This is a genomic window from Ruegeria sp. CJ9, from assembly GCF_056536625.1.
Genome location: NZ_JBQFPY010000011.1, coordinates 57672 through 111689, shown reverse-complemented (window position 1 = coordinate 111689; position 54018 = coordinate 57672). Strand labels below are relative to the sequence as shown.

General features: G+C 58.8%; 63 protein-coding genes (2 of these 63 running past the window's edge). 27 read left to right on the top strand and 36 right to left on the bottom strand.

What is annotated here, in order from left to right:
• The 4 genes from dnaA to mutM form a co-directional block, all read right to left on the bottom strand.
• Positions 1 to 1000, bottom strand: the 5' portion of a protein-coding gene (gene dnaA / locus ACR0AJ_RS19035; protein WP_170351929.1) for a chromosomal replication initiator protein DnaA. The gene continues 398 nt to the left of window position 1, outside the view; the window shows 1000 of its 1398 coding nt (coding positions 1-1000); it begins with the start codon at positions 998 to 1000; its stop codon lies off the left edge, out of view.
• A gap of 553 nt (positions 1001 to 1553) precedes the next feature.
• Positions 1554 to 1817: a 30S ribosomal protein S20 gene (gene rpsT, locus ACR0AJ_RS19030; RefSeq protein WP_170351928.1), complete on the bottom strand. Its 264-nt coding sequence runs from the start codon at positions 1815 to 1817 to the stop codon at positions 1554 to 1556.
• Between the two features lie 225 nt (positions 1818 to 2042).
• Positions 2043 to 2819, bottom strand: a complete 777-nt coding sequence (locus ACR0AJ_RS19025) for an enoyl-CoA hydratase (RefSeq protein WP_480649197.1) — start codon at positions 2817 to 2819, stop codon at positions 2043 to 2045.
• A gap of 66 nt (positions 2820 to 2885) precedes the next feature.
• On the bottom strand, positions 2886 to 3737 hold the full coding sequence (mutM, locus tag ACR0AJ_RS19020) for a bifunctional DNA-formamidopyrimidine glycosylase/DNA-(apurinic or apyrimidinic site) lyase (RefSeq protein ID WP_170361911.1): 852 nt from the start codon (positions 3735 to 3737) through the stop codon (positions 2886 to 2888).
• An 86-nt stretch (positions 3738 to 3823) separates the two neighbouring features.
• Between mutM and ubiE the strand changes: the two genes are divergently transcribed.
• Positions 3824 to 4576, top strand: coding sequence for a bifunctional demethylmenaquinone methyltransferase/2-methoxy-6-polyprenyl-1,4-benzoquinol methylase UbiE (gene ubiE / locus ACR0AJ_RS19015; RefSeq protein WP_170351925.1), 753 nt, complete (start codon positions 3824 to 3826; stop codon positions 4574 to 4576).
• 3 nt (positions 4577 to 4579) lie between these two features.
• Positions 4580 to 6109 (top strand): 2-polyprenylphenol 6-hydroxylase, encoded by a 1530-nt coding sequence (gene ubiB, locus ACR0AJ_RS19010; protein ID WP_170351924.1) that lies wholly within the window; start codon positions 4580 to 4582, stop codon positions 6107 to 6109.
• A 95-nt stretch (positions 6110 to 6204) separates the two neighbouring features.
• On the opposite strand, the gene ACR0AJ_RS19005 is transcribed toward ubiB, so the two are convergent.
• Complete coding sequence (locus tag ACR0AJ_RS19005) at positions 6205 to 7380, bottom strand: acetyl-CoA C-acyltransferase family protein (protein ID WP_170351923.1); 1176 nt, start codon at positions 7378 to 7380, stop codon at positions 6205 to 6207.
• 117 nt (positions 7381 to 7497) lie between these two features.
• On the opposite strand from ACR0AJ_RS19005, the gene ACR0AJ_RS19000 reads away from it, so the two are divergent.
• The 7 genes from ACR0AJ_RS19000 to ACR0AJ_RS18970 all read left to right on the top strand — a co-directional run bounded on the left by ACR0AJ_RS19000 (position 7498) and on the right by ACR0AJ_RS18970 (position 14620).
• Positions 7498 to 8064, top strand: coding sequence for a helix-turn-helix domain-containing protein (locus tag ACR0AJ_RS19000; RefSeq protein WP_170351922.1), 567 nt, complete (start codon positions 7498 to 7500; stop codon positions 8062 to 8064).
• Positions 8065 to 8143: 79 nt separating this feature from the next.
• Entirely contained in the window at positions 8144 to 8776 is a 633-nt protein-coding gene (locus ACR0AJ_RS18995; RefSeq protein ID WP_170351921.1) for a sulfotransferase family protein, read from the top strand.
• 140 nt (positions 8777 to 8916) lie between these two features.
• Positions 8917 to 10101, top strand: a complete 1185-nt coding sequence (locus ACR0AJ_RS18990; RefSeq protein ID WP_170399520.1) for a glycine C-acetyltransferase — start codon at positions 8917 to 8919, stop codon at positions 10099 to 10101.
• A 14-nt stretch (positions 10102 to 10115) separates the two neighbouring features.
• Entirely contained in the window at positions 10116 to 11144 is a 1029-nt protein-coding gene (gene tdh / locus ACR0AJ_RS18985) for an L-threonine 3-dehydrogenase (protein WP_170351947.1), read from the top strand.
• 63 nt (positions 11145 to 11207) lie between these two features.
• On the top strand, positions 11208 to 12089 hold the full coding sequence (locus ACR0AJ_RS18980) for a tryptophan 2,3-dioxygenase (protein WP_480649193.1): 882 nt from the start codon (positions 11208 to 11210) through the stop codon (positions 12087 to 12089).
• Between the two features lie 3 nt (positions 12090 to 12092).
• Positions 12093 to 12920 (top strand): alpha/beta hydrolase, encoded by an 828-nt coding sequence (locus ACR0AJ_RS18975; RefSeq protein WP_170351918.1) that lies wholly within the window; start codon positions 12093 to 12095, stop codon positions 12918 to 12920.
• A 215-nt stretch (positions 12921 to 13135) separates the two neighbouring features.
• On the top strand, positions 13136 to 14620 hold the full coding sequence (locus ACR0AJ_RS18970) for a DUF1214 domain-containing protein (RefSeq protein WP_170351917.1): 1485 nt from the start codon (positions 13136 to 13138) through the stop codon (positions 14618 to 14620).
• Positions 14621 to 14858: 238 nt separating this feature from the next.
• On the opposite strand, the gene infB is transcribed toward ACR0AJ_RS18970, so the two are convergent.
• The 6 genes from infB to pip form a co-directional block, all read right to left on the bottom strand.
• A complete protein-coding gene (infB, locus tag ACR0AJ_RS18965; protein ID WP_170379264.1) occupies positions 14859 to 17333 on the bottom strand; it encodes a translation initiation factor IF-2 in 2475 nt (824 codons plus the stop codon).
• 8 nt (positions 17334 to 17341) lie between these two features.
• A complete protein-coding gene (locus ACR0AJ_RS18960; protein WP_170351915.1) occupies positions 17342 to 17965 on the bottom strand; it encodes an RNA-binding protein in 624 nt (207 codons plus the stop codon).
• A 22-nt stretch (positions 17966 to 17987) separates the two neighbouring features.
• Positions 17988 to 19601: a transcription termination factor NusA gene (gene nusA / locus ACR0AJ_RS18955; protein WP_170351914.1), complete on the bottom strand. Its 1614-nt coding sequence runs from the start codon at positions 19599 to 19601 to the stop codon at positions 17988 to 17990.
• A complete protein-coding gene (gene rimP / locus ACR0AJ_RS18950) occupies positions 19601 to 20191 on the bottom strand; it encodes a ribosome maturation factor RimP (protein ID WP_170351913.1) in 591 nt (196 codons plus the stop codon). Before rimP ends, nusA begins: the two co-directional genes overlap by 1 nt.
• A 159-nt stretch (positions 20192 to 20350) precedes the next feature.
• Positions 20351 to 21172, bottom strand: a complete 822-nt coding sequence (locus tag ACR0AJ_RS18945; RefSeq protein ID WP_170351912.1) for an ABC transporter substrate-binding protein — start codon at positions 21170 to 21172, stop codon at positions 20351 to 20353.
• Positions 21169 to 22146, bottom strand: coding sequence for a prolyl aminopeptidase (gene pip, locus ACR0AJ_RS18940; RefSeq protein WP_170351911.1), 978 nt, complete (start codon positions 22144 to 22146; stop codon positions 21169 to 21171). The genes ACR0AJ_RS18945 and pip overlap by 4 nt, the downstream gene beginning before the upstream one ends.
• Before the next feature lie 48 nt (positions 22147 to 22194).
• Here pip and ubiG point away from each other — a divergent pair, with 48 nt between their 5' ends.
• Together ubiG and ACR0AJ_RS18930 are read left to right on the top strand one after the other, a co-directional pair.
• Entirely contained in the window at positions 22195 to 22941 is a 747-nt protein-coding gene (gene ubiG, locus ACR0AJ_RS18935; protein ID WP_480741612.1) for a bifunctional 2-polyprenyl-6-hydroxyphenol methylase/3-demethylubiquinol 3-O-methyltransferase UbiG, read from the top strand.
• Between the two features lie 9 nt (positions 22942 to 22950).
• Positions 22951 to 23256 (top strand): YciI family protein, encoded by a 306-nt coding sequence (locus ACR0AJ_RS18930; protein ID WP_170361897.1) that lies wholly within the window; start codon positions 22951 to 22953, stop codon positions 23254 to 23256.
• A gap of 1 nt (position 23257) precedes the next feature.
• On the opposite strand, the gene ACR0AJ_RS18925 is transcribed toward ACR0AJ_RS18930, so the two are convergent.
• From ACR0AJ_RS18925 to ACR0AJ_RS18910, 4 genes are read right to left on the bottom strand one after another with little or no spacing between them, the layout of a single operon-like run.
• Positions 23258 to 23698: a MarR family winged helix-turn-helix transcriptional regulator gene (locus ACR0AJ_RS18925; RefSeq protein ID WP_170351908.1), complete on the bottom strand. Its 441-nt coding sequence runs from the start codon at positions 23696 to 23698 to the stop codon at positions 23258 to 23260.
• 14 nt (positions 23699 to 23712) lie between these two features.
• On the bottom strand, positions 23713 to 24543 hold the full coding sequence (locus ACR0AJ_RS18920; protein WP_480741610.1) for a carbon-nitrogen hydrolase family protein: 831 nt from the start codon (positions 24541 to 24543) through the stop codon (positions 23713 to 23715).
• The gene (gene grxC, locus ACR0AJ_RS18915) at positions 24543 to 24800 is read right to left on the bottom strand and encodes a glutaredoxin 3 (RefSeq protein WP_170351906.1); all 258 of its coding nucleotides are present in this window, start codon (positions 24798 to 24800) and stop codon (positions 24543 to 24545) included. Before grxC ends, ACR0AJ_RS18920 begins: the two co-directional genes overlap by 1 nt.
• A gap of 37 nt (positions 24801 to 24837) precedes the next feature.
• Entirely contained in the window at positions 24838 to 25602 is a 765-nt protein-coding gene (locus tag ACR0AJ_RS18910; protein ID WP_480663510.1) for a double zinc ribbon domain-containing protein, read from the bottom strand.
• Here ACR0AJ_RS18910 and ACR0AJ_RS18905 point away from each other — a divergent pair.
• Positions 25583 to 26413, top strand: coding sequence for a methyltransferase domain-containing protein (locus tag ACR0AJ_RS18905; RefSeq protein WP_254440280.1), 831 nt, complete (start codon positions 25583 to 25585; stop codon positions 26411 to 26413). The two genes, ACR0AJ_RS18910 and ACR0AJ_RS18905, sit on opposite strands and share 20 nt — an antisense overlap.
• A gap of 57 nt (positions 26414 to 26470) precedes the next feature.
• Positions 26471 to 27520, top strand: a complete 1050-nt coding sequence (gene hemH, locus ACR0AJ_RS18900) for a ferrochelatase (protein ID WP_480741609.1) — start codon at positions 26471 to 26473, stop codon at positions 27518 to 27520.
• A 76-nt stretch (positions 27521 to 27596) separates the two neighbouring features.
• Here the strand turns inward: hemH and ACR0AJ_RS18895 are convergent, their stop codons facing one another.
• Positions 27597 to 27779, bottom strand: a complete 183-nt coding sequence (locus tag ACR0AJ_RS18895) for a hypothetical protein (protein WP_010442520.1) — start codon at positions 27777 to 27779, stop codon at positions 27597 to 27599.
• Between the two features lie 139 nt (positions 27780 to 27918).
• Positions 27919 to 28518 (bottom strand): L,D-transpeptidase, encoded by a 600-nt coding sequence (locus ACR0AJ_RS18890; protein WP_170351903.1) that lies wholly within the window; start codon positions 28516 to 28518, stop codon positions 27919 to 27921.
• Between the two features lie 169 nt (positions 28519 to 28687).
• Here ACR0AJ_RS18890 and dalA point away from each other — a divergent pair, with 169 nt between their 5' ends.
• The gene (dalA, locus tag ACR0AJ_RS18885; RefSeq protein ID WP_170351902.1) at positions 28688 to 29203 is read left to right on the top strand and encodes a divisome-associated lipoprotein DalA; all 516 of its coding nucleotides are present in this window, start codon (positions 28688 to 28690) and stop codon (positions 29201 to 29203) included.
• 68 nt (positions 29204 to 29271) lie between these two features.
• On the opposite strand, the gene ACR0AJ_RS18880 is transcribed toward dalA, so the two are convergent.
• The 7 genes from ACR0AJ_RS18880 to ACR0AJ_RS18850 form a co-directional block, all read right to left on the bottom strand.
• On the bottom strand, positions 29272 to 29736 hold the full coding sequence (locus ACR0AJ_RS18880) for a PTS sugar transporter subunit IIA (RefSeq protein WP_170351901.1): 465 nt from the start codon (positions 29734 to 29736) through the stop codon (positions 29272 to 29274).
• A 61-nt stretch (positions 29737 to 29797) separates the two neighbouring features.
• The gene (gene hpf, locus ACR0AJ_RS18875; RefSeq protein WP_170351900.1) at positions 29798 to 30361 is read right to left on the bottom strand and encodes a ribosome hibernation-promoting factor, HPF/YfiA family; all 564 of its coding nucleotides are present in this window, start codon (positions 30359 to 30361) and stop codon (positions 29798 to 29800) included.
• A gap of 252 nt (positions 30362 to 30613) precedes the next feature.
• Positions 30614 to 31372, bottom strand: a complete 759-nt coding sequence (lptB, locus tag ACR0AJ_RS18870; protein ID WP_170351899.1) for an LPS export ABC transporter ATP-binding protein — start codon at positions 31370 to 31372, stop codon at positions 30614 to 30616.
• Positions 31372 to 31863 (bottom strand): LptA/OstA family protein, encoded by a 492-nt coding sequence (locus ACR0AJ_RS18865; RefSeq protein WP_413247494.1) that lies wholly within the window; start codon positions 31861 to 31863, stop codon positions 31372 to 31374. Before ACR0AJ_RS18865 ends, lptB begins: the two co-directional genes overlap by 1 nt.
• Positions 31864 to 31866: 3 nt before the next feature.
• Positions 31867 to 32448, bottom strand: coding sequence for an LPS export ABC transporter periplasmic protein LptC (gene lptC / locus ACR0AJ_RS18860; RefSeq protein ID WP_174818944.1), 582 nt, complete (start codon positions 32446 to 32448; stop codon positions 31867 to 31869).
• Positions 32449 to 32480: 32 nt separating this feature from the next.
• Positions 32481 to 33443 (bottom strand): KpsF/GutQ family sugar-phosphate isomerase, encoded by a 963-nt coding sequence (locus tag ACR0AJ_RS18855; RefSeq protein WP_170379275.1) that lies wholly within the window; start codon positions 33441 to 33443, stop codon positions 32481 to 32483.
• Complete coding sequence (locus ACR0AJ_RS18850) at positions 33440 to 34054, bottom strand: ribonuclease D (protein ID WP_170351896.1); 615 nt, start codon at positions 34052 to 34054, stop codon at positions 33440 to 33442. Before ACR0AJ_RS18850 ends, ACR0AJ_RS18855 begins: the two co-directional genes overlap by 4 nt.
• A gap of 197 nt (positions 34055 to 34251) precedes the next feature.
• Here ACR0AJ_RS18850 and ACR0AJ_RS18845 point away from each other — a divergent pair, with 197 nt between their 5' ends.
• From ACR0AJ_RS18845 to ACR0AJ_RS18815, 7 genes are all read left to right on the top strand, one after another.
• Positions 34252 to 35484 (top strand): MFS transporter, encoded by a 1233-nt coding sequence (locus ACR0AJ_RS18845; RefSeq protein WP_480741605.1) that lies wholly within the window; start codon positions 34252 to 34254, stop codon positions 35482 to 35484.
• A gap of 36 nt (positions 35485 to 35520) precedes the next feature.
• Positions 35521 to 35949, top strand: coding sequence for an Lrp/AsnC family transcriptional regulator (locus ACR0AJ_RS18840; protein ID WP_170351894.1), 429 nt, complete (start codon positions 35521 to 35523; stop codon positions 35947 to 35949).
• Positions 35950 to 36022: 73 nt separating this feature from the next.
• Entirely contained in the window at positions 36023 to 36718 is a 696-nt protein-coding gene (locus ACR0AJ_RS18835) for a lytic transglycosylase domain-containing protein (RefSeq protein ID WP_480649181.1), read from the top strand.
• Between the two features lie 69 nt (positions 36719 to 36787).
• Positions 36788 to 38815, top strand: coding sequence for a flagellar biosynthesis protein FlhA (flhA, locus tag ACR0AJ_RS18830; RefSeq protein ID WP_480741632.1), 2028 nt, complete (start codon positions 36788 to 36790; stop codon positions 38813 to 38815).
• Positions 38812 to 39585: a flagellar biosynthetic protein FliR gene (locus ACR0AJ_RS18825; protein ID WP_170351892.1), complete on the top strand. Its 774-nt coding sequence runs from the start codon at positions 38812 to 38814 to the stop codon at positions 39583 to 39585. Before flhA ends, ACR0AJ_RS18825 begins: the two co-directional genes overlap by 4 nt.
• Positions 39582 to 40670, top strand: coding sequence for a flagellar type III secretion system protein FlhB (gene flhB / locus ACR0AJ_RS18820; protein WP_480741603.1), 1089 nt, complete (start codon positions 39582 to 39584; stop codon positions 40668 to 40670). The genes ACR0AJ_RS18825 and flhB overlap by 4 nt, the downstream gene beginning before the upstream one ends.
• Positions 40667 to 41053, top strand: a complete 387-nt coding sequence (locus ACR0AJ_RS18815; protein WP_170351890.1) for a hypothetical protein — start codon at positions 40667 to 40669, stop codon at positions 41051 to 41053. The genes flhB and ACR0AJ_RS18815 overlap by 4 nt, the downstream gene beginning before the upstream one ends.
• 22 nt (positions 41054 to 41075) lie before the next feature.
• Here the strand turns inward: ACR0AJ_RS18815 and ACR0AJ_RS18810 are convergent, their stop codons facing one another.
• From ACR0AJ_RS18810 to ACR0AJ_RS18770, 9 genes are read right to left on the bottom strand one after another with little or no spacing between them, the layout of a single operon-like run.
• Entirely contained in the window at positions 41076 to 41591 is a 516-nt protein-coding gene (locus tag ACR0AJ_RS18810; RefSeq protein WP_425082241.1) for a flagellar basal body-associated protein FliL, read from the bottom strand.
• Between the two features lie 12 nt (positions 41592 to 41603).
• Entirely contained in the window at positions 41604 to 42335 is a 732-nt protein-coding gene (flgH, locus tag ACR0AJ_RS18805; protein WP_480741630.1) for a flagellar basal body L-ring protein FlgH, read from the bottom strand.
• A complete protein-coding gene (flgA, locus tag ACR0AJ_RS18800; RefSeq protein WP_480741602.1) occupies positions 42335 to 42751 on the bottom strand; it encodes a flagellar basal body P-ring formation chaperone FlgA in 417 nt (138 codons plus the stop codon). The genes flgH and flgA overlap by 1 nt, the downstream gene beginning before the upstream one ends.
• Positions 42751 to 43536 (bottom strand): flagellar basal-body rod protein FlgG, encoded by a 786-nt coding sequence (gene flgG, locus ACR0AJ_RS18795; protein WP_480741600.1) that lies wholly within the window; start codon positions 43534 to 43536, stop codon positions 42751 to 42753. The genes flgA and flgG overlap by 1 nt, the downstream gene beginning before the upstream one ends.
• 22 nt (positions 43537 to 43558) lie before the next feature.
• Entirely contained in the window at positions 43559 to 44269 is a 711-nt protein-coding gene (locus ACR0AJ_RS18790) for a flagellar hook-basal body complex protein (protein WP_170361880.1), read from the bottom strand.
• Complete coding sequence (locus tag ACR0AJ_RS18785; protein ID WP_058282142.1) at positions 44269 to 44541, bottom strand: flagellar biosynthetic protein FliQ; 273 nt, start codon at positions 44539 to 44541, stop codon at positions 44269 to 44271. Before ACR0AJ_RS18785 ends, ACR0AJ_RS18790 begins: the two co-directional genes overlap by 1 nt.
• 4 nt (positions 44542 to 44545) lie before the next feature.
• Positions 44546 to 44836 (bottom strand): flagellar hook-basal body complex protein FliE, encoded by a 291-nt coding sequence (fliE, locus tag ACR0AJ_RS18780; RefSeq protein WP_170351884.1) that lies wholly within the window; start codon positions 44834 to 44836, stop codon positions 44546 to 44548.
• Positions 44837 to 44847: 11 nt separating this feature from the next.
• Positions 44848 to 45234, bottom strand: a complete 387-nt coding sequence (flgC, locus tag ACR0AJ_RS18775; protein ID WP_480741598.1) for a flagellar basal body rod protein FlgC — start codon at positions 45232 to 45234, stop codon at positions 44848 to 44850.
• A 12-nt stretch (positions 45235 to 45246) separates the two neighbouring features.
• A complete protein-coding gene (locus ACR0AJ_RS18770) occupies positions 45247 to 45633 on the bottom strand; it encodes a FlgB family protein (RefSeq protein WP_480741629.1) in 387 nt (128 codons plus the stop codon).
• 105 nt (positions 45634 to 45738) lie between these two features.
• Between ACR0AJ_RS18770 and ACR0AJ_RS18765 the strand changes: the two genes are divergently transcribed.
• The 6 genes from ACR0AJ_RS18765 (at position 45739) to ACR0AJ_RS18740 (ending at position 52960) form a co-directional block, all read left to right on the top strand.
• Positions 45739 to 47058, top strand: a complete 1320-nt coding sequence (locus ACR0AJ_RS18765) for a FliI/YscN family ATPase (protein ID WP_480741627.1) — start codon at positions 45739 to 45741, stop codon at positions 47056 to 47058.
• 86 nt (positions 47059 to 47144) lie between these two features.
• Positions 47145 to 47981 carry a flagellar motor protein MotB gene (locus ACR0AJ_RS18760; protein ID WP_170351881.1) on the top strand — a complete coding sequence of 279 codons (837 nt, stop codon included), beginning with the start codon at positions 47145 to 47147 and terminating at the stop codon, positions 47979 to 47981.
• A gap of 97 nt (positions 47982 to 48078) precedes the next feature.
• Positions 48079 to 49374: a flagellar hook protein FlgE gene (locus ACR0AJ_RS18755; RefSeq protein ID WP_170351880.1), complete on the top strand. Its 1296-nt coding sequence runs from the start codon at positions 48079 to 48081 to the stop codon at positions 49372 to 49374.
• Positions 49375 to 49407: 33 nt separating this feature from the next.
• Entirely contained in the window at positions 49408 to 50859 is a 1452-nt protein-coding gene (gene flgK, locus ACR0AJ_RS18750; protein WP_480741597.1) for a flagellar hook-associated protein FlgK, read from the top strand.
• Positions 50859 to 51869: a flagellin gene (locus ACR0AJ_RS18745; RefSeq protein WP_226689702.1), complete on the top strand. Its 1011-nt coding sequence runs from the start codon at positions 50859 to 50861 to the stop codon at positions 51867 to 51869. Before flgK ends, ACR0AJ_RS18745 begins: the two co-directional genes overlap by 1 nt.
• The gene (locus ACR0AJ_RS18740) at positions 51866 to 52960 is read left to right on the top strand and encodes a flagellar basal body P-ring protein FlgI (protein ID WP_170399425.1); all 1095 of its coding nucleotides are present in this window, start codon (positions 51866 to 51868) and stop codon (positions 52958 to 52960) included. The genes ACR0AJ_RS18745 and ACR0AJ_RS18740 overlap by 4 nt, the downstream gene beginning before the upstream one ends.
• A gap of 41 nt (positions 52961 to 53001) precedes the next feature.
• Here ACR0AJ_RS18740 and ACR0AJ_RS18735 read toward each other — a convergent pair whose 3' ends face one another.
• The 3 genes in view from ACR0AJ_RS18735 to ACR0AJ_RS18725 are tightly spaced (at most 11 nt apart) and all read right to left on the bottom strand, a layout consistent with a single transcriptional unit that may run on beyond the window.
• Positions 53002 to 53649, bottom strand: coding sequence for a DUF1523 family protein (locus ACR0AJ_RS18735; RefSeq protein WP_170351877.1), 648 nt, complete (start codon positions 53647 to 53649; stop codon positions 53002 to 53004).
• Between the two features lie 11 nt (positions 53650 to 53660).
• Positions 53661 to 53927 (bottom strand): hypothetical protein, encoded by a 267-nt coding sequence (locus tag ACR0AJ_RS18730; protein ID WP_480741595.1) that lies wholly within the window; start codon positions 53925 to 53927, stop codon positions 53661 to 53663.
• Positions 53928 to 54018 carry the 3' end of a DUF6638 family protein gene (locus ACR0AJ_RS18725; RefSeq protein WP_480741593.1) on the bottom strand. 1247 nt of this gene lie beyond the right edge of the window, so 91 of the gene's 1338 nt are visible here — the last part of the coding sequence; the start codon falls outside the window, past its right edge — the gene reads right to left on this strand; the stop codon is at positions 53928 to 53930.

The following is a 54018-nucleotide window of genomic DNA, read 5'->3' as shown; positions in this document are numbered from 1 at the left end:
GCACGCGCACGTTGGTCGAGATACGGTGGGCCAGAAACTCCAGCACGCCATCGGCGATGGTCAGATCGGGATAGGTGCTGCTGTATTGCTGCACCTTGTTCTGCAAGATGCCCAGGCGCAGTTCGTAATCGGTGGGGTGCAGGTCGACGACCAGACCGCATTGCAGGCGCGACTTCACGCGATCTTCTAGATCCTTGATCTCGCCCGGCGCGCGGTCAGCCGAAATGATGATCTGCTTGTTCTGATCAACCAGCGCGTTGAACGTGTGAAAGAACTCTTCTTGAGTTGAATCCTTGCCGGCGATGAACTGCACATCATCCACCATCAGCACATCGACGGAACGGAACAGATGTTTGAAGTCCATCATCCGACGTTCGCGCAGCGCCTGCACAAAGCGGTACATGAACTGTTCCGCCGACAGGTACAGCACGTTCAGTTCGGGGCGTTTGGTTTTCAGCTCCCACGCGATGGCGTGCATCAGGTGAGTTTTACCCAAACCAACGCCGCCATACAGAACCAACGGGTTGAACGTGACGGGGCCGCCCTCAGAAACACGGCGCGCGGCGGCATGGGCCAGCTCGTTGGGTTTGCCCACCACAAAACTGTCAAAGGTGAAACGGGCGTCCAGTGGTGCTGCCTGAAGGGATTCGAGCGCATCATTCGCGGGTTCGGCCCGCTGTGACAGGGACTGCGGCTGAGTCGCGTCCTGAACAACAGACGGCGCAGATTCTACATCACCCGACGGACGCACCGGCGAATTGGCTGCAACGCGAAACGCCAGGCGCTGAACCGATTCCCCTGCGGTGTTCATCTCGTACAGAATCAAGTCCGCAAAGTTTTGACTAACATAATTGCCCATGAAGTTGGTCGGAACCGAGAACGTGGCCACGCCATCCTGCAGCTCTTGGAATTCAAGAGGCTCGATCCAGGTGGTATAGTTGTTCTTGCCGATCGCCTTGAGCAGTTTGTTACGCAGTTGTCCCCATTTCTCTTGTGTCATCAAGCGCCTCACGCATCCCATTCTTTATTGGCCTGTCGGCCTTATTGATCTGGCCCGGTTGCCCGGTTCTTAAGCATTCACCGCAATAGGATACCCATCGCCAAACCACATGGGTTTGGCGGGACTGTCCCGAAAGTTTGCACAGCCCAGCAATCAGGCACCCATAATCCGGGCGCCCCGTAACCGGGTTGCGCTTCGCAATCAAATTTTTAGACAGGGCTCAGATCTTCGGTTACCCCAAGACCTTTAGCAGATCAGCAAATCAGCCGTGACCGATTGCCAACATTCGTTTCGTGACCGTCCTGATGCCCGTCAGTCAGATCGCCGAAACAGCCTGTCCCCCCAAGCGAGTGAATCGCTGTAACAGTGGTAGCAAGAGGCCAAGGCGTACGGCAACGAAACTCTGATATTGACTCGGGTCTTTTGCAGAAAGAATCTCTCGGTTTTGTGAAGGCGCGACTTTCCGGCAACAGCAACAAAAAGGCGCCACGCATTGTGACGCCTTTGAGAACAATTCAACCTTGTTTTGTTGACGCAAGGTCAACCTGAGCGATTAGCCCAGTGCTTTCACGCGTGCCGACAGTCGCGACATTTTCCGCGAAGCGGTGTTCTTGTGAAAGACGCCTTTTGTGACGCCACGCATCAGTTCGGGCTGAGCGGCACGCAGAGCTGCGGTTGCTGCGTCCTTGTCACCAGAAGCAATCGCTTCTTCAACCTTGCGCAGATAAGTACGGATGCGCGAGCGACGCGCTTTGTTGATAGCAAAACGCTTTTCGTTCTGACGAGCGCGTTTTTTAGCCTGAGGCGAGTTTGCCATGTGTTTCTGACCTTCATTCGGTACGGTTATCAATGGTTGCGCGTCACGGACTATCCGCACCGGTTCAGAATCACGAGTGTGAGTCGGGCCAAGCGGGCCGCACGCGCATGTATAGCGGCGCTAGTTACCCAAGTTTGCAGGCTTTGCCAAGCCGATTCTTTCGCACTGCATAGCAGTCATGAAAAAAGGCGGGCCAAGCCCGCCTGTTTCGGTCGCTTACGCAATTTATTTGTCGCGGAACTGAGCCGCGCGTTTTTCCAAGAAGGCCGCCATGCCTTCTTTCTGGTCTTCTGTCGCAAACATCGAGTGGAACACGCGACGTTCAAACAGCATCCCTTCGCTGAGAGGCAACTCATAGCTGCGGTTCACAGCTTCTTTCGCCGCCATTGCACTCAGCTGCGATTTCTCAGCGATCTTCTGGGCGGCGCCCATCGTCTCTTCCATCAGTTTCTTGGCCGGTACGACCCGGCTGACAAGACCCGAACGCTCGGCCTCTTCGGCATCCATGAAGCGACCGGTCAGGTTCATGTCCATCGATTTGGACTTCCCAACGAAACGCGTCAGGCGCTGCGAACCACCCAGTCCTGCAATGACGCCCAGGTTGATTTCGGGTTGCCCGAACTTGGCGGTATCCGCAGCAATGACGAAATCGCACAGCATGGCCAATTCGCACCCACCGCCCAGCGCATAGCCAGCAACGGCTGCAATGATCGGCTTGCGGATCGCGCAAACACGGTCATTCAGAGCACCAAACAGATTTGAACTGTAGACATCAACAAAGCTCATCTCGGACATTTCCTTGATGTCCGCGCCGGCCGCGAACGCCTTGTCCGAACCGGTAATGACGATGCAGCGCACCTTGTCGTTGGTATCCGCGTCTTCCAATGCGATACACAGTTCCTGTGCCAGCTGCGAATTCAGCGCATTCAGCGCATCGGGTCTGTCGAGCTTGATAAGGGCGACGTGGTCTTCGATTTCGACGATGATCGTCTCAAAAGCCATGAGGTGTAAGCTTCCGGTTGTTCCGTTCAAGTACGATTCCTTATCACGCGATTTATCTGGATCAAGTTATCTTTGGCATTGCGCACAATAGAAGGATGAGCGACCGGACTGAGTGATTCTCTTTATTTCCCCACTGCATCCCTGGGTTCTGCAGGGTTCGCCTTCGCGTCCGTAAACGTCAAAGCTGTGTTGAAAATATCCAAGTTCTCCATCGGCTTGGCGGAAATCGCGCAGGGATGAACCACCCGCGTCGATCGCGTCCTGCAGTACCCGCCGAATGATCGGAACCAGCGCGCCGACACGGGCGGCAGAAATTTGTCCTGCTTTGCGACGTGGCGACACACCCGCGCGATAAAGGGCCTCGCAAACATAGATATTGCCCAATCCGGCAACGATTCCCTGATCCAACAGTGCAGATTTGACAGGAGTATTCTTGCCCTTGAGCGCTTCGATCAGGTGCTGTTCGTGAAAGTCATTGCCCAGCGGCTCTGGCCCCAGAACGGATAAAAGCTTGTGATCCTCGGCTGTAGCCGTGGGCAACAGGTCCATCGCGCCGAAGCGCCGCGGATCGTTGAATGTCACACGCGCGCCATTGGCCATGTGAAACACCACGTGGTCGTGTTTTTCGGGCATGGGATGCTCATGCACGAACTGCCCTAGCGGATCACCCGATACTGTCATCCGCCCAGACATACCCAGATGGATCAACAAAGTTTCACCGCTGCTGAGATCTGCCAGAATATACTTCGACCGCCGCCGCAGCTGATCCACCCGTTGCCCGGTCAGCCGCTCGGCCATGCGGTCCGGGAACGGCCAGCGCAAATCGGGGCGATTCACATCTGCCCGTTCGATCACGACCCCCTCCATTGCGGGGCTCAGGCCGCGTCTTACTGTCTCGACCTCGGGCAATTCGGGCATTAGATGGCTCCTAATTCAAAGGGCCGCATTGTGCCCCGGTTCCAGAGCCCTATAACAGAGACGAAATTCGACAAACGGCAAGGCTTATGTCCGACAACAGCGACAAGACCACTCATTTCGGGTTTGAAACCGTGCGCGAGGCCGACAAGGCCGGTCGTGTGCAGGGCGTGTTCAACTCGGTCGCCTCAAAATACGACGTGATGAACGATGTCATGTCGATGGGTATCCACCGGGTCTGGAAAGACGCGATGATGGACTGGCTGGCCCCGCGCCCTGGTCAACGTCTGCTGGATGTGGCCGGTGGAACGGGCGATATCTCGTTTCGCTTCCTCAAACGCGCGGGTTACGGTCACGCCACCGTTCTGGACCTGACCGAGCCGATGCTGGTCGAAGGTCGTCAGCGCGCCGAGGCCGATCAGATGTCCGACAGCCTGAACTGGGTGGTAGGCGATGCGATGGCCCTGCCGTTTGAGGACAACACGTTTGACGTCTACACCATTTCCTTCGGCATCCGGAACGTGACCCGCCCGCAAGAGGCTTTGAACGAAGCCTTCCGAGTTCTGAAGCCCGGTGGACGCCTGATGGTGCTGGAATTCAGCCAGTTGCCCAATGAAGGGCTGCAAAAGCTCTATGACTTGTACAGCTTCAACGTCATTCCCCGCATGGGCAAGCTGATCGCCAATGATTACGACAGCTATCAATATCTGGTCGAATCGATCCGCAATTTCCCCGATCAGGAAACCTTTCTGGGCATGGTTCGTGCCGCTGGATTCGAAAACGCCAAATACCGCAACCTCAGCATGGGCATCGCCGCGCTGCATTCCGGCTGGAAGATCTGATTCATGCGCGGCCCCCACAACATCATTCGCCTGATCCGTACAGGCGCCACGTTTGAACGCACAGGCGCCATGAACGTGGTGCTGGACGCCTTTGAGGCCCCCCGCGCGTTGCGATTTCTGGCGCATGCGTTGGGCAAACCGTTTCAATGGCTGGGTTACAAGGGCGATCCCAATATGCCGCCCGCCACCCGAGCGCTGACGGCGCTTGGCCCGGCTTATATCAAATTCGGTCAGATTCTCTCGACCCGCCCCGACGTGGTGGGCGAAGAACTGGCCGCCCAATTGCGTGTGTTGCAGGACAAGCTGCCACCCTTTTCCCGCGCCGAAGCCATGGCCGAGGTGGAAAAGGAACTTGGCCAGCCCGTCGATGAGGTTTTTGAGGAATTCAGCGAACCGATCGCCGCAGCGTCGATTGCGCAGGTTCACAAGGCCCGGCTGGTCAGCACTGGCGAATATGTCGCCGTCAAAGTGCTGCGCCCGGGGATCGAGCGTGCCTTTCACAAGGATGTCGATGCGTTCTATTTCGCCGCCCGTATTGTCGACCTGTTCGCCCCCGGCGCGCGCCGCCTGCGACCGATGGACGTGATCGAACATTTCGACGGCGTTGTACGGGGTGAGTTGGACTTGCGACTGGAAAGCGCCGCTGCCTCGGAATATGCCGCCAATACCAAGGACGATGCCGGTTTCTGGCTGCCCCCCGTTGTGTGGTCACTGTCCGCGCGCCGGGTGATGACGCTCAGCTGGGCGGATGGTGTACCGTTGGGCGACAATGCTGCACTGGATGCGGTTGGTCACAACCGCCGCGATCTGGCAGAGCGGGTCCTGCACCTATTCCTGCTGCACGCCCTGCGTGATGGCTATTTCCACGCCGATATGCATCAGGGCAACCTGAAGGTCGCCGCAAATGGCGATATCATTGCCTATGATTACGGCATCATGGGTCACATCGACGAATACACCCGTCGGGTCTATGCCGAGATTCTGTTCGGGTTCATCCGCCGCGACTATAAACGCGTGGCCGAGGTGCATTTCGAGGCCGGTTACGTCCCCGCCAACCAGGATGTCGACGAATTTGCCCGCGCGCTGCGAGCGGTGGGCGAGCCGATCTTTGGCATGGACGCCTCGCATATCTCAATGGGCCGCCTGTTGAACTACCTGTTCGAGGTCACCGAGCGCTTTGGCATGGAAACCCGGACCGAACTGATCCTGTTGCAGCGTACGATGGTTGTGGTCGAAGGCGTCGCACGCTCGCTCGACCCACATATGAACATTTGGGAAACCGCCCGCCCCGTGGTCGAGGATTACATAAAGCAATCCATCGGTCCCCGCGCCGCGCTGCAGGACTTCGGCAAAACCGCCATGGTTCTGGCCCGCTTTGGCCCACGATTGCCGGGTCTGGTTGAAAATGCCCTGATCGCCCAGACGCAAAAAGACGACCCGCAAAAGTCATCCCTATGGTCCGCGGCCCTACCTGCCGCAATCGGTGCCGCAGCCGGTGCTGCGCTTGTCCTGATTGTCAACGCGCTCAGCTGAGCCAGACCGCCTGCTTCTTCTGGCCAACAATACCTTCGAGGGGAATCGCGCCTGCGCGCGATAGGGGGCAGACAGCCCCCCTGCACGGTGCGAAATCAAAGCCGCTCGATAGCCAGTGCAATACCTTGCCCACCACCGATGCACATAGTCACCAGACCTTTGGCCCCACCTACGCGCTCCAGCTCATACAGCGCTTTCATGGTGATGATTGCGCCGGTTGCCCCAACCGGGTGACCCAAGGCAATCGCGCCACCATTCGGGTTAACCTTCGACGCGTCCAATCCCAGTTCCTGATTCACAGCCAGAGCCTGCGCCGCGAAGGCCTCATTGCTTTCGATCACATCGAAGTCATCCACCGAAAGGCCGGTTTTTTCCATCAGGTTCCGCACCGCCGGAACCGGTCCAATGCCCATAACCTCGGGGCGAACACCCGCATGGGCATACCCCAGCACGCGCGCCTTGGGCTTCAATCCGGCTTTCTCGGCCGCGTCCGCTGTTGCCAATACCATCGCCGCCGCCCCGTCATTGATGCCCGAGGCATTGCCCGCCGTCACGCGCCCGTCCTTCTGGAATACCGGTCGCAATCCGGCCAGGGTCTCGGCAGTGGTGGCCTTGGGATGTTCATCGACCTTGAAATCAACCATGTCCCGCTTGACCTTGACCTGCACGGGCGCGATCTGACTGTCGAAATACCCCGCCTCAATCGCCGCTGCCGCGCGGGTCTGACTGGTCACGGCGAATTGGTCCATCTGCTCGCGGGTGATCTGGTGTTCGTCTGCAACGTTTTCGGCCGTCACACCCATATGTCCGGTGCCAAACGGGCAATTCAGCGCCCCCAGCATCATATCCAACGAGGTGACATCGCCCATCTTCGCGCCCCAGCGCGCCTGCGGCACGATATAAGGGCTGCGCGACATACTCTCGGCCCCGCCGGCCACGGCAAACTCGGCATCCCCCAGCATCAGGGACTGCATCGCCGAGACAATCGCCTGCGCGCCCGACCCGCACAGCCGGTTCACGTTCATCGCAGGTGTACCATTTGGGATCCCCGCATGCATCGCGGCAACGCGCGACAGGTACATGTCCCGCGGCTCGGTATTGATCACGTGGCCGAACACCACATGCCCGATCTGACCACCTTCAACACCCGAGCGTTCCAGCGCGGCTTCGGTGACAACCGTAGCCAGATCGATCGGAGCGGTCGAAGCCAGCGCGCCGCCAAAGGTTCCAATAGCGGTGCGGGCACCGTCCAAAATTACGATATCAGTCATGGATCACTCCTCGTGCATTTGCGCACAGTATGCATACACCACGTCGCCCTGTCCTATGGGACGTCCCGTCACGGTTGGAATTGACAACCACAGATACAAGGCGCATGAAATTCCGTCATGACGGAGAATACAGACGATATCCTGACACGCCTTCCCGCCCGCCTGAAAGAGGCACGTCGCGCCAAGGGCCTGTCGCTTGAAGCCGTGGCTAATCTCAGCGGCGTGTCCCGCTCGATGGTCAGCCAGATTGAACGGGGGGAAAGCAGCCCCACCATCTCAACCCTGTGGAACCTGACCCGGGCCTTGCAGGTGGATTTCGCCGGTTTGCTGGAAGAGACCGGCACCGCAAACCAAATCGAAGTGCTGCGAAACTCTGAAGTGCCAAGCATCGACAATATGGGACAAAACTGCCGGATTCGCATCCTGTCCCCCCCCGAAGAAGCGGGCGGGCATGAAGTCTATGACATTCAGTTCGACAAAGACGGCGCATTGAAAAGCCAGCCCCACACGCGCGGCGCGCAAGAGCAATTGACGGTTTTGGACGGGTCGGTTCGCGTCACATCGGGATCGGCCACAATGGAGTTGAACCAAGGCGATACAGCGCGGTATGCGGCGGACGTCTTGCACTCGATCGCATCGCCCAACGGTCCCGCGCGAGTGTTCCTGATTGTGAAAAACGCCTGACCCCGACCGGGGCGAAGTTTGGGGGATACCTGTGTGTTGTGCTATTTTATGGCATTTACACGAATTGGAGTTACCCAAAATGACTTTGGAAGTGATTGGCGCTGGATTCGGCCGCACTGGGACGAATTCGCTGAAGCTTGCTTTGGAACAGCTGAATTTCGGACCCTGTCACCACATGTTCGAAGTGCGGGACAATCCCGAACAACTGCCCGCTTGGAACCGTGCCGCACATGGTGAGCAAGCTGATTGGGATGCCATGTTTCACGGCTATCGCGCGCAAGTCGACTGGCCAGGCGCCGCATACTGGCGCCAGCTTTCTGATCATTATCCAGATGCTAAAATCATTTTGAGCGTGCGCGACCCTGATGCCTGGTTTGACAGCATATGGGCCACGATTGGACCATTCATGACCACAATGCGCGGACGGCACGACTCGGATCATGCAAACGCAATTGCCGAGATGTGCAGCAAGTTTATCGTTCATGGCATCTTCGACGGCCGGATGAATGATCGGGATCACGCCATCAGCGTGTTTCGGAAGCATATCAAAAAAGTCCGCGACACTGTCCCGAAGGACCGATTGCTGGTCTATGAAACCGGAAGCGGATGGAAACCACTGTGCACATTCCTTGGCGTCGACATTCCCGAAGAACCCTATCCGCACACAAATTCAACCAAACAGTTTCAGGACAACGTGGCAAAACCGGAATAGACGCCTCCGAATCGAAAGCAATTTTCAGGGTCCTCCGCATGTTCCGTTATCGTGGATTTTTTTCTGCAATATTGAATTCCCCTATTTGGGAACCATATCCGTTATGTTAGATACGCGACTCATATAAACCGGAGACCGCCATGGCCGATGCATTCCTGTCCCACATCACGGACACCCTTGCGCAGATTGAATCTGAGGGTCTGTATAAACGCGAACGAATGATCACCTCGCCTCAGGGCGGTGAGATTACTGTGGGCGACAAGCAGGTGATAAACCTGTGCGCCAACAATTATCTGGGTCTGGCCGATCACCCTGCGCTGATCGACGCCGCCAAGGGCGCGATGCGGCCCAAAGGGTTCGGCATGGCCTCGGTCCGGTTTATCTGCGGCACCCAGGACATTCACCGCGAGTTGGAACAGAAGCTGGCGCAATTCCTGAACAAGGACGATGCGATCCTGTTTGCGGCTTGTTTCGATGCCAATGGCGGGCTCTTTGAGCCCTTGTTAGGGCCAGAAGACGCCATCATTTCGGACAGTCTGAACCATGCCTCGATCATTGACGGGGTGCGGCTGTGCAAAGCGAAACGCTATCGCTACCTGAACAACGACATGAACGACCTTGAGGCCTGGCTGAAACAGGCGCGCGAGGACGGAGCGCGGCACATCATGATCGCGACCGACGGCGTGTTCTCGATGGACGGTTACCTGGCCAACCTGCCGAAAATTCGCGAGCTGGCCGATAAATATGATGCCATCGTCATGGTCGATGACTGCCACGCGACCGGCTTTATGGGGCCGAACGGCGCAGGCACGCCAGATCATTTTGGTGTCGATGTCGACATTCTAACGGGAACCTTGGGCAAGGCACTTGGGGGGGCAATCGGCGGTTATATCGCCGGGCCGCAACCAGTGATCGATCTGCTGCGGCAGCGGGCGCGGCCCTATTTGTTCTCAAACTCGCTGCCACCCTCGATTGTCGCCGCAGGTCTTGAGGCGATCCGGTTGGTCGAAGAGGGCGAAATGCTGCGCGCTCAGTTATTCGGCAACGCGAAATACTGGCGTGCTGGGCTGGAAAAGCTGGGCTTTGACCTGCTGCCCGGCGAACACCCAATCATTCCGGTGATGCTGGGCGAGGCCACTTTGGCGCAGGACATGGCGTCGCGTCTGTTTGATGAGGGCCTCTATGTCTCGGGCTTCTTCTTCCCCGTTGTCCCGCGCGGACAAGCGCGGATCAGGACGCAGATGAATGCAGCCTTGACGAAAGACGAACTGGACCGTGCATTGGCCGCCTTTGGCAAGGTTGGCAAAGAATTGGGAGTGATCTGATGCGACCCAACACGATGAAAGCTTTGGAGAAATCCAAGCCCGAGGAAGGTCTGTGGATGGTCCAGGCCCCGGTGCCCGAAATCAGCCCCGAAGAGGTGCTGATCCGTGTCAACAAGACCGGCATCTGCGGCACCGACATCCATATCTGGAACTGGGATGACTGGGCCGCCGCCACAGTGCCGATTCCAATGATCACCGGCCACGAGTTTGCGGGCGAGATCGTCGAGATTGGGCGCAATGTGACAGGTCTTGAGATCGGGCAACGCTGCTCGGGCGAGGGGCACCTGATCACCACCGACAGCCGTCAAAGCCGGGCGGGAAAGTTCCACCTTGATCCGGGCACGCGCGGGATTGGCGTGAATGAACAGGGGGCCTTTGCCCAATATCTGAAACTGCCCGCCTTCAACGTGGTGCCCCTGCCCGAGGACGTGCCGGATGAGATCGGCGCCATCCTCGATCCATTGGGCAATGCGGTTCACACCGCGCTCAGCTTTGATCTGCTGGGTGAGGATGTTCTGATCACCGGCGCAGGCCCCATCGGCATCATGGCTGCCGCTGTCGCCCGCCATGCTGGCGCGCGCCATGTGGTGATCACCGATATCAACCCCGATCGCCTGAAGCTCGCGGAACATGTGGTTCCGACCGTGCGCACCGTGGATGTGTCCAAAGAAGACCTGCAGGACGTCATCGCAGAACTGGGCATGAAAGAAGGGTTCGATGTAGGGCTGGAAATGTCGGGCTCACAAATCGCGCTGGATCAGATGGTCGAGGCGCTGGTGATGGGCGGCAAGATCGCTCTGCTGGGTATTCCGCCCGGCAAATCCCCGGTCGACTGGTCCCGCATCGTGTTTAAAGCCATCACCATCAAAGGCGTCTACGGGCGCGAGATGTTCGAAACCTGGTACAAGATGATCGCCATGCTACAGAACGGTCTGGATGTCAGCCGTGTCATCACGCACGAGATGAAAGTTGACGATTTTGCCGAAGGATTTGCCGCGATGAAATCAGGCCGGTCAGGCAAAGTGGTGCTGGACTGGACCTGACGCTCTGGTACTGCGCGGGTTCAGCCCCTAAACAGGGGTGAACCCAGTCGTTTGGAGGAGCATATGGGCGATAAGGATGATCGGTATCTGGAACGCGGAATCGAGGACACTCTGGTCACCGATTTCGCACAGACCCATCGCAAGAGTTACGGCGATTTCCTGCAGCTCAAAACCCTGCTGAACCTGCAAAAAACCTTTCAGGACCCTGCGCAACCAGATGAGATGCTGTTCATCATCATTCATCAGGTCAGCGAGCTGTGGCTGAAACTGATGCATCACCAACTGGTCGAGGTGCGCCGATTTCTGCAACAGGATGAATTCGGCCCTGCGATGAAAAATCTCGACCGGGTCAAGGCCATCCAGCGGCAACTGATATCCGCCTGGGAGACGTTGCTGACCATGACCCCTGCGGACTACATGACCTTTCGCGAGGCATTGGGCAGTTCGTCCGGTTTTCAAAGCTATGGCTATCGCCAGATCGAATTCATTTTGGGCAACAAGGACGCCTCGACCCTAAAAGTCCACGAACATGACGCGCAGGTCATGGAACTGCTGAACGCTGCGCTGACCAAGCCGTCATTATACGATGAGGTTCTGTTCATGTTGGCCCGGCAGGGATTTGACGTACCGCAGGACCTACTGGATCGCGACTTTGCCCAGCCCTACTCTGGTGATCCTCGCGTCGTGAAGATCTGGGTGCAGGTGTATCGCGACACGGACAAATACTGGGATCTTTATGCGCTAGCCGAGAAACTGATGGACGTGGAGTCCTTGTTTCAACGCTGGCGCTTCGATCACGTCACCGCGGTAGAACGAGTGATAGGCAACCAGCCGGGCACCGGCGGGTCCAGTGGTGTATCCTTCTTGCGGAAAGCCTTGGATTTGCGGTTCTTCCATGATCTTTACGATATGCGCACCGAACTGATGTATTCCCAGCAGGAGTAAGCGATGCTGTACCGCGGGTTTTCGCAGGAAGAGCTAGAGCAGGAATATTCGCCCCGGTCGATGATCGGCGGCGACCTGACGCCTTATCTGGACAGCTACGCCGCGCTCAGCGCGCAGCACCGGGCACAGATGGAAGTCATCGGGAATGTCTCTTACGGCGACGGTAGGGCGCAGGTTTTGGATTTCTTTCCCGCGAAGGGGGCAGGCGCGCCACTGCACGTCTTTATTCACGGCGGTTACTGGCAGGCGCTGAGTCAGAACGAGTCGGCAATGATGGCCCCGGCACTGGTTGAGGACGAACAGTCCTTTGCGACCTTGAACTACACATTGGCCCCCGAGGCGCGGATTGGCGACATGATCAACGAATGCCGCGACGCCCTGCTGTGGCTGGCCGCAAATGCGCCTGATCTGGGTTTCGATCCGTCACGGATCACCCTGTCGGGCCACAGCGCCGGGGCGCAATTGGCGGCTATGGTCATGGCAACCTCGGCCGATGCGCTGGCCCGCGCCGGGCTCCGCGTGCGCGAGGTGATCCTGATTAGCGGCGTCTATGATCTGGAGCCGATCAGCCTGACGTCCGTAAACGATCCGCTGCAACTGACCCCGGTCGAGATACATGATCTGTCCCCTATCCTGCACCTACCCGCCCCTGGCCCGCGTTACCATGTGACTGTGGCGGAACGGGATACCCCCGAATTCGTCCGCCAGAGCCGAGATTATGCCGAATTGCTGCGCAAAGCCGGGCATGCGGTCAATTTCGATCTGAAAAAGGGGATGCAGCATTTCGATATAATTATGCATCCGGAAACGTTTTTGGCGACGTCCCGATAGCCAAGAAAATTGGGTATCAGTCAGGTCTGGCCTTTAGCACACAAACCTGCCCATCCCTAACGAACCGAACGTTTTTGACGGAGCAGGGAATGTCCGGTTCAAGCCCGAAGCCGACGCAAGAAATCTTTACGTTTTTTGGGCGACGTTTGCCACTGCACTTCCGAGTAATTCGCACATAGACTGCAGGGGTTTTAATTAAACGCCGAGGTATCAATATGAAAACTGTACTGCCCTGTTTGACGGTAGCTTCCGCAATCCTACTGTCTGGTCAACAAGCCGTTTCGCAGTCTTTCAACGACACAGGCGATATTCTGGCGAGATCGGCCGAGATCGAGGACATTGAATACACGATCATGGTTCAACGCGCGACGCAGGCCGCAATCTGGGGAATGCCTGCGGCTGGTATGGTGGACTTCCTGAAAGGCATTCGGCGTGACCTCGGTGGCGACTACAACGATGTCGTTTACCTGAACAAACCCTTCGACTCTAAGCATGGGTTTTTGACAGCGAACGACGTGACCGCCTATGCATGGTCGTCGATGACATCTGAACCCGGTCCACTTGTGATCGAGGTGCCGGCGGCAACAGACAACGTCAGCTACTTTGGAACGATTGTGAACGCCTGGGACGTGCCAATTGTCGATGTTGGGCCGGACGGCCATGACAAGGGAGAAGGGGGCAAGTACCTGATGCTCCCGCCCGGCTACGAAGGAGAGATGTCGGTCCAGGAACTGACGGATGCGGGCTATATGCCCTTCGAAACTGATACCTACGAGTACGGCTTCTCTTTCCGCCCGAGGCTATACAACGGAGCGACGGATGCCGACGCAGCGGACTATGCGCAGACGATCAAGGTCTATTACTTATCGGAAGCGGATAACCCGCCGCCGAACACCTACCACGAAGCCTCTGAGGTTCCGTATGACTCGCTGCCCTACTACAATCATACCTACTTTCAGGACCTGAACGACTACATTCAAAACAACCCGATCCGTCCGCAAGACAAGATCATGGTCAATTTCCTGAAGGATCTTGGGATCGAAAAAGGCAAACCCTTCGAACCGACGGAACGCCAAATCGATGCTATGAACGAGGGGCTTCTATTGGCCTATGCCGCCATGCAGCGATACTTCGTTGAGCCCGGTTTAGCGACCGTTCCGCTTTGGGTCGACGAAAGCGGTGACTTGAAGTCGCAGTGGCTGATCTGGGACTTTGCCGAGGGGCAAGCCGAGCTTGGCTTCCCATACGAGACCGATACCGAAGTGTTGGTCGATGATCGGGCTGGTGGAAGTTACTTCTGGATTACCTATCTGCCCAAGAATCTGGGCGGTGGCACCTTCTATCTCACTGGTCTGCGCGACAGCGCGGGAGACATGTACGACCATACTCAGACATACAAACTGAACATCCCTGCAGATACGCCCGCCGAGGATTTCTGGTCCGTGATTGTCTACTCGATGGAGACCAAGAGCTTCATCCGCAATGTGAACCCAGTCGGCCTGTCGTCGCGGGATGTAGAAACAATGCAGGTCAACGAAGATGGGTCGTATGACATCTACTTTGCTCCCGAGGCACCCGAAGGACAGGAGAGCAATTGGATACCAACGACGGAACCGTACTTCTTACTGTTTCGACTGTACGGACCTGCTGACGGCTGGATTGAGAGCGGCTGGGTATTGGGTGATCTTGAGAAAATTTGAACACGCCCAAGTCAGAAAGCTGTCCGAGTAGCGGGTCAAAACGCGATTCCGCGTGATGTCTGCTTTGTCCGCACAGCCGACGTTATGTTGGATTCACCGTGTGGCAATGTCTGAGTTGCTTATGCGCGGTCGGGATTAGAGTCAGAAAATTTCGTTCAAGACAGTTAAGGTTCGTGGTATTTCACAAAAAACAGCGGCCCAATTGAGCCGCTGTTTTCATTTCCCATACAAAGCAGGATCAATCCAGCGTCCGGGTGACCTCTTCGCGTTCGAAGATTTCGATCACGTCACCTGCGCGGATATCGTCGTAGTTCTCGAACGCCATACCGCATTCTTGACCCGACTGAACCTCGGACACTTCGTCCTTGAAGCGTTTCAGCGTCTTCAGCGTGCCTTCGTGGATCACCACGTTGTCGCGCAGCAGACGGACGCCTGCGGAACGACGCGCCACACCTTCGGTGACTAGACAGCCAGCGACCTTGCCAACACCGGTAACCTTGAAGACTTCGCGGATCTCGGCGTAACCGATGAACTTTTCGCGGATCTCGGCGCTCAGCAGGCCCGAAGCGGCGGCTTTCACGTCGTCGACCAGATCGTAGATCACCGAGTAGTAGCGGATTTCCACGCCTTTCTGGTTCGCGGTGTTCCGTGCCGACGCATTGGCACGCACGTTGAACCCAAAGATCGGCGCACCCGACGCTTCGGCCAGGCCGACATCGGTTTCGGTAATCGCGCCAACGCCCGAGTGCAGAACGCGCACACGCACTTCTTCGTTGCCGATCTTTTCCATCGCCTGAACGATGGCCTCGGCCGAACCTTGTACGTCCGCTTTCATCAGAATCGGCAGCTCGGTGACGTTTTCGTCTTCCTTGGCCTTCTGCATCAGCTGCTCAAGGGTGGTCGCGGCACCAGCGGCGGCGCGTTTGTCCTTGGCGGCCTGTTCACGATAGGCGGCAATCTCACGGGCCTGTGCTTCGGTCTCGGTCACGTTCAGAACGTCACCGGCCTCGGGCGTGCCGTTCAAACCCAGAACCTCGACCGGGACCGAGGGGCCAGCTTCTTTGACGCGATCGCCCTTGTCGTTGATCAGCGCGCGGACCTTACCGTATTGCTCACCCACAACGAAAATATCGCCCTGGCGCAGCGTGCCGTTCTGAACCAGAACGGTGGCCACGGGGCCACGGCCCACATCCAGCTGCGCCTCGATCACAGCACCTTGGGCGGCGCGGTCGGGGTTGGCTTTCAGCTCCAGAATCTCGGCCTGCAGCGCGATGGCTTCCAGCAATTCATCAAGGCCCTGACCGGTGATGGCGGACACTTCGACGTCCTGAACCTCACCCGACATTTTCTCAACGATCACTTCGTGTTGCAACAGATCGGTGCGCACTTTGTCCGGGTTTGCATCCGGCTTGTCGACCTTGTTGATCGCCACGATCATCGGCACTTCGGCCGCTTTGGCGTGATTGATCGCTTCGATCGTCTGCGGCATCACCGCGTCGTCAGCAGCCACAACCAGCACCACGATATCCGTGACCTGAGCCCCGCGCGAACGCATCGAGGTAAAGGCCGCGTGGCCCGGCGTATCCAGGAAGGTCAGCGTAGTGCCGCCATCGGTTTTCACCTGATAGGCACCGATATGCTGGGTGATGCCTCCAGCCTCACCGGCAACAACGCGCGCATCTCGAATCGCATCCAGCAACGAGGTCTTACCGTGGTCGACGTGACCCATGATGGTGATGACCGGCGGACGCGGCTGCAGATCTTCTTCGCTGTCTTCGACCTCTTTGATGACGTCTTCGACATCCGAATCGGAAACACGCGTGACCTTGTGACCAAACTCTTCGATGATCAGCTCGGCGGTATCGGCGTCGATGGTTTGGTTCTGCGTGACCATCATGCCCATGTTCATCAGCGATTTGACCACATCAGCCACACGCTCGGCCATGCGGTTGGCCAGCTCGGACACTGTGATCGCCTCGGGCAGTTGCACGTCGCGGATTACCTTTTCCCGCTCGACCGGGCCGCCCATGGCTTTCTGACGCGCTCGCTCCTGCTTGCGCTTCATCGACGCCATCGAGCGCTGACGGCTACCTTCGCCACCGGTGGCCTGACCCAGTGTCAGCTTGCCGGAACGACGATTGTCATCACGGCCCTTGCCGCGACCGCGCTGTTCGCGTTCACGGTCCTGCTTGCGCGGGGTGGCGGCCGGGGCTGGTTTGCTGGCCGGTGCGCGCGCCGCTTTGGGTTCTTCGGCAGCTGGGGCAGCAGCGGCACGTTTGGCGGATTCTGCGGCCTCTTTGCGCTTGCGCTCTTCCTCTTCGGCCTTGGCGCGGGCGCGCTCTTCAGCTTCGCGCTGTTCGCGTTCTTTTGCTTCTTGCTCGGCACGACGACGGGCGCGTTCTTCCTCGCGCGCCTTTTCGGCGGCTTCACGCGCTGCGGCCTCTTCGACTTCGCGGGCCTTGGCGGCCTGCAGTGCCTTCATCCGGCGCGCCATTTCCGCGTCAGAGATACCTGCAGGGCGACGCGACGGATCACCCGACGGCGTTGCTCCGCCACCCGGTTTGCCGGCGCCCGGCTTGGGAACCACCACGCGCTTGCGTTTGGTTTCCACCACGACATTCTTGGTGCGTCCGTGGCTGAAACTCTGTTTCACATTTCCGGGGCGTGCCCCACCACGAAGACCCAATGTCTTTTTGCCGTCATTCTCGCTCATAAAGCTTTTTACCCTTCCGCGCGGCCCCTGCCGCCGTCATCCGTTTCGCGCAAGCCACGCAGGCGCTGCGCTTCCTCTACAACACGTTTGGCGAGTCCACCAGAGGCCATGGCCGCATGAATCACGGTTTGGCGCCCAAATGCCTGTCCTAACTCGTCTGCGGTCAGCCAACCGATGTATTTTCCAAAGTGCGGCGTGCTGAGTTTCGACTTGCCGCGCCCCGATCCATCGCTGGCCTGAATCAGCACTTGTGCCTCTTCCCGGTCCAGCCATGTCTTGACCTTTTCGTACCCAGCGACCGCGTCACCGGACTTGCGCGCCAGGCTCAACAGCTCGATCACCCGGCGCGAAACCTGTTTTTCGACCTCATCGGTCAAATCCTGTGGCACGCTGACTTGCGCTTTGAACCCGCGGGCGAACAGCTTCTTGCCAACGGCCTTGTCCAGTGCAGCGCGATCCGCCGCCACATAGACTCCGCGACCCGGCAATTTCGCCGCGACATCCGGATAGACCTGCCCGTCCGGCCCCGTCACAAAGCGTATCAACCCATATTTAGGTTGAATGTCGCCCGTGGCGATGCACTTGCGTTCAGGTCCTTCGGACCGATCCTTATGGACGCCACCGCGACCCATGCGCGCACCCCGAGGCCTGAGATCAGGCCTCGGCCTCCTCGTCTACTGCTTCGCCATCTTCTTCGGCTTGTTCCAGCTCGGCGGGATCGACCCAGCCCAGCATGATACGTGCGGTCATGACCAGATCCTGTGCTTCTTCCAGCGTAACGCCGAAAGGCTCAAGCACACCGTCATCCTTGATTCGCTCACCATCGACCGTGGTCCAGCCGCCGGCCAGTTCCCAATCGGCGCAGGTGGCAAAATCCTCAAGCGTTTTTACGTCGTCCTTTGCCAGCGCTTCCACCATCTGGGGTGTCAGGCCTTCGAATTCAATAAGGCTGTCCTCGGCACCCAAGGCACGGGCTGCGTCCAGCGCTGCCTTGGCCTGGGCTTCCAGGAATTCACGGGCGCGGGTTTGCAGCTCCTGCGCAGTGCCTTCGTCGACGCCGTCAATGACCAGCAGCTCTTCCAGCTCGACATAGGCAACCTCTTCGAGGTTGGTAAAGCCTTCCGAAACCAGAAGTTGCGCGAAGAATTCGTCCAGATCGAGGCTTTCCATGAACAGCTGCGTGCGGGCTTCGAACTCTTTCTGACGGCGCGCCGATTCTTCGGCCTCGGTCATGATGTCGATATCCAGATTTGTCAGCTGGCTGGCCAGACGCACGTTCTGACCGCGGCGACCGATTGCGAGGCTCAGCTGTTCCTCAGGCACAACAACTTCGATCTTGCCGGCTTCTTCGTCCAGAACCACCTTGGAAACCTCGGCGGGCTGCAGCGCGTTCACCAGGAAGGTCGGCTGGTCTTCGTTCCACGGGATGATGTCGATCTTTTCGCCCTGCAGCTCGTTCACAACGGCCTGCACGCGGCTACCGCGCATACCAACGCAGGCACCGACAGGATCGATGGACCCATCGTACGAAATCACGGCAATCTTGGCGCGGGAGCCGGGGTCACGGGCCACGGCCTTGACCTCGATGATGCCGTCATAGATCTCCGGCACTTCCATCTTGAACAGCTCGGCCATGAATTCCGGCGCAGTGCGCGACAGGAAGATCTGGTGGCCACGAACCTCGCGGCGCACTTCCTTGATATAGGCACGCACGCGGTCATTCGGGCGATAGCTTTCGCGGCCGATCTTGTCATTGCGGCGCAGAACGGCTTCGGCACCGCCCAGATCGACGATGACATTGCCAAACTCTTCGCGCTTAACCGCACCGTTGATGATGGTACCCGCACGATCCTTGAATTCTTCGTACTGACGGTCGCGCTCAGCTTCGCGAACCTTTTGCAGGATGACCTGCTTGGCGGACTGAGCAGCAATCCGGCCCATTTCAACCGGGGGAACCTCTTCGACGAAGACGTCGCCGACCTCGGGCGCTTCCATGTACTGCTTGGCCTGCTCGACGGTCATCTCGGCCTGATAATTCTCAAGCTCTTCATCCTCGACCACGGTGCGAACGCGGGTGAATGTCGCTTTGCCGGTCTTGCGATCGATGCTGACACGGATATCCATCTCGGCGCCGTAACGGCTCTTGGCGGCACGGGCGAGCGATTCTTCCATCGCTTCGACAACCAGACCGGGGTCGATCATCTTTTCGCGGGCCACGGCCTCGGCGGTCTGCAGCAGCTCCAGCTGGTTGGCTGAGGTGATTGCCATCAGTTCGTCTCCTCTTCGGACCCTTCGGTCTCAATCTCGTCGAAAGCGTTTTCGTTCAGGGCACCGGCGTCCTTGCGCTGGCGCAACATTTCCTTGATCAGGTCATCGGTCAAAACCAACTTGGCATCGCTTAGCCAGTCGAATTGCAGACCAATGGTGATTGTCTCGGACCCTTCGGGGATGTTGATCAGAACCTCGTCGCCCTCGATCCCAGCCAGCTCACCCTTGAACCGGCGGCGGCCATCGATCAGCTCGGCGGTCTCGATCTTGGCCTCATACCCCTCGAACATCTCAAAATCCTTGAGACGGGTCAGAGGACGATCAATGCCCGGGCTTGAAACCTCAAGCGTATAGGCGTCAAGAATCGGATCTTCGACATCCAGCGTGGCGCTAACCGCGTTCGAGATTTCGGCGCAATCATCCACTTCGATGCCGCCATCAGGCTTGTCGGCCATGATTTGCATCGTGGTGGTCTTGCCACTCATCAGGCGGATGCGGACCAGCTCATACCCCAGATCTTCGATCACGGGGGTGATGATCTCGGCCAGCCGCCGATCAATCGCCGCTTTGGCTATCAGGTCGTTTGTCATCAGGTGCTCTACCCTGTCATACGGGCACAAAAAAACGGGCGCGCGGCCCGTCGAAATTTCCGGTGGAGCCCCGGACCGAAGCCCGACACGCCGCTGTTGCAACTGCATATACGCAGGGTTTCTCGAATCTGCAACCCCCGGAGCACCACGTGATCGGATTTACGCCATCCACCACCGTTCGGCGATGCGGCCATCGTCCAGTGCGCGGCCCGCCCCGATCTGGCGCGGCATGCCCACATGTGGGGCCACGGCCAGTGCCATATCCGATTCGCTTGGGTGAAAACGCAGCCCGCGCTGGCCTTTCAACTCGCCGCCTGAGGGCAGCGCCGCCACGTCGACGAACCCGTCGCGCAACGCCTCGGCCCGGACACGGGCGTCGGGGATGACAATGATTTCGAACGTCTCGGCCCACCCGGCCTTGCCGTCCTTATAGTGCCCGACCACCTTGCGGCCCAGGAAATGACGATCATCCTCGGCGCGTTCCACGCGGTAGCATCCGGTACCATTGGCCGCGTGCAAAGGCGTCACGCCTTGTCCGTCGCGGGTGATGACAAAGCGGCTGTCGGCCAGCAGGAACGGCAGGCCCGGATTTGCCTCAGCCAGTTCAAGCTGCACCTGATTGGGCGATACGGCTTCGACCCGCCCAACATTGCCCAGAACTGCCATCACATCCGCAACGTCCAGCGGCACGCCATCGTGAAAGGTAACACCCTCGCGCAGATCGAACTGCCAGACCCGCGCATCCGCGTCCGTGTGCCAACCCGTCGCAAGCTCACCGCGCAAGGTGCCATCTGGGGCAATTTCGGTTAGAGTATCAAACACCGCCCCACGGGCCACCTGTTCCAAGCTGTCATCGCGTGGCACAGCCAGCCGCAGTGCACCACCGGCCTTAGGCGTATCCGCCAGCGACGCCCCCGTGGCCGCCAGCAAAGCTGCGGCAGCACCCGAGGCAAACAGAGCACGACGGTCAATCCGGGTCATACCACCCCCTCGGCCACGCGATCCATGATCCGGACCAGCTCGGCGCTGATACCGGGTTCAGACAGGGCGTGGCCTGCGTTGCGGACCATCTTCAGTTCGGCATTGGGCCAGCGTTCGGCCAGATTCCACGCGGCCTGTGGTGGGCAGATCATGTCATAGCGACCCTGCACGATATGGCCGGGGATATGAGCGATCTTGTCCATCTGGTCCAGAATCTGACCATCCTTCTCTAGGAAGGCGCTATTGATGAAATAGTGATTCTCAAGCCGCGCAAAGGCCCGCGCATATTCGCCAGGGCTTTCCCCCGTCCCGCCTTGGGCATGAATTGAAGCCAGCGCGTTCTCCCACGCGGACCAGGCCCGCCCATACAGGATTTCCGTGGCCCGATCCCCCGAAAACAGGCGTTTGTTATAAGCAGCGATCGTGTCGGTCAGCTCAGCCTCGGTCAACAGAGCGGTGAATTTCGCCCATTGCTCGGGCCAGAACTTGCCTGCGCCGCCGCCATAGAACCAATCAAGCTCGGCCTGTGTGGCCAGGAACACGCCGCGCAGCACCAGACGGTTCACGCGATCCGGGTGCGCCTGTGCATAGATCAGCGCCAGAGTCGCGCCCCAACTGCCGCCAAACACAGCCCAATCCTCGATATCCAGTAGGGTGCGCAACCGTTCGATATCGGCCACCAGATGCCATGTCGTATTGTCGGTCACCGACGCATGGGGCCGCGACCGGCCACAGCCGCGCTGATCGAATAGAATCACCCTATAGACGCTGGGATCGAAATAACGGCGCATCGCCGGGCTGCAGCCGCCGCCCGGCCCGCCATGCAGCACCACAACCGGTATCCCCTTTGGATTGCCGCATTGTTCCATATAAATGCGATGCCCTTCGCCCATATCCACCATTCGCTGATCGAACGGGTCGATCGGCGGGTACAGATATTGCACTGCGCGCTTTTGGTCCGGGTACTTGTCCATTATGGCCCTATATAGTCCTTAAACGTAAAAGAGCATACGGAGACAGGAATGCAAGCGCATCCGAACACTGTGGATCCATCCGAGATCGCAAAATTCGAAGCGATGGCCGCAGAATGGTGGGATCCTCACGGGAAATTCAAACCGCTGCACATGATGAATCCGTGCCGTCTGGATTATATCACACAGCAGATCGCGGGCGAATTTGACCGGGATTTGACCGCGCCGAACCCGTTTCAGGGCCTGCGTTTGCTGGATATCGGCTGCGGCGGAGGGCTGCTGAGCGAACCGATGGCGCGCCTTGGGGCCGAGGTCGTTGGGGCTGATGCTGCCGAGGGCAACCTGCCCGTTGCGCGCATCCACGCGGAACAGTCCGGGCTGGACATCGACTATCGCCACACCACCGCCGAGGCGTTGGCCGAGGTGGGCGAGCGATTTGATGTGGTGCTGAACATGGAAGTGGTCGAGCACGTGGCCGATCCGCTGTCCTATCTGACCGCAACGCGGCAATTGCTGAAACCCGGCGGGTTGGAGATTTGTTCCACCATCAACCGCAACCCGAAATCGTATGCTATGGCGATCGTCGGGGCCGAGGTCGTCATGCGCTGGCTGCCGCGGGGTACGCATGAGTGGAACAAGTTCATCACCCCCGATGAGCTGTTCGACCTGCTGCGCCAAGCCGGGCTGGAGCCGGTGGACCGCAAGGGGTTCGTATTCAACCCGATTCTTTGGAGTTGGTCGATCTCGGACCGGGATCTGAGCGTCAATTACGTCACAGCCAGCATTCGCCCAGAGTAAGGACTTTTTATGTCAGTAATCCCCGAAGGTTGCAGCCTGTTCGTCGTAGACATCGAATACATTGTACCAATGAATCAGGTGGAACCCGTAATCGACTCGCATATGGATTTTGTACACGCGTCATATAAAGATGGCCGGTTCCTGATGTCCGGGCCAAAGGTTCCACGCAGTGGCGGTCTGATCGTGATGACCGCCGACAGCCGGGAGGAGGCTGAGAAGTATCTGGAACATGACCCGTTCGCACAAGAAAAGGTTGCCAAATTTCGCGTGACCGAGTTCCGGGCGTCCAACCTGCATCCCGCTTTGAAAGCCTGACTCACTCGTCTTCGAGTCGGATTCTCAAATCCCGCAGCACCGGCAGCGTGCTGCGGACACGCTCCAGCCCCAGCTCTCCAACGACGCGGTTGATCAGCGGCGCAATCGACGAAATTGCCTGATCGCGCGCACGACGACCGGCGGGGCTGATCGCGACCATCTTGCGGCGGGCGTCGTCCCAGTCGGGGCGGATATGGATGTAACCGGCCCACTCCAGCTTGGCCAAGGTGTTGGTCATCGCCCCTCGGGTCACGTGGAACGTATTGGCCAGCTGCGCGGGGCTGCGCTCATCTCCGACAAACACCAGATGGTTCAACACCGAGAAATGCGAGATTTCCATACCCTTGGGCAGCACCCGGCTCAGCCGGTTGCGCAATAGTTGATCGGCGGTCAGGATCTCGCTGAACAGCGTGACCGCTAGGGCATTATGTTCGTCAGTCATGGTCCGGTTCTGGATCAGGGCCCGTCGAAAGGCCGCACGTGAGTCAACGAGGGCACCCGACTGCGCGCCTCTGACACAGAACTATCATCCAAATCGAAAAAGTGAATGCCTGGATCGCCCCCTGCGTCGACAACGACCTCTCCCCACGGGGCCACAACCATGCTGTGACCGTAGGTTTGGCGCGTTCTGCCGCGGGTTTTCGGATGCTCTCCGGTCTGTGCTGGGGCCAGCACCCAACAGCCGGTTTCAATTGCCCGCGCGCGCAGCAGTGATTCCCAATGGGCTGCGCCGGTGACCGGCGAAAACGCTGCTGGAATGGTCAGAATTTGCGCCCCCGCCTGCGCCAAAGCGGCATAGAGATGTGGGAAACGGATGTCATAACAGATGCTCAGACCAACCGTGCCGAAATCGGTTTTGGCCAGCACCGCCTTATCGCCAGGGCGATAGTTTTTGGATTCGCGGAAGGTCTCAGATTCCGAGACCTGCACGTCAAACATGTGAATCTTGTCATACCGCGCCACGATCTGCCCTTGCGGGTCTATCAAAAAGGAACGGTTGGCAAAACGCCCATCGGCATCGTGGGTTTTGATGGCCAAAGACCCGATCAGCAGCCAGACGCCCAGCGCGGCGGCCTGATCTCGCAAGCCCGCCAGCGTTTGGTCGTCTTCTTCATGCTGCAGAACGTCGCGCTGCCGGGTTGTGCTGGTGGACACACAGTTCGTCACCTCGGGCGTCAGAATGAACCGCGCGCCCTGACCTGCGGCCTCGGCCACCATGGCGCGCACCATTTCCAGATTTTCGGCCGGGTTATCCGACGAAGTGATTTGCAGCAGCGCGGATTTCATCAGGCCGCCAAAAGACGGTCCAGCTTGCCCTGACGGTCCAGTTCGTACAGATCATCGCAGCCGCCCACATGCTGCGTCCCGACGAAAATCTGCGGCACGGTGCGTTTGCCGCCTGCGCGTTTGATCATCTCTGGCTTGCGCTTGGGGTGCATCAGCACGTCGATCTCTTTGAATTCGACGCCTTTCTGTTTCAGCAGTCGTTTGGCCGCATGGCAAAAACCGCACAGCGGCGAGGTGTAGATTTCAACCGGTTTCATATTCCGTCCCTTTGGGTTTCGCGTGATCTTCCGCGAATTAGGCATCCTTGGCAACGCGTGCCAGTACCAACACGAAAATATGATTTGCACCCGCTGCATGGCAGGCACGCGCACAGGCTGTCAGAGTCGCACCAGAGGTCATGACATCATCGACCAGCAAGATATCCCGTCCTTTAATGCGCGACCCCTGCCTGGGATACGCCGAGATCGCACCGGCCAGGGTTTCCGCCCGCTGAGCAGCGGTTTTCCCGTCCAGAACTGGCGTTCGTGCCCGTCGGTGCAACAGGTCCGGGCACACCTCAATTCCCGTTTCCCACCCCAGATGCTGGGCTAGCAATGCCGACTGATTGTACCGCCGCTTGATCAAACGGGACCAGTGCAGGGGTACAGGCGCGATCAGCATGTTGTCGCGAAATAGATCCCGCCCGGCTTGCGCCATCCACCTAGCTGCTGGCTTTGCCAGCTCAGGTCTGTCGCCGTGTTTCAAGGCCAGAATCAAGGCGCGCGCCTTGCCATCGTACATCAGCGCAGCCCGACCATCCTGCCAGGGGCGGGCCGTTTTCATGCAGTCATCGCATTCGATCCGGTGACCATCCACCTCGCCCGGCAAGGGCACCCCGCAGCTTTCGCATACCACTCCGCCAATGAAAGGCGTGTCGCGCCAGCAAGCACCGCACAGGCCGAAATCCGCTTCGGTCAATTCACCACATCCCAGACATCGCGGTGGATAGATCAACTCGACAGCGGTTTGAATCCGCTGCCATATGCGGTAGTTGCGCCCTATGAAACTGCCTGAGTCCAACGCACCCTCTCTGTTCGACCGCCCAGCCCTGATCCGACACCGTGCCCGCGCGCGGGACGAGGCGCTGTTTTTGCATCGCGCCGCGGTGGATGAGGTGCAGGATCGGCTCTCCATGGTTAATAAAACCTTTACGGCCCCGGCGATTGTGACGCCGTTTGCGCATATCTGGCAGGACGTTTTGCCGGAGGCACAGATCGTTTCGGATGACGATGTTCTGGACCTAGCACCCAGAGCGCATGATCTGGTGATTCACGCCATGGCGCTGCATTGGGCCAATGATCCGGTGGGGCAGCTGATCCAATGTCACCGCGCCCTGCAGCCCGACGGCTTGCTGCTGGTGGTGTGTCTCGGCGGTGAAACCCTGCACGAGTTACGCGCCGCCCTTGGGCAGGCCGAGATCGAGGTCACAGGTGGCCTCAGCCCCCGTATCGCCCCGATGGCCGAGCTGCGCGATCTGGGCGGGTTACTACAACGCGCGGGGCTAGCGCTGCCGGTCGCCGATACCGCTCGTCTGACGGCGGAATACCGCGACTTGACCCATCTGATGCATGATCTGCGCGCGATGGGAGAGACCAACAGCCTGTCCGGACGCATGAAACACGCCACACAGCGGCAGGTCTTTGCCCGGGCGCAGCAGATTTACGCCGATCACTTCCCGACACCGCAGGGGCGTTTGTCGTCCACTTATGAATTGATTTGCCTGACCGGCTGGTCACCCGATGACAGCCAGCAAAAACCATTGCGTCCGGGATCAGCGCAGGCGCGCTTGGCCGAGGCGCTGGGAACGAAAGAAGGCAAACTGTCCAATTGACGACCGGAGATTTCCGGTTATCTCAGCCAGATACAGAGAACTCTCAGGAAGCTCGAAATGTTTGACGCCACTCGCCCCGATCATGCCCCTGCGGACCACCCCAAGGTCAAAATGGGCCGCGTCGGCATCCTGCTGGCCAATCTTGGCACACCGGACGACTATAGCTATTGGCCGATGCGCCGGTATCTGAACGAGTTTCTGTCGGATCAGCGCGTTATCGACTATCCCAAATGGAAATGGCAACCGATCCTGCAGGGAATCATCCTGACCAAACGCCCGTTCAGCTCGGGCGAAGCGTACAAATCGATCTGGAACCACGACAAGGGCGAAAGCCCGCTGATGACGATCACCAAGGACCAGACCGCTAAGCTGCGCAACGCAATGCAGGCGCGTTATGGCGATCAGGTGCTGGTCGATTTCTGCATGCGCTACGGCAACCCGTCGACCAAATCGAAAGTGCGCGAAATGGTGGCGGCGGGCTGCGACCGCATCCTGTTCTTCCCGCTTTATCCGCAATATGCGGGCGCGACGACGGCCACCGCCAATGATCAGTTCTTCCGCGCTCTGATGGATGAAGCCTGGCAACCGGCCGCCCGCACCGTACCTGCCTATTTCGATGAACCCGCCTATATCGACGCACTGGCCGGGTCGGTGGAACAGGCCTATGCCGCAATGGAGTCCAAGCCGGATATATTGGTTTGCTCCTATCACGGGATGCCGGAACGGTATTTGCAGCAGGGGGATCCATATCACTGCCAATGCGCAAAAACCTCGCGCTTGCTCAAGGAACGGCTGGATTGGTCGGACGATCAGCTTGTTTCAACCTTCCAATCGCGATTCGGGCCTGAGGAATGGTTGAAGCCGTATACGGTCGACCACGTGGCCGAGCTGGCGCGGCAGGGCAAAAAAAACATTGCCGTGATCGCACCGGCGTTTTCCGCCGATTGCATCGAAACGCTGGAAGAGATCAACGAAGAAATCAAGGAAAGCTTCGAAGAGGCGGGCGGTGAAACCTTTACCTATATCCCCTGCCTCAACGATGATGATTCGCACATCGCGGCATTGGGCAAGGTGATCGAAGACAATCTGAAGGGTTGGCTGGACTAAGCAGCACCCATCAATCAGGCATGAAAAAAGGCGGTGGATCGCTCCACCGCCTTTTCTCTAGATGACGCTCGTCAAATTAGCTTGCTGCAACAGCTGCGGCAACTACGACCAGCAGGATCAGCGGCAGGATGATACCCTGCGACGAACCTTGAGTTTCCTCTACAACAACCGGTGCTTCAACAACCGGCTCTTCCAGGTTACCGGCATAAGCGGTCGAAGCAGCAGCAGTCAGTGCAGCGGCGAGAACGAGTTTCTTCATATTAACCTCCAGAATTTGCACGGTTCCGAATAGTGAAACCGCACACCCAAGACTTACCTCGTGTTTTTTTCTAACCAGCTATCCGACTGGAATGCAATTGCAACTTGCGCCGCAAGCGGGTTCGTGCGCGAAAATGTCGTCAAATTAGCAACACTTGCGTGCCGACCTTCGCCATTGAAAACAATTCCGCGATATCCTCATTGAACAAACCGATGCACCCATTCGACGAACGGCGGCCAATTTTGCGCGTATCATGCGTTCCGTGGATGCGATAATACTTCCAACTCAGATACAAAGCGTGCGTTCCCAATGGGTTATCAGGACCCGGCGGGATATAATCCGGCCATTCGGGGTTGCGCTTTTTCATCGAAGGCGTGGGTGACCAGCTCGGACCCTCGACTTTGCGGATCACACTTGTACGGCCACGGCGCGTCAACTCCTCGGTCAGAGGTACGGACGAGGGGTAAAGTTTATACACCCGCTGGTCGTCGGACCAGTAATGTAACGCGCGCGAGACGGTATCGACCAGAATGGCCCCGTTATTTGTGTTCGAGAAATAGGGTTGCCAATCCAACGCACGAAAGCCCGAGATATTTCGCCGCACATTGGGTTCCGCCTCGGGTGCGGGGCGCAGCGGGTCGCCGGGAATGTATTGCGCAATCGCAGGTGAGGCCAGCAGGGCTGAAGCCCCGGCCAGGAATCCGCGACGGGAAGCTACATGAATGTGTTTCTTGACCATGAGGGGCGGTCCTTTGCTAAGGCCAGTCTGAAAATCTGTCGTATTCTATTGCCAGAATGCTTCAGTCGCAAATCAAACCGGCAGAATCACGCAGAATGGGTCCATTGTGCGTTTGCTCAAGACGGTCTGTCACGCTATGCCGTAGATTAACACAATCATCAGGTCGATCATGACGCGTATTATTTCATTACTGTTTACCTGCTTTATTGCGCTGGCCGCATGTACACCCAGCAGCACCCCGACATATGGATCGGATGGCCGGCCGCTGCCGACCGTCTACAAAATCCGGGGCAATCCCGAAAAACTGCAGTTCCGCATGCTTGATTCGGTCAACGCACTGCGTCAGGCGCAGGGCTTGCAGTCAGTGCAGCTGAATTCGCAGCTTAATGCCGCGGCCGCCACCCACGCCAAGGACATGGCACGGCAAAACCGCCCATGGCATTTTGGGTCGGACGGATCATCGCCAATCGACCGCGCCCAGCGCGTGGGCTATTTTGGCACGTTCCTGGGCGAAGCAATTTCCGAGACCTATGAAACCGAAACCGAAACGCTGGCCGCCTGGATGCAAGAACCCGGTCCGCGCTCGGTGATTTTGGACCCCAAGGCCACGCAGATGGGTTTTGCATGGCATCAGGAAGGTGGCGGGAAAATCTGGTGGACGCTGGAAATGGGCGCTGGCGGTTAACCGCAACCCCATCCAAAAAACGAAAAAGCCCCCGGAAAACCGGGGGCTTTTTTCATATCCTTAAAGGCTTAGGCCGCTTGCATAGACTGCGCTTCGGTCAAAATCGCATACAGCTTGACCGGGTCCGGGTTGGCCCGCAACTTGGCGCAGACCGAGGTGTCACGCAGGGTGCGGGACACCAACGCCAGTGCTTTCAGATGATCCACCCCGGCCTCTTCTGGGGCGAACAGGGCAAAGGCGATATCGACCGGCTGACGGTCAACCGATCCGAAATCGATCGGTTTTTCCAACATGACAAACACGCCTGAAACGTTTTCCAATTCAGCCATACGGGCATGCGGCAAAGCCACGCCATGCCCCACACCAGTCGGCCCCAGGCTTTCCCGTTCCAGCAGCCCTTCGACAACAATCTGGGCATCAAGGCCCAACGCTGCCTCAGCCACATCCGCAATTTCCTGAAACAACCGCTTCTTGCTGGAAGCGGCGGACAGTACGCGAACTGCTTCGGGCTTCAGTATGCTCGAAAGCTCCATGATTACGCTCCATGGCGATGCCCCCGCATTTGCAGGGGCCTGCCTTTGCTATTCTTGCCTGTTACGGATCGATCCAGCCGATATTACCGTCCTCCCGACGATAAACGACGTTCAATCCGTCCTTGTTTTCATTCCGGAACACCAGCACCGGGGCGCCGGCCAGTTCCATCTGCATGACGGCTTCACCAACACTCAGCGATGGGATCTTGGTTTCCATCTCAGCCACGATCATCGGCTGCAGAGATTCGGGTTCGGCTGCCGAGTCAGATTCGTCAGAGGCGAGGATATAGGACGACGCCCCAAAGAGTTCAACAGGCTCAGACCGATCCTTGTGGTGATCCTTCAAACGCCGCTTATACCGGCGCAGCTGTGTTTCCATCTTGTCGCAGCAACCTTCGAACGCTGCATAGATTTCAGTTGCATGAGCTTTGGCCTGCGCCGTCAGCCCCGTAGAAAGATGTACGGTGGTTTCGCATACATATTCATGCGCTGAACGGGAAAAGACGACGTTGGCATCTGTCGGACGCTGGGCATATTTGCCCACAACCTCGCCCAGTTCGGTCTGCACGTGAGTTTGCAGCGCCGCGCCGATGTCGATCTGTTTTCCGCTGATTTGGTAACGCATGTGATCTCCTTCACAATTCACACCCATTTTTACGTCACGTTACGCGACGCACGTGTTTTTATCGGGTGGGGGAAAAAGGCATATCCTGCAGTAGCCGCGCCATTTGCCCTTCCAGGAAGGGGCATCGTGATCCAGACGGAAACCGAAGAAATGCCATGACCCAATTGAGGCAAGAGACGGCGGGAGAGTCAATCAAAACAGACGTGTATATACGTGATTTCCGCCATGCAGTCGGCGCATTTCTGCGCAAGCCTATGATATACGGAAATTTTCACCCAGATAGACACGGCGGACGTTCTCATTTTCGACCACTTCGTCCGGGGTACCGGACATCAGCACCTGACCGTCATGCAGGATATAAGCGCGATCCACAATCTCCAGCGTTTCCCGCACGTTATGGTCAGTGATCAGAACCCCGATACCGCGTTTTTTCAGATCAGCGACCAGGTGGCGGATATCGCCCACGCTGATCGGGTCGACACCCGCAAAAGGTTCATCCAACAGCAGGTATTTCGGATCGGCCGCCAGACAGCGCGCAATTTCAACCCGGCGGCGTTCACCGCCCGACAAGGCCAGCGCGGGTGCCCGGCGTAGGTGTTCAATCGAAAAATCCGATAGCAGCTCTTCCAGCCGCTCTTTGCGGCGATGGGCATGGCGGACGGTGATATCCAGAACCGAGGCGATGTTGTCCTCGACGCTCATGCCGCGGAAGATCGACATCTCTTGCGGCAGATAACCGATGCCCAAACGCGCGCGGCGGTACATCGGCAAGGTCGTTACGGTCTGCCCGTCGATCGTAACCGTGCCCGCCTCAGGGAAGACCAGCCCGGCAACCGAGTAGAACGTGGTGGTTTTGCCCGACCCGTTCGGACCCAGCAGCGCCACGACCTCGGACCGGTCAAGCGTCATCGACACATCGCGGATCACGGTCTTTTTGCTATAGGATTTCCGCAGCTTTTCTATTCTGAGGCCGGATTGCCCCTCGGCCACGGTCAGTTCAGGCCGCGCCATCAATTATTGCCCTGCTGCAGGATGGTTTTGACATTGCCTGTCATCGTTGCCGTGCCAGTGGTCAGATCAGCATTCATCTGATCGCCGCTGATGGTGCTGGGCCCCTGCGTTAGTAGCACATTGCCCTTCATCACGATCACACCTGAATCAATGGTGTATTCAGCCCAGTCACCCTCGGCCGCGTCGGGCGGGCTGACCAGAACCACATCTTCGGTCGCTTCCATCCGCTCGATACCCGAGCGATCCTCATTATACAGAACCAGCACCCGTTCAGCGGTCAGGCGCATTTCCCCCTGAATGACGATCACATTGCCCACAAATTCGGCCGAGCCGTTTTCTTGATTGACGTTGAGGGTTTCCGAGGTCACTTCGACCGGCAGCGAAGGGTCAGCCTTGACCGCGCCAAACGCAACCTGAGTCTCCTGCGCCGCCGCAGAAAAAGCACCAAGTGTCAGTACAAGGCAAAGTGGAACAAATCGAAAATCGAACACAGGTTATCTTTCTGCTTTTTCAGGCTCGTATATCAGCTTCACGCCGTCTGTAAAAATAATATGGACCGGTCCGTCCTTTTTTTCCGTTCCAAAGGTCATGCCACCTGCTGAAATGTTGCCGAGAATCCCGGTGCCGTGCACCTCACCCGGCGCGTCACCGCGAATTTCATCCAGCGCGGTGTTCAGCAGATCGGTTGTGATCTCGGTGCCATCGGTCGAGGTGATGACCACATCGCCAATAAAGGTCGCGGTGTTTTTGTCGGGGCGGATCATGCCAGAGTTGGAATCCAACGTGATAACGCCGCCGCCCGAAAGGCCCAGGCGGCCCCGGAACTCGGCCGCTGTCGGGGTGGAAACTTCGGTGCCCTGCGTGGCGCGGGTTGCTTGGATCTGGACCTCTTCGCCCTTGCGCGTGGTGCCGCGGTAGTTTGGCTGCGTCACCACCTGATCGGCCAACCGTTCGTCGATATCCTGTTGGGAAAAGGGCACGGACACATTGGTTTCGATGCTGCGCGACAGCAAGAACACAGTGGACAGCATCAAGATGGCCACCAACGGCAGCACCACCTTAAAAAACTGAACCATGCGTGAATGTCCGTCCACCGCTCAGCCCCTACCTAGCCCAGACCGACGCGCAAGCAGTCGTGGATGTGCAGCAGCCCCTCGGCCTGCCCCTGTCCTTCGGGATCAACTACAAACAGCGAGGTGATCTTGCGATCGTTCATGATCGCAACCGCCTCTTCCGCCATAGCGTTTGGTGCAATGGTCATCGGGTTGCGGGTCATCACTTCTTCGGTAGTTCTGTTCAGCAACCCGTCCATGTTCCGGCGCAAGTCACCATCCGTGACGATGCCCATCAGGCGGCCCGCCTCGTCGGTCACGCCGACGACACCAAAGCTTTTCTGGCTCATGACCAGCAAGGCTTCGCTCATCGGGGTGCCAACAGGCACCACGGGCAGGTCGGCATGCATCAGATCGCGCACAGTGGACAGCTGCGCCCCCAGTTTGCCGCCGGGGTGGAAGGCGCGGAAATCCTCGGGCTGGAAGTCGCGGTATTTCATCAGCGCAATGGCTAACGCATCGCCCATCGCCAATGTCAGCGTGGTCGAGATCGAGGGCACCATGCCGAACCCGCAGGCCTCACCCAGCGACGGGATCAGCAGATGCACATCGGCCTGCTTCATCAACGTGCTTTCCGGCTTGCTGGACAGGCCGATCAGCGGAATGCCAAAGCGGCGGGTAAAGGCCAGCAGGTTTACCAGTTCCGGTGCCTCGCCCGAATTGGAAATCGCCACAACCACATCACCTTTGGAGACCATGCCCAGATCCCCATGGCTGGCCTCGGCCGGATGCACGAAATAGGCCGGTGTGCCGGTGCTGGCCAGCGTCGCGGCGATCTTGTGGCCAATATGGCCGGATTTGCCGATGCCGCTGATGATGATGCGACCCGGGGCCTGCAGGATCATCTGCACGGCTTCGGCAAAGTGCTCGTCCAGACTGTCGGCCAGCACGTCCAGCGCGCGGGCCTCGTCGGTGACGACCTGTTTGGCGGTTCTCAGAAAGGACTCGTTATCAGTCATGAGTGTGCAAAGATATCCGTTTCGGGCCAGCCTGCGAGGTCAAGTTTCGCACGCGTCGGCAAGAAGTCAAAACACGCCTGCGCCATCTCAGCACGGCCTTCGCGGGCCAAACGCCCGTCCAGCGCATCGCGTAGCTGATGCAAGTACAGAACGTCCGAGGCCGCATATTCCAGCTGAGCGTCGGTCAGGGTTTCGGCCCCCCAGTCGCTCATCTGCTGCTGCTTCGAAATATCGACACCAATCAGCTCCTGACACAGGTTCTTCAGGCCATGACGGTCGGTATAGGTGCGCACCAGACGGCTGGCGATCTTGGTGCAATAGACCGGCGCGGCCAGTGCGCCAAAGGTGTGGTACATCGCGGCAATGTCAAACCGTCCAAAATGGAATAGCTTTAACACGTGGGGGTTTTCCAACATGGCGCACAGGTTTGGTGCCTGCGTCTGGCCCTTTTCAACCTGCACGATATGGCTGTTGCCGTCGCCGCCCGACATCTGGATCACGCACAGGCGGTCGCGATGCGGGTTCAGCCCCATGGTTTCGCAATCAATGGCCACCACAGGGCCTAGGTCCAACCCGTCCGGCAGGTCGTTTTTATAAAGATGGTTCGCCACGGGGTCTTCCTTTATGCGATATCGCCCCCGAGATAGGAGGTTTGGCCCGTAAACTCAACGCCATCAATAGAATGCGACAAACATGCGCGGATTTCTTGACCCCACCTGCTTTGACACGAAAATGGATAAGGCCGCCGTGCGTCTGGCATTAAGCAGGCCCTGACGCGACGCCAATTGAAAAAAGGTCCGAACCGCCGATGCTGAGTGTCCTGCGAAACCGAACCTATCGCCATTTGCTGGGCGCTCAGGTCGTTGCGTTGACGGGCACCGGTTTGGCGACAATTGCGTTGGGGCTACTGGCTTATGATCTGGCAGGTGGCGCGGCCAGTCTGGTGTTGGGCACCGCGCTGACGATCAAGATGGTGGCTTATGTGGTCGTCGCCCCACTTGCAGCAGCCTTCGCAGAGCGGCTCGACCGCCGCCGGATGCTAGTGACGTTGGATCTGGTGCGTGCAGCGGTCGCCGTCTGCCTGCCTTTCGTGACCGAGATCTGGCAGATTTATGTGCTGATCTTTGCCCTGCAATCCGCCTCAGCCGGGTTCACCCCGGCGTTTCAGGCCACCATCCCCGACGTGCTGACCGATGAGCAGGACTATACCAAGGCGCTCTCCCTGTCGCGGCTTGCCTATGATCTTGAAAGCCTGCTCAGCCCTGCTCTGGCCGCAGCGCTTTTGCTGTTCGTCAGTTTCGACAGCCTGTTCTGGGGTACGGGGCTGGGGTTCATCGCCTCGGCACTGTTGGTGGTGTCGGTTGCCCTGCCCTCACCCAAACCGACAAGACGCCGTGGTATTTATGACCGTACGACACGCGGCATTCGTCTTTACCTGAGCACACCCCGACTGCGCGGATTACTTGCCCTGACTTGGACAGCAGCGACCCTCAGCGCGATGATTATCGTCAATACGGTTGTAATTGTGCGGTCCGATTTGGGCCTGTCGGAAAGCGCTGTGGCCATAGCGTTGGCCGGGTTCGGCGGTGGTTCGATGCTGGCCGCATTTGCCCTGCCCAAACTGTTAGATCGATTCATGGACCGCACCGTTATGCTAGGCGGGGCCATTTTCGGAACCCTGGCAATTGGTCTCTCTGCCATCCTGTTCGCGGCTATGCCGATCTCTCTGATCGGTCTCGCAATACTCTGGGCCTGCATCGGGTTTGGCTATTCCGCCACGCTGACGCCTTCAGGCCGGTTGCTGACCCGCTCGACCCGATCCGAAGACCGACCAGCCGTGTTTGCCGCCCAGTTCACCCTGTCGCACGCCTGCTGGCTGGTGCTATATCCACTGACCGGCTGGATCATGACCACAACCAGCACGGCGGCAACGTTGGGCTGGATGACCCTGATCGCGGCCCCCGGGGTTATGGTGGCCCTTGTGATCTGGCCGCGTTCGGACCGGAAAGCCGTTTCAAAAGAACATGCTGACATGTCTTGAGCCCCCCTGCCCCGGTGCATTACACCTTGGTGCATCATGGATCAGCTAGACCGTCGCATCATCGCCGCCCTGCAGCACAACGCTCGCGAATCGACCACCAAGATTGCCGCGAAGCTGGGCGTGGCCCGAACCACCGTGCATGAACGCATCAGCCGCATGGAAGAGCGTGGCGTGATCGCAGGCTATTCGGTGGTTCTGAACAGCCCCGAAGACGCCCCGAGCGTACAGGTGGTCGTGCTGCTGGAAGTGCAGCAAAAGGAAACCAAGCGTATCATCAATCGGCTTGAGGCTTACCCCGAGGTCAAGCTCTGCCTGTCGATAAATGGCGAGTTCGACCTCCTGCTATCGGCCGAGGCCCCGCGGATCGAGGACCTGGATATTCTGGTTGATGATCTGGCCAAGATCCCCGGCGTGCTGCGCACCAATACCAGCGTTGTCTTCGGCCGCCGGATTGATCGAATCTGAACGGCTGATAACCCTCTGTAAACCCTAGCAGGATTAGCTTGGCCGGGACTGATCAGAATCCCGGACCGGCAGAATGCCCCATCGTTTGATCTTTGGCCTGAGTTTGCTTGCGTTGAGTGCGGCGCAACAGGTCTTTGCCATGCCCGATGCCAGCGGTGCGGGCATTTGCGATGCAGCCGCGCGCCGCGCTGCCCAATCCCAGGGTGTACCGCTGGATGTCTTACGCGCGATTGCGCGGGTGGAAACCGGGCGGTTGCGGGACGGGCAGTTGGAACCCTGGCCCTGGACCATCAATGTCGAAGGGCAAGGATACTGGTTCACGTCCGAGTTTGAGGCGAAATCTTACGTTTTCGACATTTTCAAAGCAGGCAAGCGCAGCTTTGACATCGGCTGTTTCCAGATCAATTACCGTTGGCACGGCAAGGCATTCCGGTCCATCGACGCCATGTTCGACCCGGATGAAAACGCCACCTACGCCGCCCGGTTTCTGAATGAACTGTATGCCGAGCTTGGATCGTGGCCCGCAGCCGTTGGGGCCTATCATTCCCGCACACCATCGCTGGCCAATGCTTACTCGGGCCGGTTTCAGACCGTACTGGCACAACTGGATCAATCCTTGCCCACTGCCCCGGAACGGGCCGCGCGCGACCCGTTTACCACCGCCGCAACCCCTCTGATCCCGGTCAACCTGCCGCAACCGGGTGGCGGCGCGCTGGGGTCGCTGGTTCCGCCTTCGGGCACTGCCACCGCCTTTATCTCGTTCAACTAGGAGGCATGCGTGTCCAAGATCGACGCCCGTTCCCTGTTTTCTCCGACCGTGCTGCTGGCGCTGGCGCTGATGACGGTCATCGTGATGATGATCCTGCCGATGCCCGCCTGGGTGCTGGATGTGGGGTTGGCAGCCTCGTTCGCGCTGGCGATCCTGATCTTTACGCTGACGCTGTTTATCGAACGGCCTCTGGATTTCTCGTCTTTCCCGACAATCCTTTTGGCCTCGCTGATGCTGCGGCTGTCGCTAAACGTATCCTCAACCAAGCTTATCATCGGAGAGGGGCACACGGGATCCAATGCCGCTGGGGACGTGATCGAAGGTTTTGCCGACTTCGTCATGGGCGGCAGTATCTTTCTGGGGTTGGTGGTGTTCGGCGTGCTGCTGATCGTAAATTTCATGGTCATCACCAAGGGCGCTGCCCGCATGGCCGAGGTCGGCGCGCGGTTCGCCCTGGACGGCATGCCGGGAAAACAGCTCGCCATCGACAGCGACATGTCCGCCGGGGCCATCGACCACCAACAGGCTAAAGAACGCCGCGAGCGTGAGCAGCAAGAGACGACGTTTTTCGGCTCTCTCGATGGGGCGTCGAAATTTGTCAAAGGCGATGCGATAGCCGGACTGCTGATCACGTTGCTCAACCTGGTGATGGGATTGATCATGGGTGTGATCGTCCATGGGATGCCAATCTCATCCGCGTTCGAGACCTATGCCATCCTGACCGTCGGTGACGGGCTGGTGTCGCAAATCCCGGCGGTGATCATATCGATCGCGTCAGCCCTGTTGCTGGCCCGCGGCGGTACGCAGGGGGCGACCGACAATGCAATCTTCTCGCAGCTGGGCCGGCATCCAGCGGCCCTGGCAACAGTTTCCATGTTGATGGTGCTGTTTGCGCTGATGCCCGGCCTGCCCTTTTTGCCATTCATCCTGGGGGCGGGTGTTCTGGGCTATGCGGCCTATTACGTCCATCGCAAGCAAAAGAGCGAAGCGGAAGAGGCGCTGGCCCCAACACCGCAGAAAGACACACCGGTCTCGCAAGCCATTGGCGATATTTTGGACCTGGACGATGTGCATCTGGAGTTTGCCCCCGATCTGGTCAGCATGGTCCTCAACCCCGGCACCGGGCTGGACGCGCGCATCGCTAATATGCGGACCTATGTGGCCTCAAGCTTTGGCCTGATCCTGCCTGACATCCGCCTGACCGACCGCGCCGATCTGCCCATGGGCACCTATGTAGTCAAGGTCCAGGGCGTCGAACAGGCGCGCGGCGTGTTGAACCCCGATCTGGTTCTGGCGCTGGTACAGGATGACCGCGACATGCTGCCCGAGGGTAATGACGTGACCGAGCCCGTCTATGGCGCCCCCGCCCGCTGGATTCTGCCCAAGGATCAAGAGGCCGCCGCGCTTAGTGGGGCCACCATCGTTTCCCCGCCCGAGATTCTGGCCACTCATCTGCTTGAGATCATCAAACAGAACTTCTCACGCCTGCTGACGCTGAAATCCCTGCGCCGCCTTTTGTCCGAGATGACACGGCTCAGCGATCCGGTTCGGGCCGAGGCTAACCGCAAGCTTCTGGACGAGTTGATCCCGGACAAGGTACCGATCGACACGCTACATGCGGTGCTGCGTCTGCTGCTGGACGAACGGGTCTCGATCCGCAACATGGCGCTGATTCTGGAAAGCGTGGCCGAGGCGCGGCTGACCACCACCCAACCCGAAGGCATCTGCGAACTGGTCCGGCAGAGATTGGGTTTCCAACTGGTGGCCGAGATGAAACGCGAAGACGGATCGATACCGCTGATCCAACTGGCCCCGGAGTGGGAGGATACCTTCACCACCTACCAGATCGACGCGCCTGCAGCGGGTCTCGACGTGGCGCTGCCGCCGAACCTGTTCAACAAGCTGGCCGATGGCGTGGTCGACAGTGTCGCGCAATCCGCCGATCACGGGCTGTTTCCGGCGTTGGTCACCTCGACCCGCCGTCGCCGTTTGCTGCGCACCATCATGCACGCGCGCGGCATAGCCAACCCGGTGCTGTCGTTCGAAGAAATCGGGCTCGAGGCGCGGCCTTCGCTGGTTGGAACGGTGCCCGCGTGATCGCGCTACCGCCCGAGCTTTTGCCCCAGCTGGGTGAGGGTTTGTGGCACCTCTTTGCCGTCTTCCTGCGTGTCTCGGCCATGGTGTCGCTGCTGCCCGCCTTTGGCGAGCGCAGCATTCCGACCCGCGTCAAATTCGGCATCGCGGCTGCCTTTACCCTTATTGTGACACCAGCGATTGCGGCGCCTGTTGCCCCACCCGGCCTGTTGCCAATGGCAGAATTGGTTCTGACCGAAGTGCTGATCGGGATGGCCTTGGGTATGTCGCTGCGACTGTTCGTGCTGGCCCTGCAAACGGCAGGATCGATTGCGGCGCAGGCAACATCGCTGTCGCAGATTCTGGGTCCAGCCGCTGCAGATCCCGTGCCCGCGATGGGATATCTTCTGACACTGGCTGGCCTGACACTGGCGGTTTTGCTCGGCCTGCACATCCGCGTCGCTCAGTTTCTGATCCACAGCTATACGCTGTTTCCAATGGGCACCCCAATACTAGCCCCGGACCTGTCGCAATGGGGGGTGCAGCAAATTGCGCGCAGTTTTGGGTTGGCGTTTGCGCTGACTATGCCCTTCGTGATCGCCTCGCTGATCTATAACCTTGCGCTTGGCGTCATCAACCGCTCGATGCCGCAGCTGATGGTGGCGTTCGTTGGCGCTCCGGCCATTACTTTTGCGGGCTTGTTCCTGTTGTTCGCGGGCACGCCCCTGATCTTGTCTGTCTGGTCTGATGCCTTTTTTGCCTTCATGCTGAACCCGCTTGAGGACCCAAGATGAGCGGGTCCGAAGACGACAGCGACAAGTCCTACCAGCCGACGCCGCAGAAGCTCCAGAAAGCGCGCGAAAAGGGTGAGGTTGCCAAGTCCAACGACCTGTCCGTGGTTGCCGCTTATGCCGGGTTCCTCATTGCCCTGTTCGCGGCCGGGCAATTCGGTGTGCAACATATGGGAAGCCTGTTTGTCGTGATGATTGATCAGGCCGACACAATCGCTCCCTTGCTGACCGACGGGCCCGCCGCAAGCCCGGTCGGTGGGATGGTCAAAACGGCGCTGTTGTCCGTCACGGTTCTGTTTGCTGTGCCCGCCGCCGCTGTTCTGCTCAGCCTGATCGCCCAGCGTGCGCTGATCTTTGCGCCCAGCAAGCTGAAACCCAAACTGTCCCGCATCTCGATCATCTCGAATGCGAAAAACAAATTCGGGCGCGGCGGCCTGTTCGAATTCGCCAAGAGCTTTGTGAAACTGGTGATCTACGGCACCTGTCTGGCGCTGTTTCTGCGCTCCAACCTAAACGAGATTCTGTCCGCCAGCGCCGCTCCGGCGCGGTCATCGGTCATGCTGATGATGAATTTTCTGTTTCGCTTCCTGTTCATCGTCATCACCGTGGCGCTTGCCATCGGGGTGATCGACTTTCTTTGGCAACATGCCGAGCATATTCGCAAGAACCGGATGTCGCGCAAGGAAATTCAGGACGAAACCAAGGATGCCGAAGGCGACCCGCATGTCAAACAACAACGCCGCCAGCGCGCGCAGGATATCGCCACGAACCAGATGATGTCCGACGTACCCTCGGCGGATGTGGTGATCGTCAACCCGACCCATTACGCGGTGGCCTTGAAATGGGCCCGGACGGCGGGGTCAGCCCCTGTTTGCGTGGCCAAGGGCGTGGAAGAGGTGGCCTCAGCAATCCGGGGCCGGGCTGCTGAGGCTGGTGTTCCCATTCATTCCGACCCGCCCACGGCCCGCGCCCTGCATGCCGCCGTCGAGATCGGACAGGAAATCGCGGAAGAACATTATCGCCCCGTCGCTGCTGCCATCCGATTTGCAGAGGCGATGCGCAAAAAGGCCAAAGGACAGATCAGATGAAACAAGCAGCCCTATCAGACCTGAAAAACGTTACAGAGGCCGTGTTTCAAAAAGAATACAACGCCCTGCGCCCCCTGCTAGAGGCTGAAGCACGCGCGCAACACCAATTGGCGCGGCTGGACGCGCAGGTCAGGCAATCACGCCAAGACAGCACCGCGGCCGAGGGGTACCGAGTCACTGGCACCGATGTGTTGTGGAACGGTTGGGAGTCGGCCACGCGCCGCCAGTTGAATATGGAACTGGCGCGGATTCGGGCGCAAAAACTGTCGGCGATGGACGCGCTGCGCTCGGCCTTTGGCCGCAAACAAGCCGTCACCAACCTGTCAGACGCCCAGAAAAAGGCACACAAACGCGCCCAGCACCGGAAATCGTCACCCTACTAAACAGCGTATAACCCCGTCAGAATCAAACGTCCTGACGGTTGACGCTCATGATCAAAACCTGAAACACATCATCGCCCAAATCCTTGCGCGCTGTCTCCAGCAACGCTTTGCGCAGAACGCTCATATTGTCCGATTCAGTGAATGCGCCGTCAAAACCACCGGTATTGGCGTGATCAAACATGACCTGCAAAAAACCGTCGCGCAGTTTGGGTTCAAGCGCGTAGAAAGCTTCGGTCATGCCAGGAGTGATTTCAAGGCTCAGCGACATGGTGACCAACGCCGCGATCCGGTCCGCATCGACGACGGGCACCACAAACTGCTTGGTCAGTTTGAGGTATTCATAGTCGCTTTGCGTGTTTTTTTTTCCAGCAATGTCCTTTTTCTTGGCGGATTTCTCTTTGGTTTTTTCCGCCTTGGCCTTGGGTTTTTCCTGTTTTGCGGCCTCTTTCGGTTCACCGGAGGGCGCAAACACAACTCCGGCACCGATACCGGCCCCCAGACCGATCAGCAAGAATACGACGGGTAGAAGTTTCTTCATCACATCCGCTCCTTAATACGGCAGCACAGCATCCAGGATCTGCTGGCCATAACGCGGCTGCTGCACGTCAGTGATCTGTCCGCGCCCGCCATAAGACACGCGGGCCGAGGCGATCTTGTCATAGGTGATCTCGTTTTTGCGCGAGATATCCTGTGGTCGCACGTAGCCCGTCACCAAAAGCTCGCGCAGTTCGAAATTGACGCGCAGTTCCTGCGAGCCCGAAATCGACAGCACCCCGTTTGGCAGCACGTCGATCACGGTCGCGGCCACACGCAGCGTCAGCTTTTCCTTGCGCTTAACCGATCCTTCGCCCGTGCTTTCTGAGGCGGAATCGATCTCGACCGCGTCCGCCAGCGATGCCCCTTCCGGCAGATGATCCGCCGCGCGCTGTGGCAGGCCAAACAAGCCGACGATGCCAAGGCTTTCCGAAGCAGATCGCGAGCGTTCCGTGTCGTTCGAAAACTCGGCTTTTTCGTCCAGCTCAATCACGACCGTCAGGATATCCCCCTTTTTGATCGCCCGCTGATCGCCCAATAGCGATTGTTGCCCACCGCTCCAAAGTGAGGATCTGTCGACATTGCGCTGCGGCTGGGTGTGCAAAGGCAGGCCCGGCCACAACATCGCGACATGTTCGGGGGAGTCCTCGTTCGGAGTGAAGCTTGGCGGTTTGCCCAGATGATCCAAGCGCCCGCAGGCTGACACCGCCAGAACGACAAACAACAGAGATTTCGAAAGTTGCGACATCATTTTACCTCGATTTGGCCGTCGGGCCGGATAAGGCCCGTCACAGTGGTACGGGAGGACAGGTTCATGACCCGGATACGATCACCGGCGGCCCCACGACCCAGCGCGCGACCTTCTGCGGTGATCGACAGCGATGTGCGGTCAAAGATCAGGACAACCAGATCGTTGCGATCCACCAGGGCCGGTGGACCCACATCGCCTTCACGGATCGGGCGTCCGGGATACAGCGCGACCCGAGCCTCTTGCCCGATCAGAAACTCAGGCGTGGTTATCGCGCCGGGCACCTGCTGGGCCTTAAGCTCCAGATCAGTCGCCGAGATCATTTCCTTGGCGCGAATAGTGCGTGTCGGCACTACGATTTCAGCCTGTACCGAGGCCGGCACCAAAAGGGCCAACATCAAAACCAGAAGCCGCATCACCGCACCTGTGTGGTTGCGCCCATCATCTGGTCGACGGCGGAAATGACCTTGGCATTCATCTCATATCCCCGCTGCGCCTCGATCAGTTCGGTCACTTCGCGCACCGCATCGACCGAGCTGTCCTCAAGATAGCCTTGCCGCAGCGTGCCCAGACCATCCTCACCCGGTGTGCCGACCACGGGTGCGCCTGAGGCTTCGGTTTCCTTGAACAGATTGCTGCCAATCGCCTCAAGCCCCTTGGCGTTCGAGAAACTGGCCAGCGTCAGCTCACTCAGCAGTTGCCCGTCTGCCGTGTCGTCGAAATAGGCATAAACTTCGCCCGCAGCGTTGATCGAGATCGACCGGGCATCGTCAGGAATGGTGATCTCGGGCGCGACGGCAAACCCGTCTGATGTGACGATCAGCCCCTCTGCGGACCGTTTCAGGCTGCCATCGCGGGTATAGCCCGACTGACCATTGGCCAGCGTAACTTCAAGATAACCACGCCCTTCGATGGCCACGTCCAGATCGCTCCCGGTGGCCGACAAGCCACCCTGCGCCAACTGCACTGTGACGGCCGCTGGACGCACACCCAGACCCAGTTGAATTCCGGTGGGCAGAACGGTGCCGTCATTGGCGTTCACCGACCCGGCCCGCGCCATTTGTTGATAGTGCAAATCCGCGAACTCAGCCCGGCGGGCGTTGTAGCCGGTGGTGTTCGTGTTCGCCAGGTTGTTCGAGATCGTCTCGACCCGCATCTGCTGCGCGGTCATGCCCGTAGCCGCGATTTTCAATGCTCGCATGTCAAAATCTCCTTTTCACAAATCAACGCATCAGCGCCTTGAGCGCGCCGCGCAGACGTTCGTCTTCGGTTTCCAGAAAGCTTTGGCCCAGCTCATAGGCGCGCTGGATTTCCACCAGCCGGGTCACCTGCTCGACCGCATTGACGTTGGACCCTTCGAGAAAACGCTGCAGCACCACTGGGTTTTCGACCGGGTCAATTTCGCCCTCGGCGCGGAACTGCGTGCTGCCTTCACGCACTAGCGTTTTGGGATCGGCCACACGATAGACGCCGATCTGCCCCAGCAATTGCCCCTCGATGCTCAGTGTGCCATCGCTGCCAACGTCAATCGACGCAGCATCCGGCGGGATGAAAACAGGTGCGCCGTTGCTGTCCAGCACCCGGTGGCCGTCCATCGTGACCAAATCACCCTCGGCACTGGGTGAGAACGCTCCGGCCCGGGTCAGCCTGTTGCCGGATGGCGTTTCGACCATGAAAAACCCATCACCTTCGATGGCAAAATCAAACTGGCCGCCGGTTTCCGTCAGCAGGCCCTGCTGCAATGAAGTGTTGCGCGCCTCGGCCCGTGCCATGGACAGGGACGGGTTGCCCGGCAAGTCGCGGACAAACTCGGAAAACACCAGACCCTGCGCGCGATATCCGGTGGTGTTGGCATTGGCGATATTATTCGCCACCAGCCGCATTTCATTCATCAGGCCCGATTGACGGGACAAAGTGGTATAGGCGGTATCCATCAGCGACCTCCGGCGATCAATGGGATGAGGGTTGTGGTGAAAAACGTCACCAGCGTCTGGGTCATGAACCCCATCGAGATCCAGAACACGATGACGATGGCGATCAGCTTGGGCACGAAGGTCAGTGTCATTTCCTGTACCGAGGTCAGCGCCTGAAACAGACCCACGATCAGGCCCGACACCAGCGCCACCGCCAGGATAGGAACCGAGGTAATGACCGCGACCCACAGCGCCTGGCGCACAATGTCATAGAAGAGACCTTCGCTGAGCATCCGATCAGACCGGCATCCGCAGGATTTCCTGATACGCCTCGACCACCTTGTTGCGGACAATGACCGCCGTTTCCACGGCCAGCTCGGTCTGTGCCAGTGCCTGTACCAGAGCGTGGGGATCGGCCTGGCCGGTCATGGCGGCCTGCGACATTTGCTCGGAATGCTTCAGCGTCGCTGTAAAGTCCTGAAACGTTCTGCGCAGCCCTTGCGCCAATCCGGCGTGATCAGGATCGGCCTGCGTGGCCGGGCGAGCGACAGCATAGTTTTGTGCCGCGGTCAGGGATCGGATATCCATTCTGGTGTCCTTTATTTTCTGAGAAGTTCCATCAAGCTCGACGACATCTGGCGTGACTGGTCGAACATCTTGAGATTGGCCTCATAGCTGCGCTGCGCCTCACGTGCGTCTGCGATTTCGATCATCAGATCGACATTCGAGCCACGGTAATGGCCGGTTTCATCCGCCATCGGGTGACCGGGGTCATAAATGCGCGAACCCTCGCGGCGATCCAGTTTGACGCGCCCGGCATGCACCACCTCTTGTCCGTTTTTTTGCACCGTCTCAAACGGCACAGTTTTGCGGCGATAACCTGGCGTATCGGCGTTCGAGATATTCTCGGACACATGCCGCAGGCGGGCTGATTGCGCACGCAGAGCATTGGTTGAGGCGGCTAGGGAATGGGAAAAATCGCTCATGTCTTACACTCCTTATGACCGGCCAAGGCTGCTGCGCAGGATGTTCATCGAGGATTTGTAAATGGTCAGCGCGCGGTCGTGCTGACGCTTGACCTCGACCGCTTTGAACATCTCTTCCTCGACAGACACTCCATTGCCGTTTGGATCGCCTGACGGTGCAACCTCAAACTCGGACCAGGGCTGTGGGGCGGTGGCGCCGTTCAGATGACCCGCGCGGGTGGCGGTCATCGAAACCTGACGGTCTGATTTTTCGAATGCTTTCTGAAAACCCTCGATATCGCGGGGCTGATAGCCGGGCGTATCTGCATTGGCCATGTTGCGCGCAATCACTGCCTGCCGTTGCCCGGCATGGGTTGCCATTGCGTACGCTGCCTTAAAGACGTTCAGGTCATAGAACATCGGGGCTTCTCCCTCGATCAATTTCAATCAAGGCTTAACCCCGATTCCTTTAGAAAGCGTTTGCAGAAACCCGTTGGAGAACCCACGATGTCCGATCTCGACCCGATGCTTCTGAAGTGTGAATTCGACCGCCTGTCTGCCGTGCGCCATATGGGTCGCGTTGCGGGCGTTGCCCGTGGAGCCATTGAAATACAAGGCCTTGAAGGGCAGGCGCGAATCGGTGACCACCTGACATTGCGGCGTCGTAATGGCCTGGATCTGCCGGGCGAAGTGCTGCATGTCGAGGCCGACGGGATTCACATGATGCCAACCGCCGCGCCGGATGGGGTGTGCCTGGGTGACCGGGTGATTCTGGACCAGACACCCGCTTTCGCACCCGGCATGCACTGGCTGGGGCGCCTGGTCGATCCCTTTGGCAAACCGCTGGACGGGAAACCTCTGCTTTCGGGCGCACATGAGCAGGACATCATGCGTGCTCCGCCGCCCGCTGTGGCACGTAAACCGCTGGGCGTACGGATGGAGACCGGTTTAGCGATGCTCAACACGATGCTGCCCGTGGTCCAGGGTCAGCGCATCGGTCTGTTCGCCGGATCGGGCGTCGGAAAATCCACCTTGCTGGCAACGCTCGCGAAATCGATGCAGGCGGATGCCGTTGTCGTGGCACTGGTGGGCGAACGCGGGCGCGAGGTGAACGAGTTTGTCGAACATGCGTTGGGGGCAGAGGGGATGAAACGCTCGGTCGTTGTCGCGGCCACGTCCGACCAATCGGCGCTTGCCCGCAGGCGTTGCGCCTGGTCGGCAATGTCGGTGGCCGAGTATCTGCGCGATCAGGGGCTGAACGTATTGTTTCTGGCCGATTCGGTGACGCGATTTGCCGAGGCGCACCGCGAAATCGCCGTTGCCATGGGCGAAGCGCCTTCGTTGCGGGGCTTCCCACCTTCGGTCACGCCGCTGATTGCCGGGTTGTGTGAACGCGCGGGTCCCGGAGCGGCGGGCCAAGGTGATATCACCGCCGTGTTCAGCGTTCTGGTCGCGGGTTCGGATATGGATGAACCAGTGGCTGACATCCTGCGCGGGGTTCTGGACGGGCATATCGTGCTGAGCCGCGACATTGCCGAGCGCGGGCGGTTTCCGGCCATTGACCTCAGCCGTTCGGTTTCGCGCAGCCTGCCGGGGGCGGCCACCGCAGAGGAAAACCAATTGATCTCGGAAACCCGCAAACTGGTCGGCAGCTATGAACAATCCGAGGTCATGATCAAGGCCGGGCTTTATGCCGAAGGCGCAGACCCGCTGCTGGATCAGGCCGTGCGCGTGCATGAGGAACTGGACGCGTTCTTTGGCAAATCTGAACCGGATGGAATCAAAAACAGCTTCAACCGCCTGCAACTGATCCTGCGGCGGGCCAACGCCAACTTGCCGCGCTAGCGAAATCAGGACAGTTTTAAGTGTTAAGCCCACCTTAAGACCTGCCCCGCTACGCCTGTAGTCGGGTGATAGAAAAGGTGGTGGAGATGGGTGCGCAATCCAATGCGGCGCCAATCATCATCAAGAAGAAACGTGTGTCAGGTGGCGATGGTCACCACGGCGGCGCGTGGAAAGTCGCATATGCCGACTTTGTCACGGCCATGATGGCGTTCTTCATGTTGATGTGGCTGCTGAATGCAACGACTGAGAAACAACGCAAAGGGCTGGCAGATTACTTCTCGCCAACAATACCGGTGAACCCGGTCTCGGGCGGGGGCGATGGGGCTTTTGGCGGCAACAACATGTTTTCCGAAGTGACCATGGTGATGGATGGCTCGGGCGCGACCAAGCGGCACCCGACGATTGCGCGGCAAGCGCGGGGGTCGATCGGCGTGAATCCCGATGGCGGCAAGGAAATGTCCGAGGACTTCTCGACGCTTGAGGCGCAGCTTCTGGGGCATACCGGGGAAAGCATGGTGTCTGACAAGGTGCTGAAACATATCGTAACGCGCGTCACTGACGAAGGTCTGGTGGTTGAGCTGTTTGATACCGAAGATCAGCCGCTGTTCGAATCGGGAACGGATGAACCGACCCCGATGATGCGAGCGCTGGCCCTGCTGGTGACGCGATCTTCGGATCTGGTGACAAATGCTGTCTCGGTCGAGGGTCACGTCAGCGCCTCGCCCGTGGTTCTGGCGCAGGACCCGTCCTGGGATGTATCGACCTCGCGCGCGCAAGTGGTACGCCAACTGCTTGAAGATAAGGGTTTTGCGGGTTCTCGGCTGGATCGCGTGACCGGTCATGCCGACCGGGAATTGAGCGATGAAAACCCGATGGCCGTGCGCAATAACCGGATCGAAATCATCTTTCTGCGCGACACCTGAACGCACAGGATAGGCCGCATTTTAACTGTTAGCGCGCTGTTAAGGGGCAGTGCGTTAGCTGTTGCCTCAACGATTGACGCAACAGAAGGGCGTGCCAATGACGATTTCCTCCTCGCTGAATGCCGGTGTGGCATCTTTGAAGGCCAACGCCAACCGGCTGGCTACTATTTCAGACAACATCGCCAACTCGTCGACCTTCGGCTACAAGCGGGTCGAGACGGATTTTCATTCGATGGTCACCTCGGGTCAGGGCGGCAGCTACTCGGCGGGCGGGGTCAGAACCACCAGCCAGCGTCTGATCGATCAGCGCGGGTCACTGGTGACGACCAACAATTCAACCGATCTGGCAGTACGCGGCCGAGGCATGCTGCCGGTTCGCCCAAGCTCGCAAATCGCGGGTGGCTCGAATGAGATGCAACTGACCACGACCGGTTCTTTCCGCACCAATGAGGAAGGGTATCTGGTCACCGAATCCGGCTTGGTCCTGCTGGGCTGGCGCGCCAACCCGGACGGTTCAATTCCCGCGGTGCCGCGGGACACCCCGGCAGCGCTCGAGCCCGTGCAGCTCAGCGTCAATCAACTGTCCGGCGCGCCGACCACACAGATGAATCTGCGTATGAACTTGCCCGCAACGGCCACCGAAGCCGGGTCGCCGGGCGACACACAACCCCTGTCGGTTGAATATTTCGACAACCTGGGCAAATCCGAAAGCGTGGATATCGAACTTGTGCCAACCGTCCCCGGGGCCGGCAGCAGCAATGAATGGACCATGGTGCTGCGCGACTCAGCCTCGGGCGGGGCGGTGATCGGGGAATACACGCTGACGTTCACCGACAGCCGCACCGCGGGCGGTACACTGGCCAGCGTCGCCACCGTGTCGGGCGGGGCCTATGACCCGGCAACCGGCAGCCTTGTGGTCAACGTCGCGGGTGGCCCGATGGAGATCAATATCGGCCAGATCGGCGATGCGGACGGCATCACGCAACTGTCCGATACCTTTGCGCCCGTTTCGATCACACGCGACGGGTCGGCCGTGGGCACGATGACCAGCGTTCAAGTTGACGAAAATGGCTATGTCTATGCGTTCTATGACACCGGTGTCAGCCGCCGCATGTTCCAGATCCCGCTGGCGGATGTGCCCAACCCCAATGGCCTGACCGCGCTGGACAGCCAGACTTATGCGCCATCACGGGAAAGCGGCACATATTTTCTCTGGAACGCGGGGGAAGGTCCAACAGGTGAACTTGTGTCTTTCGCGCGCGAGGAATCGACCACAGATATCGCGACCGAGCTGACTTCGCTGATTCAGACCCAACGCGCCTATTCCTCGGCTGCTACGGTGATTCAGACCGTTGATGAGATGCTGCAAGAAACCACCAACATCAAACGCTGATTTGGGTTTTGACCCGGAAAGGGGGCCTGTCTGATGAATTTGTCGACAGCATTCAACAACGCCGTCAGCGGCCTGACGGCCTCGAGCCGCGGCACCTCGATCGTGTCGGACAATATCGCCAACGCGCGGACGCCCGGCTATGCCCGCAGGTCGCTGGAACTGACGACAAACGTGATTTCGGGCACCGGGGTGCGCACCGTAGGCGTTATTCGCAATCAGGACCCGGTTCTAACCGCCAACCGTCGCACCACCGATGCGGAACTGGCCTACCAATTTGCAGTTTCCAGCTTTCAAACCAGTGTTGAGGGCGCCGTTGGCACGGTTGACGATCCCACATCGCTTGCCAATCGGTTGGCCGAGTTCGACAGCAGCCTGATCACCGCTGCCAGCCTGCCAGATTCTTCTGAGCGACTGGATCAGGTGGCCCGCGCGGGCCATGATCTGTCCAGCGCGCTCAATTCGGCGTCCGAAGGCGTTCGGCAGCTGCGCTCGGACGCAGATCGCTCCATTGGAAAGCAGGTAGAGAGCCTGAACCAGACCCTCAAGGATATCGTGAAGCTGAACGCCAAAATTCCGTCGGTCAAACATGCGGGTGGCGATATTGGTGCCCTGCTGGACCAGCGGCAGGTGTTGATAGATCAGGTGAATGAGCTGGTGCCGGTGAACGCGGTTCCGCGTGCGAACGACCAGGTGTCGCTGTACTCAGACGGTGGCCTGATCCTGCTGGAAGGCGCGGCTGCCGAATTTTCCTTTACCACCACGGGCGACACCAAACCCCACATGACGGTGGGCAATGGGCTGCTGTCGGGGTTGGAGATGAACGGAAACCCGGTGCGCACCGGCGGAGACAACGCCCAGATACGCGGCGGCGCGCTGATGGCGCAGTTTGAAATCCGCGATGAGCTGGCGGTTGAGGCACAGGCTCATCTCGACTCGGTCGCGCGGGATATGATCGAACGGTTCGAAACACCCGGTCTGGACCCCACCGCATTGCCTACCGATCCCGGTCTGTTCACGGATGCCGGCAACCGCTTCGATGCCACTGCGCCTGAGGGGCTGGCCTCGCGCATCAGCCTGAACACGATTGTTGATCCCGACACTGGAGGTGACAGCTGGCGCTTGCGCGACGGGCTTGGTGCGGTGGCCCCCGGCGATCCGGGCGATGCCACGCAATTGCAAGCCTTTGGCGCCATTCTCAGCGATGCCCGGCCCGTCGCGGGGTCGCCCTTTGGCACCGGGGACATGCGCGCCTCGGACCTGACCGAGTCGCTGATGTCCAGAACCGGATCGGACGCTCATACCGCCAGCCAGCGCCTGACCTTTGCCAACAGCGCGCAGCTGGAAATGGCCAGAATCGAGGCGGAGCAGGGCGTGGATACCGACCAGGAATTGCAGAACCTGATGGAGATCGAGCAGGCCTATGCCGCGAACGCGCGGGTCATCTCGGTAGTGGATGAATTGATGCAAACCTTGTTGAGGCTCTGATGATGAATTTGACGTCTATTGGCGATCTGGCGCGGGGCATGACATTGCGGACCCGCTCGACCGAACTCAGAAACGAAATCGAAACCCTGTCTTATGAGATGTCGACCGGCAAGGTTCAGGATGTGTCGGGACGTCTGGATGGTGACTATTCCCATCTGCTGGATCTGGACCGCAGCCTATCGCGTCTAGACGCCTATCAGATATCGACGGCTGAGGCTGGGCTGTTCACGGATGCCATGCAGCTGAGCTTGACCACGATTAACGAGTCCGTGACCGAGTTGACCTCCTCCCTTTTGTCCTTCGGCACGTCAAACCAGGCGGTCAGCCATGAAAATGCATCGGTTCAGGCCCGGAACGAGTTGGATACGATCATATCAGCGCTGAACACCCGCGCTGGTGGACGCAGCCTGTATTCCGGCGCGGCCACTGATGTCTCCCCCCTGCCGTCAACCGACACGTTGTTGAACGCACTTGAAACGGAGCTGAGCGGATACGTCACAACAGCGGATATCAGACAGGCGGCAGAAGACTGGTTCAACGACCCCGCCGGGTTTGACGCGGTGATCTACCAGGGCTCGGGCAATGCGTTGGCACCGATGCAGATATCCGAGAATGAAAGCATCACGATCCCGATCACAGCCACCGACCCCGCGATCAAGGATGCGATACGAGATATTGCCGTTGCGGCGTTGGTCTCTGACAATGCTCTGAACTTGCCGCGTGATCAGCGCACTGCCCTGTTTACACAGTTGGGCGTCGATCTGGCCAACACCCAGAACGATGTGGTGAACTTGCGCGCTCAGGTCGGTTCAGCAGAGGCTCGGATCGAACAGGCGGCCACGCGCAACAGCGCCGCGCAGACCAGCCTTGAATTCAGCAGGAACAAGTTGATCGCTGCGGACCCCTATGAAACCGCCGCACAGTTGCAGACTGTCCAGTTCCAGTTGGAGAGCCTGTATTCCGTCACCGTTCGCAATGCGAACCTGTCGCTGGTGAATTTCCTAAGATGAAGCTTTTTGTTTTCCTACTGATGTTGCTGCCCGGGATCGCGTTCGCTGGCACGATACGCCTGAAGGATCTTGTGGATTTTGACGGGGTACGGGGCAATGATCTGGTCGGCTATGGCCTGGTTGTCGGGCTGAACGGAACTGGCGACGGGCTGCGCAATTCACCCTTCACCGAAGAGATTATGTCGAACATCCTGGAACGGCTGGGCGTCAACGTGAATGGCGAAGATTTTCGCCCTAAAAACGTAGCGGCTGTGTTGGTGACCACCAGCCTGCCGCCTTTTGCGCGGGTCGGCGGGCAGATCGACGTGACGGTGTCGGCCATTGGTGATTCCAAAAGCCTGTTGGGTGGCACCCTGATCATGACACCGCTCAACGCGGCCGATGGGCAAATCTATGCTGTGGCGCAAGGCACGGTTCTGGCCGGTGGCGCCGTGGCTGAGGGCGAGGCTGCTTCGGTTGTTCAGGGAGTGCCGACCTCCGGCGTGATCCCCTCGGGCGCACGGGTTGAGCGTGAGATCGATTTTGACCTGTCAACCTTAACGCAAATGCGCCTTGCCCTGCGCGAGCCGGACTTCACCACCGCCAGCCGGATTGAGAATGCGATCAACACAGAATTCAACCGCGCAGTGGCGATTATGCGGGATTCCGGTACGGTGGAACTCAACATTGCGGCAACCCAGTCGGTTTCAACCGCGCATGCGCTGGGTCGGATCGAAAACATTCTGGTCGAACCGGAAACCAAAGCGCGCGTCGTGGTCGATCAGCGCTCAGGGACCATCGTCATGGGGCAAGAGGTTCGGATTTCACGGGTCGCGGTATCACAAGGCAATCTAACCCTGACAGTCGAGGAATCCCCCATCGCAGTTCAGCCTAACCCTTTTGCCCGCGGCGAAACGGTTGTGGTCCCCCGCACTTTCGCCGGTATCGAAGAAGAAGAGGGCACTGGGTTGGCCGAAATCCCCGAGGCAACTACCCTGTCCGAGGTTGTGGCCGGGCTGAATGCGCTGGGCGTGTCGCCCCGCGACATGATCGACATACTGAAAACGATCAAGGCCGCCGGGGCATTGCACGCTGAGTTTGTAGTTCGATAAGCAAACAGAACCGAGCAGGTGGCGGGATCAGATGCCCGCCATCACTTGGATTTCCAGCTATCAAGCCAGCGGCGGAACCCGTTGCGCTTTTCTTCGATCGCATCACCGGCGGCATAAATCCCATCTTCCATATTCTCAAGCATCGGGTCGATACGGCGTTGCCGGAACCGACGCCAGCGCACCCAAATAGCCCAGACGATGGCAAAGAAAACCGTCAGAAAGATGATGTTGAACCATGGGATCAGCCGCACATCAGGGCTGTCCACCGGGCGCACCGAGACCACATTGGGAAAGATCGACATAAGCTGATTGCGCCAACCATAATGGCGCAAAACCACCCATTGCGGGTTATCCGCAGTCGACACGAGATTGGTCAGTTCCGCCTGTAGGTTCGAACTGTCGAGTTTGAAATAGGGCGGCCAGCCCCAGCCGGTATCCTCATTGCGATAAACGCGCGGTTTCCCGTTCGGGCGGAAGGTCTCCACAAATCGCACATCTCGGTTGACAGTCTGCGCGCCCTCTTGGCCTGTATCTTGCTGTGCCCAGAAGATCGAGTTCTCACCAAAATCGACGCGCCGCACCTCGGTTTTTACGATCCGCACCACATCTTGCTGTGGCAAGGTGTATTCCAGCACCGAGGCAACAAGCCCCCAAAACACGATGATGAATACCCATTTGACATAGACCATCTATCCGGCCCTCATTTGAAATTAGTAATATAGATCAGCAGGGCAATGGCCCCAAGCGGGATGACATAGACACCCAGCAGCAGTTTCTTGCGGAACGATTTGTCATATTGCCGCATTCCCCGCTCGAGAAAAGCCTCTCGATCACCGTGCAGCCCTTTTTTTTCCCAATGCGCGATCAACTTACGCCGACGGACGAGGCGGGAATAGATCGACAGCCCGACATAGATCACGGTCAGAATGATCAGCAGTGGAATTAGAAAACGGATTGCGACAAGCATTCAATTCCTCCCAACTGCGCCCCAGGGACCAACGCGTGCGATGATGTCATCGCTAATCCGGTCACTGCCGCTCATGTCCGGTTCATGCCCG

Excerpts from the sequence above, each read along its gene's own strand:
- rpsT (WP_170351928.1), bottom strand. The coding sequence starts at position 1,817 with ATGGCAAACTCGCCTCAGGCTAAAAAACGCGCTCGTCAGAACGAAAAG.
- ACR0AJ_RS19025 (WP_480649197.1), bottom strand. The coding sequence starts at position 2,819 with ATGGCTTTTGAGACGATCATCGTCGAAATCGAAGACCACGTCGCCCTT.
- mutM (WP_170361911.1), bottom strand. The coding sequence starts at position 3,737 with ATGCCCGAATTGCCCGAGGTCGAGACAGTAAGACGCGGCCTGAGCCCC.
- ubiE (WP_170351925.1), top strand. The coding sequence starts at position 3,824 with ATGTCCGACAACAGCGACAAGACCACTCATTTCGGGTTTGAAACCGTG.
- ubiB (WP_170351924.1), top strand. The coding sequence starts at position 4,580 with ATGCGCGGCCCCCACAACATCATTCGCCTGATCCGTACAGGCGCCACG.
- ACR0AJ_RS19005 (WP_170351923.1), bottom strand. The coding sequence starts at position 7,380 with ATGACTGATATCGTAATTTTGGACGGTGCCCGCACCGCTATTGGAACC.
- ACR0AJ_RS19000 (WP_170351922.1), top strand. The coding sequence starts at position 7,498 with ATGACGGAGAATACAGACGATATCCTGACACGCCTTCCCGCCCGCCTG.
- ACR0AJ_RS18995 (WP_170351921.1), top strand. The coding sequence starts at position 8,144 with ATGACTTTGGAAGTGATTGGCGCTGGATTCGGCCGCACTGGGACGAAT.
- ACR0AJ_RS18990 (WP_170399520.1), top strand. The coding sequence starts at position 8,917 with ATGGCCGATGCATTCCTGTCCCACATCACGGACACCCTTGCGCAGATT.
- tdh (WP_170351947.1), top strand. The coding sequence starts at position 10,116 with ATGAAAGCTTTGGAGAAATCCAAGCCCGAGGAAGGTCTGTGGATGGTC.
- ACR0AJ_RS18980 (WP_480649193.1), top strand. The coding sequence starts at position 11,208 with ATGGGCGATAAGGATGATCGGTATCTGGAACGCGGAATCGAGGACACT.
- ACR0AJ_RS18975 (WP_170351918.1), top strand. The coding sequence starts at position 12,093 with ATGCTGTACCGCGGGTTTTCGCAGGAAGAGCTAGAGCAGGAATATTCG.
- ACR0AJ_RS18970 (WP_170351917.1), top strand. The coding sequence starts at position 13,136 with ATGAAAACTGTACTGCCCTGTTTGACGGTAGCTTCCGCAATCCTACTG.
- infB (WP_170379264.1), bottom strand. The coding sequence starts at position 17,333 with ATGAGCGAGAATGACGGCAAAAAGACATTGGGTCTTCGTGGTGGGGCA.
- ACR0AJ_RS18960 (WP_170351915.1), bottom strand. The coding sequence starts at position 17,965 with ATGGGTCGCGGTGGCGTCCATAAGGATCGGTCCGAAGGACCTGAACGC.
- nusA (WP_170351914.1), bottom strand. The coding sequence starts at position 19,601 with ATGGCAATCACCTCAGCCAACCAGCTGGAGCTGCTGCAGACCGCCGAG.
- rimP (WP_170351913.1), bottom strand. The coding sequence starts at position 20,191 with ATGACAAACGACCTGATAGCCAAAGCGGCGATTGATCGGCGGCTGGCC.
- ACR0AJ_RS18945 (WP_170351912.1), bottom strand. The coding sequence starts at position 21,172 with ATGACCCGGATTGACCGTCGTGCTCTGTTTGCCTCGGGTGCTGCCGCA.
- pip (WP_170351911.1), bottom strand. The coding sequence starts at position 22,146 with ATGGACAAGTACCCGGACCAAAAGCGCGCAGTGCAATATCTGTACCCG.
- ubiG (WP_480741612.1), top strand. The coding sequence starts at position 22,195 with ATGCAAGCGCATCCGAACACTGTGGATCCATCCGAGATCGCAAAATTC.
- ACR0AJ_RS18930 (WP_170361897.1), top strand. The coding sequence starts at position 22,951 with ATGTCAGTAATCCCCGAAGGTTGCAGCCTGTTCGTCGTAGACATCGAA.
- ACR0AJ_RS18925 (WP_170351908.1), bottom strand. The coding sequence starts at position 23,698 with ATGACTGACGAACATAATGCCCTAGCGGTCACGCTGTTCAGCGAGATC.
- ACR0AJ_RS18920 (WP_480741610.1), bottom strand. The coding sequence starts at position 24,543 with ATGAAATCCGCGCTGCTGCAAATCACTTCGTCGGATAACCCGGCCGAA.
- grxC (WP_170351906.1), bottom strand. The coding sequence starts at position 24,800 with ATGAAACCGGTTGAAATCTACACCTCGCCGCTGTGCGGTTTTTGCCAT.
- ACR0AJ_RS18905 (WP_254440280.1), top strand. The coding sequence starts at position 25,583 with ATGAAACTGCCTGAGTCCAACGCACCCTCTCTGTTCGACCGCCCAGCC.
- hemH (WP_480741609.1), top strand. The coding sequence starts at position 26,471 with ATGTTTGACGCCACTCGCCCCGATCATGCCCCTGCGGACCACCCCAAG.
- ACR0AJ_RS18895 (WP_010442520.1), bottom strand. The coding sequence starts at position 27,779 with ATGAAGAAACTCGTTCTCGCCGCTGCACTGACTGCTGCTGCTTCGACC.
- ACR0AJ_RS18890 (WP_170351903.1), bottom strand. The coding sequence starts at position 28,518 with ATGGTCAAGAAACACATTCATGTAGCTTCCCGTCGCGGATTCCTGGCC.
- dalA (WP_170351902.1), top strand. The coding sequence starts at position 28,688 with ATGACGCGTATTATTTCATTACTGTTTACCTGCTTTATTGCGCTGGCC.
- ACR0AJ_RS18880 (WP_170351901.1), bottom strand. The coding sequence starts at position 29,736 with ATGGAGCTTTCGAGCATACTGAAGCCCGAAGCAGTTCGCGTACTGTCC.
- hpf (WP_170351900.1), bottom strand. The coding sequence starts at position 30,361 with ATGCGTTACCAAATCAGCGGAAAACAGATCGACATCGGCGCGGCGCTG.
- lptB (WP_170351899.1), bottom strand. The coding sequence starts at position 31,372 with ATGGCGCGGCCTGAACTGACCGTGGCCGAGGGGCAATCCGGCCTCAGA.
- lptC (WP_174818944.1), bottom strand. The coding sequence starts at position 32,448 with ATGGTTCAGTTTTTTAAGGTGGTGCTGCCGTTGGTGGCCATCTTGATG.
- ACR0AJ_RS18855 (WP_170379275.1), bottom strand. The coding sequence starts at position 33,443 with ATGACTGATAACGAGTCCTTTCTGAGAACCGCCAAACAGGTCGTCACC.
- ACR0AJ_RS18845 (WP_480741605.1), top strand. The coding sequence starts at position 34,252 with ATGCTGAGTGTCCTGCGAAACCGAACCTATCGCCATTTGCTGGGCGCT.
- ACR0AJ_RS18840 (WP_170351894.1), top strand. The coding sequence starts at position 35,521 with ATGGATCAGCTAGACCGTCGCATCATCGCCGCCCTGCAGCACAACGCT.
- ACR0AJ_RS18835 (WP_480649181.1), top strand. The coding sequence starts at position 36,023 with ATGCCCCATCGTTTGATCTTTGGCCTGAGTTTGCTTGCGTTGAGTGCG.
- flhA (WP_480741632.1), top strand. The coding sequence starts at position 36,788 with ATGACGGTCATCGTGATGATGATCCTGCCGATGCCCGCCTGGGTGCTG.
- flhB (WP_480741603.1), top strand. The coding sequence starts at position 39,582 with ATGAGCGGGTCCGAAGACGACAGCGACAAGTCCTACCAGCCGACGCCG.
- ACR0AJ_RS18815 (WP_170351890.1), top strand. The coding sequence starts at position 40,667 with ATGAAACAAGCAGCCCTATCAGACCTGAAAAACGTTACAGAGGCCGTG.
- ACR0AJ_RS18810 (WP_425082241.1), bottom strand. The coding sequence starts at position 41,591 with ATGAAGAAACTTCTACCCGTCGTATTCTTGCTGATCGGTCTGGGGGCC.
- flgH (WP_480741630.1), bottom strand. The coding sequence starts at position 42,335 with ATGTCGCAACTTTCGAAATCTCTGTTGTTTGTCGTTCTGGCGGTGTCA.
- flgA (WP_480741602.1), bottom strand. The coding sequence starts at position 42,751 with ATGCGGCTTCTGGTTTTGATGTTGGCCCTTTTGGTGCCGGCCTCGGTA.
- flgG (WP_480741600.1), bottom strand. The coding sequence starts at position 43,536 with ATGCGAGCATTGAAAATCGCGGCTACGGGCATGACCGCGCAGCAGATG.
- ACR0AJ_RS18790 (WP_170361880.1), bottom strand. The coding sequence starts at position 44,269 with ATGGATACCGCCTATACCACTTTGTCCCGTCAATCGGGCCTGATGAAT.
- ACR0AJ_RS18785 (WP_058282142.1), bottom strand. The coding sequence starts at position 44,541 with ATGCTCAGCGAAGGTCTCTTCTATGACATTGTGCGCCAGGCGCTGTGG.
- fliE (WP_170351884.1), bottom strand. The coding sequence starts at position 44,836 with ATGGATATCCGATCCCTGACCGCGGCACAAAACTATGCTGTCGCTCGC.
- flgC (WP_480741598.1), bottom strand. The coding sequence starts at position 45,234 with ATGAGCGATTTTTCCCATTCCCTAGCCGCCTCAACCAATGCTCTGCGT.
- ACR0AJ_RS18770 (WP_480741629.1), bottom strand. The coding sequence starts at position 45,633 with ATGTTCTATGACCTGAACGTCTTTAAGGCAGCGTACGCAATGGCAACC.
- ACR0AJ_RS18765 (WP_480741627.1), top strand. The coding sequence starts at position 45,739 with ATGCTTCTGAAGTGTGAATTCGACCGCCTGTCTGCCGTGCGCCATATG.
- ACR0AJ_RS18760 (WP_170351881.1), top strand. The coding sequence starts at position 47,145 with ATGGGTGCGCAATCCAATGCGGCGCCAATCATCATCAAGAAGAAACGT.
- ACR0AJ_RS18755 (WP_170351880.1), top strand. The coding sequence starts at position 48,079 with ATGACGATTTCCTCCTCGCTGAATGCCGGTGTGGCATCTTTGAAGGCC.
- flgK (WP_480741597.1), top strand. The coding sequence starts at position 49,408 with ATGAATTTGTCGACAGCATTCAACAACGCCGTCAGCGGCCTGACGGCC.
- ACR0AJ_RS18745 (WP_226689702.1), top strand. The coding sequence starts at position 50,859 with ATGATGAATTTGACGTCTATTGGCGATCTGGCGCGGGGCATGACATTG.
- ACR0AJ_RS18740 (WP_170399425.1), top strand. The coding sequence starts at position 51,866 with ATGAAGCTTTTTGTTTTCCTACTGATGTTGCTGCCCGGGATCGCGTTC.
- ACR0AJ_RS18735 (WP_170351877.1), bottom strand. The coding sequence starts at position 53,649 with ATGGTCTATGTCAAATGGGTATTCATCATCGTGTTTTGGGGGCTTGTT.
- ACR0AJ_RS18730 (WP_480741595.1), bottom strand. The coding sequence starts at position 53,927 with ATGCTTGTCGCAATCCGTTTTCTAATTCCACTGCTGATCATTCTGACC.